This is a genomic window from Aquabacterium sp. (genome assembly GCF_048860245.1).
Taxonomy (GTDB): domain Bacteria; phylum Pseudomonadota; class Gammaproteobacteria; order Burkholderiales; family Burkholderiaceae_C; genus Aquabacterium.
This window is the reverse complement of record NZ_JBLIZW010000035.1, coordinates 1-57,384: the sequence shown is the minus strand read 5'-3', so window position 1 is coordinate 57,384 and position 57,384 is coordinate 1. Positions and strand designations below refer to the sequence as shown.

Below are 57,384 nucleotides of genomic sequence, written 5' to 3'. Positions count from 1 at the left end.
GCTTGGGCTTTGAGCGATGCCAAGGCCTGGAAAGCGCCGCGCGCCAAAGAGCCCAAATCGGCCTTCAAGGCCGCCAGATTGCGTCCCATGCCGAGTTGGCGCCCATGCTCATCCACCACGCGGTAGTTCATGAACAAGTGGGGCGACAGCATGTCGAGCTTGAAGTCGTTGCGCTTCACATCCAGCTGGGTCTTGTCGCGCACGGCCTTGAGCAAGGCGTCCATCAAACTGCCCTGCCCGAAGTCCACCGCTTGCACAAAGGCCTCGGCATAGTCGGGCAGCGGCACCAGTCGGGCACGCGGCTTTTGATGCAGGCTCTTGACCAGCGCCAACACCTTGTCTTTCAACATGCCAGGCACCAGCCACTCGCCGCGCTCTTCGCTGACCTGATTGAGCGCGTAGATGGGCACGGTCACGGTCACGCCGTCGCGGGCATCGCCGGGTTCGTGCAGGTAGGTGGCCGCACAGTCCACGCCGCCCATGCGTACGTATTTCGGGAAGGCGGCACTGGTGATGCCGGCCGCCTCGTGGCGCATCAACTCTTCACGGCTGAGGTAGAGCAGCTTGGGGTTCTCGCGGCTGGCCTGTTTGTACCAGCGCTCGAAGCTGTGGCCGCTCATCACATCGGGCGGGATCTGGGCGTCGTAGAAGGCGTAGATCAGGTGCTCGTCCACCAGCACGTCTTGCCGGCGCGACTTGTGCTCGAGTTGCTCGACCTGGCTGATGAGCTTGCGGTTGTGTGCCAGGAAAGGCAAACGCGTTTCCCATTCCTGAGCGACCAAGGCTTCGCGGATGAAAATCTCGCGCGCCTCGCGCACGTTGACCAGACCAAAGTTGACGCGCTTGTTGTTGTAGACCACCAGGCCGTACAAGGTTGCGCGCTCCAGCGCCACGACCTCGCCCGCCTTCTTTTCCCAATGCGGTTCGAGCAACTGCTTTTTGAGCAAATGGCCACCCATCTGCACCAACCAGGGTTGGTCGATGTTGGCAATGCCCCGGCCGTAGAGCTTGGTGGTTTCGACCAGTTCAGCAGCCAGAATCCAGCGCCCCGGCTTCTTGCTCAGGTTGGCCCCAGGGTGCTTCCAGAACTTGATGCCCCGGGCACCGAGGTACCACTCGTCGTCATCGCTCTTGCAGCCGATGTTGCCCAGCAAGCCCGACAGCAAAGACAAGTGCACTTGCTCGTAGGTAGCAGGCGCCGTGTTCAGACGCCAGTTGTGCTCGGCCACCACGGTGTGCAATTGCGAGTAAACGTCTTTCCACTCGCGCACGCGGCGCGGGTTGATGAAGTTGTCTCGCAGCAGGGCTTCGTATTTGCGGTGACTGAGCTTGTGCTTTTCGGGCTGACCGGGCTCGTGGTGACCATGTCCCCCACGCGATTCATCCAGCCACTTCCACAGCTTGAGCGTGCCCATGAACTCGGATCGCTCGTCATCAAACTGCTTGTGCTTCTGGTCGGCCTGCTGTTGCTGCTCGATGGGCCGGTCGCGCACATCTTGCACGCTCAGGCTGGCGGCGATGATCAGCACCTCAGACAAGGCCTCGCGGTCCTTGGCCTCCAGAATCATGCGGCCCACACGCGGGTCGAGCGGCAGACGCGCCAGGTCGGCACCCAGCTTGGTGATCTCGTTGTTGTCGTCGACCGCGCCCAGTTCGTTGAGCAGCTGATAGCCGTCGGCAATCGCCTTGCGCAAAGGTGGCTCAATGAACGGGAAATCTTCCACGTGCCCCAGGTGCAGCGACTTCATCCGCAGGATCACCCCAGCCAGCGAGCTGCGCAAGATTTCGGGATCCGTGAAGCGCGGGCGGGCGTTGAAGTCCTTCTCGTCGTACAGACGGATGCAGATGCCGTTGGCCACCCGGCCACATCGACCCGCACGCTGGTTGGCTGCGGCCTGGCTGATCGGCTCGACCTGCAGTTGCTCCACCTTGTTGCGGAAGCTGTAGCGCTTGACCCGCGCCTGGCCGGCGTCGATCACGTAGCGGATGCCCGGCACCGTCAGCGAGGTCTCGGCCACGTTGGTGGCCAGCACGATGCGCTTGGGGCCGCCGGTCTGGAACACCCGGTCCTGCTCTTGCTGGCTCAGGCGGGCAAACAGGGGCAGCACTTCGGCCACGGTGCGATCGTGCGCCAGGTGTTTGCGCAGGTGGTCGGCCGCCTCGCGGATCTCGCGCTCGCCCGGCAAGAAGACCAGGATGTCGCCCTGCCCGCCCGAACCCGCCTCGCGCCACAGTTCATCCACCCCGTCAGTGATGGCCTCGTTCAAACCGTATTCACGGCTCTCCTCAAAAGGACGGTAGCGCTGCTCAACCGGGAACAGGCGACCCGACACCATGATGACCGGCGCTGGCCCCTTGGCCGATTCAAAGTGCTTGGCAAACCGGTCGGCATCAATCGTGGCCGAGGTGACGATGATCTTCAGATCAGGCCGACGCGGCAGCAACTGACGCAAGTAACCCAGCAGGAAGTCAATGTTCAGGCTGCGTTCGTGCGCCTCGTCAATGATGAGTGTGTCGTAGGCCAGCAGGTCCGGATCGCCCTGGGTTTCGGCCAGCAAGATACCGTCGGTCATCAGCTTGACGCTGGCGCCCGGCTGCAACCGGTCCTGGAATCGAACCTTGTAGCCCACCACCTCGCCCAGCGGCGAGTTCAGCTCTTCGGCAATGCGCTTGGCAACGCTGGACGCCGCAATCCGTCGAGGCTGCGTGTGCCCGATCAGCTTGGGGCGCAAATGGCGCGGCGCCTTCGGATCACGCGGCTGCCCCCAGCCACCCCGCCCCATGGCCAACGCAATCTTGGGCAACTGTGTGGTCTTGCCCGAGCCCGTTTCACCGCACACAATGATGACCTGGTGCTCACGCAAGGCCGCCTCAATCTCGTGACGCTTGCCACTGACGGGTAGGGATTCCGGAAAGGTGATGACAGGTGCAGACACGGGGTTAGACAGGAGGGCTAAAAAGGGCGAAAGTGCGCATTATCCCGCTATGAACTTCGACGAATACGCACGCTACGACGCAACCGGCCTGGCGGACTTGGTCCGCCGAGGCGAAGTGCACCCCAGCGAACTGCTGGAAGCGGCCATCAAGCGAGCCGACGACACCCGCAAACTCAACGCCATTGTCATGCGTCTGGACGAACAGGCGCGTCGTCAGGCGCGGGCCATTTTTTCGCCCGATGCCCCCTTCGCCGGGGTCCCTTTTCTGGTCAAAGACCTGTTTCAGGACATGGCGGGACTGCCCTCGTCCATGGGCAACCGGGTCATGTCCAAAGTCGTGGTCCAGGAAGACAGCGACGTGGTGCGCCGCTGGAAGCATGCGGGTTTGGTGATTTTCGGCAAGACCAACACGCCTGAGTTCGGCGCCAAGAATGTGACCGAGCCCTTGGCGTTCGGGCCGGCACGCAACCCCTGGAACCCACAACGAACGCCCGGCGGCTCCTCAGGCGGCTCGGCAGCAGCGGTGGCGGCAGGCATTGTCCCCATGGCCGGCGCCAATGATGGTGGGGGGTCGATTCGCATCCCCGCTGCAGCGTGTGGCCTGTTTGGGCTGAAAGTCGGCCGCGGGCGCATTTCGATTGGCCCGCTGATGGCTGAAGGCCTGAACGGGGCGGCACAACAAGGCATCGTCTCCCGAACCGTGCGAGATACCGCCGCCATGCTGGATGTGCTGCAAGGGCCAGAGCCCCATGCGCCGTACTACATGCCGGCCCCCAGTGTTCCCTACGCTCAGGTCATCCATCAGGCCCCCAAACGTCTGCGCATTGGCTTCACCACGCAATCTCCTTTGGGTAACCCGGTTGACCCGCAGGCCGTCGCGGCCGTCGAAGATGCAGCCAAACTGCTGACCGACATGGGACACATCGTGACGCCCGTGGACACGCCGTTCGATGGTGTGCAACTGGCCGAAGACTTTCTGAAAGCATGGTTCTGCTCTCAAGCGTACTTTGTGGACGCCATTTGCAAGGCTACCGGCGCGAGCTTAGCCGACTTCGAACCCGATACGCGACTCATGGCCGCAGTGGGTCGGAGTATCTCGGGCGTGGAGCTCATGGCCTGCGAGGCCCGGTGGAACGATCACATCAAGCGTTTGGCAATGTTCCACAGTCAGCACGATCTGTGGCTGTCCCCCACCCTGAATGGCCCGGCCGTGCCGATCGGCAGCATGCAAACCCCCAAGGCACTGGAAATGGCGGGAGACGTGGTGGCCAGGCTGGGGCTCGCCGGCCCCTTGAGTCAAAGCGCGTCGTTCAAACAGACCATTCTGCAGAATCTGGGTTGGACGCCCTATACCCAACTGGCCAACCTGACGGGTCGCCCGGCCATGTCGGTGCCGCTGTACTGGACGCCCGACGGCATGCCACTGGGTGTGCAGTTTGTCGCAGGGCTTAACGGTGAGGCAACTTTGCTACAACTGGCCAGCCATTTGGAGCAAGCGCGCCCCTGGGCACACAGAAGGCTGCCAACAGCGACTTAAGCCCATTCTTTTGCCACGGCGTAAGGTGTACGATGCCCTAAAACAGCAATACACGACGCTAGGCGCCGTGAGTGAGATTCCAGCTTGAACAGAGCATCGCTCAAGCATCGGTTGACCGCCCTTTTCTTGGGGCCGGATACCAGCCGCCACAAAGCAATTGGGCTGACCCTGGTGGTCAGCTTGCTCTACTTGTTTCATACCTGCCTGACGATCGTGGCCGTCCACTCGGATCACGCCTGGCCGGGCTTGGGGCACTGGCTGGAGGCCTGCCTGCTGTTCGGTGCCGTTTTCTTTTACGGCATGCTCCGCAGCGGCCTGTCCATACATCTCCGAGATCCGGACATGTTTCTGGCTCAGTTGCTGTATTGCATTTTCGCTGCGTGCATTGCGTACCTGACGGTCGACATCCGGCTACGCAGCGTCGTGCTCGCCGTGCTGCCCGTCGTGCTGCTGCCAGGGCAATTCACCCTGACACCACGTGCTCTGCGTCTGGTCAGCCACGTGAGCGTGTCGGCCCTGGCTTTGGCGGTGACGCTGGACTGGCTGATTCACCCCCAGCAAATGGATGTCGTGGCAGACATGGCGCAATGGGCCTTTGCCTGCGTGATCATCGCGTCGTCATCGTGGGTCGCCCAGCGCGTCAGCGAACTCCGGCTCAAGCTGACCAGTGAGCGCGAATCACTCAGCTCCGTGCTGGATGAGGTGCAGGTGATTGCGGCACACGACTCGCTCACCGGCCTCATCAATCGGCGGCGGATGCAGGAATTGCTGCACAACGAATGGATCCGTAAAGATCGGCTTCGCCAGACGACCACCTTGGTCATGCTCGATCTGGATCATTTCAAGCGCATCAATGACGAATATGGTCACCATGCCGGTGACGAGGTGCTGCGCAATTTTGCGGAGCTGGCCTCGCAAACCCTGCGGCAGTTTGATGTTCTGGCCCGATGGGGCGGCGAAGAATTTCTGCTGATGTACCCCGACACCAAGCCCGAACAGGCCTTGATCGCCCTGGAGCGCATGTATCAACGCCTGCGCGCAGCCTCCTTGTTGCCGACCTATCCGGATGTGCGCATCACCTGCTCGGCCGGGGTCTCTTGCGCTTTGCCCGGCGAGCCTTACGAGCAGGCCATCGAGCGCGCAGACCAGGCGCTGTACCGTGCCAAGACGTCTGGCAGAGACCGTATTGAAGTGCTGGTGCCGACCTGTCTTCCAAACCCCGTAACATAAGCGGCTGAATTCACCGTTTGTGCATCCATGGACCTGGTCTTTCCTCATACATTCGTGCCTTGGTTTCGTTCCGTGGCACCCCACATCCACGCCCACCGGGGCAAGACCTTTGTCGTGGGTCTGTCTGGGGAATTGATCGCTGCCGGCAAGCTGGAAAACTTCGTTCAGGACCTGGCGCTGATGCAGGCCATGGGCATCAAGATTGTCCTGGCCCACGGTTTCCGTCCTCAGCTGGAAGAGCAATTGCGGCTCAAGGGGCAGGCCTCACGTTTCAGCCATGGCATGCGCATCACCGATCCGGTGGCGCTTGATTGCGCCCAGGAGGCCGCAGGTCAGTTGCGGTACGAAATCGAGGCGGCGTTCTCGCTGGGTTTGCCCAACACCCCCATGGCGGGTGCCTCGATCAGTGTCATCGCCGGCAACTTCGTGACCGCGCGCCCCGTGGGCATCGTTGACGGCGTGGACTTCATGCACACCGGCCTGGTCCGCAAGATTGACGCCGTGGCCATCCGTCGCGCCATTGATACTGGTGCGCTGGTCATGCTCTCGCCCTTTGGCTTTTCGCACACCGGCGAGGCTTTCAACCTGACCATGGAAGACGTGGCCACCAGCGCGGCCATCGCCCTGCAGGCTGACAAGCTGATCTTCGTGACCGAGGTGCGTGGCGTGCTGCAGGCCATCGTGCAGGACCCGTCTCGCGCGCAAGAATTGGCCGGCGCCGCCCAGCACGACACCGATGCCGAAATCGACCAGGAACTGGCGCTGGCCGATGCCCGCAAGCTGCTGGCCGCCCTGCCCAGCCCGCAGCAGCCTACCGACACGGCGTTTTACCTGCAACACGCGGTCAAGGCCTGTGAAGGGGGGGTTGAGCGCGTTCACATCCTGCCGTTCTCGGTCGATGGCGCCCTGCTGATGGAGGTGTTCACCCATGACGGCGTGGGCACCATGATCGTGGACGAAAAGCTGGAAAGCCTGCGTGAGGCCACCCCTGATGACGTTGGGGGCATCCTGCAATTGATCGAGCCTTTCGAGCAAGATGGCACGCTGGTCAAGCGGAGCCGGACCGAAATCGAGCGCGATGTGGCGCAGTACACCGTCATTGAGCACGACGGCGTGATCTTCGGATGTGCCGCGCTGTACCCCTTCCCTGAAGCCAGCACAGCCGAGATGGCCGCGCTGACCATCTCGCCCAGCGTGCAGGGACAAGGAGACGGCGAACGCATTCTGAAACGCATCGAACAGCGTGCACGGGCAATGGGCCTATCCACACTGTTTGTATTGACAACGCGTACCATGCACTGGTTTATCAAGCGTGGTTTCGCACCGGTTGACCCGAACTGGCTGCCAGAAGCGCGCAAGCGCAACTACAAATGGGACCGGCGCTCACAAGTGCTGGTCAAGCACCTCAAATAATCTTTCCACTGCATTCATTGCACTGATCGACACCATGGCACGTACCATTTTCTGCAAGCACCTCAACAAGGAAGGTGATGGCTTGGATTTCGCTCCCTATCCTGGTGAACTGGGCAAGCGCATTTACAACGAGATCAGCAAGGAAGCTTGGCAGATGTGGCTCAAGCACCAGACCATGCTGGTCAATGAAAACCGCTTGAACCTGGCCGATGCACGCGCACGCCAGTACCTCGCCCGCCAGATGGAGCAATTCTTCTTCGGCGGTGGTGCCGAACAGGTCGCAGGCTACGTCCCGCCTTCCGCCTGAATCTGGCGTTCAGCCAAACAAAAAGCCGACCTCACCAGGTCGGCTTTTTTCATGGGTGCCGGATGCTCAAGATGGCATCAGGAAGTCACGGCTGATGCCGTAGCCCAGGTCTCCCACACGATCCAGGAACTGGGTCAGGTAGGCGTGCAGGCCGGTCGCCAGAATTTCATCAATGCGCCCAAACTGCAAGTCGGCACGCAGGCGTCCAGCACGACGGATCGTTTCCTGGCTGTGGTCGTTGCCCACGGCGCGCAAGTTACGCACGACTTCGTCCATGCAATGCACCAGTGAGCGAGGCATTTCGGCGCGGAGCATCAACAACTCGGCCACCTTTTCCGGACGGATCACATCGCGGTACACCTTGCGGTAGACCTCAAATGCCGACACGCTGCGCAACACGGCCGACCAGTGGTAGAAGTCCACTTCCTTGCCTTCGTTGCCAATGCCTGACCCGAAGAACTCGGTGTTGCGAGCGTGGAACTTCACATCCAGCAAACGTGCGGTGTTGTCGGCGCGTTCCAGGAAGGTGCCAATGCGCTGGAAGTGGAAGGCTTCGTCCTGCAGCATGGTGCCCAAGGTCACCCCGCGAGACAGGTGCGAACGGAACTTCACCCACTCAAACAACTCGCCCGGGTCCTTCGCCAGCAAGCCGGACTTGACCAGCCGGTTGAACTCCAGCCAGGTCTGGTTCATGGTTTCCCACACTTCGGTGGTCAGCGCGCCACGCACGGCACGCGCGTTCTCACGTGCCGCACGCAAGCAGCAATAGATGCTAGATGGGTTGTTGGCATCCGTCACCATGAAGGCCATCACGTCACGCGCGTTGACCGTCTCAAACCGCTGGGTGTAGTCGGGCATCAGTTCGCTGATGCTCAACAAGCCCTTCCACCCTTGCGTGGCCGTCTCACTGGACTGCGGTAGCAGGGAGGTCTGATAGTTCACATCGATCAGGCGGGCCGTGTTCTCGGCACGCTCCATGTAGCGGGCCATCCAAAACAGGTGGTCGGCGGTACGCGACAGCATGGGCTTGGTCTCCAGATACGAAGCATTGCTCACACGCAATGCCCCAGATTCAGTCTCGATGAGGTGGGATGGCAGGTGCTCTTCAATGCGTTCGTTCAGCATGATCAGTCCTCCAGAACCCAGGTGTCCTTGGTGCCGCCCCCTTGCGAACTGTTGACCACGAGAGAGCCTTCCTTGAGTGCCACGCGGGTCAAGCCACCCGGCACCATCTGCACCTCTTTGCCCGACAGCACAAACGGCCGCAAATCAATGTGGCGTGGGGCAATGCCGGATTCCACAAACGTCGGGCAGATCGACAGCGACAGCGTGGGCTGCGCGATGTAGTTGGTCGGGTTGGCGATCAGGACCTTTCGGAACTCTTCGATCTCGGCCTTGGTGGCCGCGGGGCCGACCAACATGCCATAGCCCCCTGCCCCGTGCACTTCCTTGACCACGAGATCGGCCAGGTTGTCGAGGGTGTACTTGAGGGCATCGGGTTCGCGGCAGATGTGCGTGGGCACGTTCTGCAGGATGGGCTTTTCGCCCAGGTAGAACTCGATCATTTTGGGCACGTAGGGGTAGATCGACTTGTCGTCGGCAATCCCGGTGCCGAATGCGTTGGCCAGCGTGACGTTGCCGGCACGGTAGGCGCGCAGCAAGCCGGCCACACCCAGTGTCGAATCCTTGCGGAAGACCTCGGGGTCCATGAAGTCGTCGTCCACGCGGCGGTAGATGACGTCCACACGCTGAGGGCCACGGGTGGTCCGCATGTAGACGAAGTCATCCTTGACGAACAGGTCCTTGCCTTCTACCAGCTCCACACCCATCTGCTGGGCCAGGAACGCATGCTCGAAGTAGGCCGAGTTGTACATGCCCGGCGTCAGCACCACGGCGGTGGGCTCGTTCACGCCACCCGGCGCCATGCTGCGCAAGGTGTCGAGCAGCAAGTCGGGGTAGTGCGCCACGGGGGCCACACGGTGCTCGGCAAACAGCTCGGGGAAGAGCCGCATCATCATCTTGCGGTTTTCGAGCATGTAGCTCACGCCCGATGGCACACGCAGGTTGTCTTCCAGCACGTAGTAGGTGCCGCTGCCATCCGGGTTGCAGGCGCGAACGATGTCGATGCCCGAGATGATGGAGTAGATGCCGCCCGGCACGTTCAAACCCATCATCTCCTTGCGGAACTGGGCGTTGTTGAGCACGGGCTCAGCCGGAATGACACCCGCCTTCAGGATTTCCTGATCGTGGTAGATGTCGTCGAGGAAGCGGTTGAGGGCCGTGACGCGCTGCTTGAGCCCCTTCTCCATTTCCTTCCACTCGGCGGCGGGGATGATGCGGGGAATCAGGTCGAAGGGAATGAGGCGCTCGGTGCCCGAACCATCCTCGTCCTTGTCGCCGTACACCGCAAAGGTGATCCCCACGCGACGGAAGATCATCTCAGCCTCTTCCCGACGGGAACTCATGAGCTCCCGGGGCTGACGGCCCAGCCACTTGTCGTACACCTTGTAGTGGTCGCGCACTTGGGCGCTGCTCACATGCATTTCGTCAAAGAATCGCATCGCTTGGTCCCATCGGGGCTCTCTTAACCCTCTGTGCTCTATTCAATGCACAGAGTGTGCCAAGGCGATGTGTCGGCTTCTTGACCTACGACATGCACTCACACCATTGTGGTGCATTTAATCGCGCGTGTATCGTGCTCTTCCAACAGGCGGGTGGTCACACGCACCAAGAGGGTGTGCTGCCCGCCCCCGCGGATCACACCACGCAGGGGCGTGACATCCCCAAAATCGCGTCCATGCGCCACCCTGACATGGTGCAAGGCGGGCACGCAATCGTTGGTGGGGTCCAGATCGAGCCAATCTTGTGCATGCGGCAGCCCCAGTCCGGGGACCCACACGCTCAACCACGCGTGCGAGGCATCCGCGCCCACCAAAGGCGCCTGGCCAGGGGGAGGTTGCGTCAGCAAATAGCCGCTGACGTACCGTGCAGCCACGCCCCACGCACGCAGACAGCCCAACATCAGGTGGGCGAAGTCCTGACAAACCCCCTGCCGCTTGGCAAACACCTCAGAGATGGGGGTGGAAATGTCCGTCGATGCCGGGGCGTATTTGAAGTCCCGGTGGATGCGCTGCATCAACTCGATGGCTGCCTCCGCCAAGGGACGATCGTCTTGCAAAGACTCTGCGGCATAGGCGGCCAGCTCGGCATGCCTGGGCACGAACGGCGAGGGATACAGGTACTCGCAGGCTTCTTCATACGGTGCATGCGCACGGTAGGCCAAGCGCTCCCTCACCTCACCACAGGTCGCCCCACGGGCAGGATCGAGGTCGGCATAGCGATGCAGCACCCTGACTTCGCTGCGTGCACGAACATTCAAATCGGCATGCGCTGCATGGATGGAGAAATAGGCGCTGCTGTTGCCATGCGTGTCACGCCGGGTGCTGTGCTGTGCGGGCGGCGGCTGCACAGACATGTCAAACCGCAGCAGCGTCTGCCCTTCATCCGACAAAGGGCGCAGGCAGGCAATGTGTTGCGCCTGCTCCACCGCCCAGCTATAGCTGTAATGTGTTTCGTGCTCGACCGAGAGTCGGGCCCAAGCCACTTCTCGCTCACTCATGTACTCACCATCGAGTCGTTGGGTTCAGCATGAGCAAAGTATTGACGTCCGATCTCGTCAGACAGCTTCCACCCTGCTTCCACCAAGCGATCAAGCAAGGACTGAACCGCCTTGCGCCCGGTTTCCGGATGGCAGAGTTCTTCGAGGGTGACGCCCAGACCCTCGTATGGCAGCCACGCTTGCAGATCGTCCTGCGCACCGGTCCTCGCCGGCAGTTTGCCCAGTTCGGTCCGCATACGTCGGACCACACAAGCCAGGGAGCGGGGGTTGGTCTCATCGAGCACCAGCAGCGCCAGCATGGCAGGCACTTCCAGCCGCCGCTGAAAGCGCGCACGGAAGGTGATCGTGCTGTCAAACAGGTCCAGCACCACATCAAAACCCTGGGGATGCTGGAACGCGCCCTCCCGCCAGAAGGCACGCAAGAAGCTGGCGTACCCCACCAGCCGCTCCACCATGCGCCCCACCGACATCAGGCGCCAGCCCGCATCGCGGGTCATGCGGTCGGTCTGTGCCCCCGTAACGGCGGACAACTGAATGGCCAGATGGTCCAACGCGGCCATGACTTCACCCGAACGCGCACTGATGGGCACGGCATCCTCTTGCTCAGCCTCTGAAGCCAGAGACTGAAAATCGGCCACCATGGTGCGCATCAGCCGGGTTTGGGATGGCAGCAGTCTTTCCCGAAGCGCTTCGGCCGAGCGGGACAAGGCCGAGAGATTGAATGCCAGACTGAAGGCCCCTTGCTTGGCATCTGCATCGGTGAGGGCCTCCAGCGCCACGCGCTCGAACACGCGACCGGATCGATCCAGGCCAGGGGTGCCCGGCGGCACCAAGCCGTTGGTGATGCCCAACGCGGACAAGGCACGCAAGACGGCCTCGTCCGGCTCGTCATCGATGGCGCGCAGGTTGATCAAGGCCTGCGCCAGGCGCAGCTGCTGCTCGCATCGCTCGGTGTAGCGTCCCATCCAGAAAAGATTTTCTGCCGTGCGACTGGATACGGGCCGCTGCCGCTGCGCCAACTCTTCCAGCCGAACCGACTGGGGCAACATCGAGAAGGCGTCCACCGCCCCCTCGGTCAAGACCCACGTGTCCAGCGAGCTGCCGCCAAGTTGCATGGACACCGGACCAGCATCTCGGGTGGCAATGCGGGTCATGCCGCCCGGCACCACGCGCCATCCACCATGACCGTCCGACAAGGCGTACACACGCAGCGATGCACCGCGCATCTGCAGCTGATCGTCGGTCCACACGGGCGTCTGAGCGTAGGGCACATAGTTCTGTGCCGTGAACGCCGACGGGTTCTGGCTGATGCGCGCCTCCAGGGTCTTGAGGCCAGGGGCAGAAAGCGTGGGGCCGTACAAAGTCTCGCACTCCGGCCCCGGTCGACATGGATACGTGGGGCGCACCAATTGCTGTGCCAAGGTCGGCTTGACGGCCTCCCAGGCCGCTGCCTCGCCACACCACCAGGTCGGCGCAGAAGGCAATTGCAAGGGTTCACCCAGCATCGACTCAGACAGCGCGGGCAAGAAGCCATGGACGGCCGGCGACTCCAGAAAACCCGTGCCCAGCGCATTCGCCAGCACCACATTGCCAGCGCGCACGACTTGCATCAGTCCCGGCACCCCCAGGGTCGAGTCCACCCGCAGCTCCAGCGGGTCACAGTAGTCGTCATCCAGGCGACGCAACAAGCCGTGAATGGGCTCCAGACCCTGAACGGTTTTGAGGAACAGATGCTCGTCACGAACGATGAGATCGCCCCCCTCCACCAACGGCAACCCGAGATACCGCGCCAGGTAGGCTTGCTCGAAGTAGGTCTCGTTGTAGGGACCTGGCGTCCAGAGCGCCAGCCGGGGGGGCTCGCCACCCGCGCACTGTGCCGCCAAGGCAGCCATGGTGTCGACCAACTGCCGATAGCTGCTGGCCAAGTGCTGGACATTCATGGCCCGATAGGCATCGGGGAACAGGCGAGACACGATCAGCCGGTTCTGCATGACGTATCCCAATCCGGAAGGAGCCTGGGTACGCTGTGCCGCCACCCACCAAGCACCGTCCGGCCCACGCACCAGATCAAACGCAAGCATGTGCAGGTACACGCCCCCTATCGGGCGCACCCCTTGCAAACCACGAATGTAGCCAGGGTGCCCTTGCACGAGTGCTGCTGGCAACAAGGCTTCATGCAGCACCCGCTGCTCGCCATACACGTCATGCAGGACGCGCTCCAGCAAGGTGGCACGCTGCATCACCCCGCGCTCCAGCGCCTGCCAATCCGACGCCGACACGATCATGGGCAACACTTCCAGCGACCAGGGCCGGCTGGGGCCGCCCGAAGCGTTGTAGACGTTGTACGTGACCCCGTCTTCCTGAATTTGCTGCGTCAACAGATGCTGGCGTCGGGACAGGTCTTGAAGAGGTGCCCCCAGATGCGACCAGAAATCTCGCCAGGAAGGACGCACCTCGCCATCCGGCTCGCACAACTCGTCGTAATGCCCGCCGTCGATCAAGTGCGCCTGCGACAACATGCGCTCGACGCTGACCAGGGCAGCGGCAGGCGCATCGTCGAGCGGAAGCTGATTGGCGGACATGGTGTGGACAAATTTAGGGTAATTGCTGAACAAGTGTTCAAGTTTTTCAGACTTTGAACCGATAACAAGCGAGCCGCTTCACAAAAGTACACGAAGTGCAGGCTGACAGCACAGATTGTGGCGCACACGCGATTTCACGACTCGTTCATCCAAGCCACTGTTCAGGGCGACACCATGCAATTTTTGGGCAACCTCAAGATCGGCCAACGACTGGCGCTGGGCTTTGGCGTCATTCTCTGTTTGTTCCTGGGGAGTCAGATCTTCGGCAAGCATCAGGCTGGTGTCCTGAACGACAACACGGTTGCCTTTTCGGACAACATTGTTCCCTCGCTCACGGAAATCTACAAATTCCGCGCGCACCTGGGAGACAGTCGTCGCTATGAGCTGCGCGCCCTGCTGCAAGCCAATCATGACGACCGCATCAAGGACTACGCCATCGTGCAACAACACGAGGCGGACATGCGCGCCGCCGTGGAGCGCTACAAGTCTTTGACCGCGGACGACACTGATCGACAACTCCTGGAGGCGGTGGACAAGGCCACGCAAGCCTATGCCGCCATCTCCACAGAAGCGTCGGAACTGGCAAAAAAATCGAACACCGATCCCGTCTTGTTTGAGCAATACCGTGATGTGGTGATCAAGCGCGGTGGCCCCGCATTCCAGACGGCCAGTGAAGCGGTGGAAGCCCTGTGGAAGTACAACGAAGTCCTCGCCGGCAAGGTGAGCGACTCCAGCAAATCGTCCTACACGCAAGTGTCGGTGGCCATGATCGTGGCAGGGGCCATCACGGTGGCCTTGACGGTGCTGATTGGTGTGGTCATCACGCGCTCCATCGTTCGCCCACTCAATGAGGCCGTTCAGGTTGCCGAGACTGTGGCGTCCGGCGACCTGACGTCGGTCATCCACGATCAGGGCCGCGACGAAACCGCGCAAGTCCTGACTGCGCTGCGACACATGAACGACAGCCTGGTCAACATGGTCACGCGGGTACGCCAAAGCAGCGAGTCGATTTCGACAGGTGCGACCGAGATTGCCATGGGCAACGCTGATCTGTCTCAGCGCACCGAAGAGCAAGCCTCCAACCTCGAAGAAACCGCTGCGGCCATGGAGGAGCTGAACTCCACCGTGCGCAACAACGCCGACACAGCCCATCAGGCAGCGCGCATCGCGGCCGAAGCGTCGTCGGCAGCGGCCGTCGGTGGCGACGTGGTGAACCGCGTGGTGCAGACCATGGGTGACATCACCCATTCCAGCCACCGGATTGCCGACATCATCAGCGTGATCGATGGCATCGCCTTCCAGACCAACATCTTGGCGCTCAATGCCGCGGTGGAGGCCGCCCGTGCAGGTGAACAAGGTCGTGGCTTCGCGGTGGTGGCCGGTGAAGTCCGCGCCTTGGCACAGCGCAGCGCCAATGCCGCGCGCGAAATCAAGACACTGATCAACGAGAGCGTTGAGAAGGTGGCCGCCGGCGAATCGCTGGTCAGCGAAGCCGGCCAGCACATGCAGGGCATCGTGCAGCAGGTTCAGCGCGTCACGGGACTGATCAACGAAATCGCCTCGGCATCGAACGAACAATCCACCGGCATCGACCAAGTCAGCGACGCCGTCATGCAACTGGATCAGGTCACACAACAGAATGCCGCGCTGGTGGAAGAGTCTGCGGCTGCGTCAGAGAGCCTGAAGCATCAGGCCCAAACCTTGAACGAACTGGTTTCAGTGTTCCGCACACATTGACCTGCGAACAAACGACGCCAGACCGGGGCATAAAAAAGGGGAGCGGATGCTCCCCTTTTTGCTTGGGCGTGATCAAGACGCCTGTCGCGTGGTCCGCAAATCCAGCGTCAGCGGATGCTCGATGCCCGCAGGCAAAGGCTTGATCTGCATGGTGCCCGGCGTGTGGCCCATGCGGAAGAAGCGCGCCAGACGACGGCTTTCAGCCTCGTACGAGTTGATGGGGAAGGTGTCGTAATTGCGGCCACCAGGGTGTGCCACATGGTACTGGCACCCGCCCACCGAGCGCTTGAGCCAGCTGTCCACCACGTCAAACGTGAGCGGCGCATCCACACCAATGGTGGGGTGCAGACAGGACGGCGGCTGCCGTGCGCGGGAGCGCACGCCGGCCACGAACTCGCCCACACGCCCCGTGGGGTGCATGGGCAAAATCTGCCCGTTAACCGTGATGACGTGTCGGTTGCCGTTCAAGCCCGTGGCCTTGACTTCCAGACGCTCCAGCGACGAGTCCACATAGCGCACCGTGCCACCCACAGCACCTTCTTCACCCATCACATGCCAGGGCTCCAGGGCACTGCGCAGGGTCAGGCGTACGCCTGACGAAGCGATTTCGCCGATGTAGGGGAAGCGGAACTCGAAGTGCGGCGCAAACCAGCTGGACTCAAAGTGGTAGCCCGCCATGCCCAGCTCGGCCAGCACGTCTTCAAAGTCCTGATGAACAAAGCTCGGCAGCATGAAGCGGTCATGCAGACCTGTGCCCCACCGCGTCAGGCGCTGTGCGCCATGGCCCTTGTACGGCTCTTTCCAGAACCAGGCCACCAGCGCACGCAACAGCAGTTGCTGCACCAGACTCATCTGGGCATGGGGCGGCATCTCGAAGGCACGCAGCTCCAGCAAGCCCAAACGTCCGGTCGGGCCGTCTGGCGAATACAGCTTATCGATGCAGAACTCGCTGCGGTGCGTGTTGCCCGTCGCATCAATCAGCAAGTTGCGCAAGGTGCGGTCGATCAGCCAGGGCGGGCACTGCCCCCAAATGGCCAACTGCCGCTCGATCTCGCTCAACCCGATCTCGGTTTCGTACACCTGATCCTGGCGGGCCTCGTCAATGCGCGGCGCCTGGCTGGTCGGGCCGATGAACAGGCCCGAGAACAGGTACGACAACGACGGGTGGTTATGCCAGAAAGTCAGCAGGCTGGGAATGAGATCCGGGCGACGCAGGAAGGGGCTGTCCGACGGTGTGGCCCCACCCAGCACGAAGTGGTTGCCGCCGCCGGTGCCGGTGTGACGACCGTCGACCATGAACTTCTCGGTCGACAAGCGGGTTTCGTGCGCCGCCTGGTACAGAAACTCGGTGTGATCCACCAACTGGGCCCAGCTGGACGCCGGATGGATGTTGACCTCGATGACACCGGGATCGGGTGTCACCTGCAGCACCTTCAAGCGTGCATCGCGTGGCGGCGGGTAGCCTTCCAGCACCAGCTTCAAGCCAGTCTCAACGGCCGTGGCCTCGACCGCAGCCAGCAACTCCAGATAGTGATCCAGGCTGGCCAGGGGCGGCATGAACACATACAGCACACCACCGCCCTGCCCTTCGGTCTCGACCTTGGGGCCGCTGGCGCGATCCGGGTTGCGCACTTCCACGCACAGCGCGGTGCGGGTGATCCAGTGCGCCGACTCAAAGCGAGACGGTGCCCGCATCGGGTCGACCAACGCGCTGGTCGAGGCCCCTGGCCCCGTCGACGCCGGATTGGCACCCAGCGCGCCCCACTCACCGTTGAGTGCACCACCACCCAAACCCGTCACGCCCTGCCCCTGGATGGACACAGCGCCACCTTGCGCAAAACCGCCACCCACCTGATGCTGCCCGTACTGCGCGCGCAGCGCCGAGGCATCAGGCAAGGCTGACTTGGGCGCAAACGGATCGTGCTCATGCAGATAGGGGTACTCGCCCTTGGACACCCAAGGCAGCGAGTCCAGCGGCAGGCGATAACCCATGGGCGAATCGCCCGGGATCAGGTACATGCGCTCGTCCCGGAAGAACCAGGGGCCGGTCGACCAGCGTGGCCCACCCAGCGGCACCTGCTCATTGGGTTTGATTGGCAGCACATAGCCCACCGTGTGGTCCAGCCCTTGGTCAAACACGCGACGCAGTCGGACACGCTCCAGCTCGTCATCCAGACGCGCATCCAGCGGGTCCACGTTCACGGGCAGACGGCGCTCGCGCCACAAGTAGTACCAGGTGTCCTCGTAGCCTGGGGTGATGAACTGCGTGGACAGGCCCAACTTGGTGGCCAGCGTGTCCATGAAGCGCTTGGCGTCTTCGCTGGTGTAGCGCTCACAGGTTTGCTCGTCGGCAAACAGGCTCGGGTCGTGCCAGCAAGGCTGGCCGTCTTCACGCCAGAAAATCGACAGCGCCCAGCGGGGCAACTGCTCGCCCGGATACCACTTGCCTTGGCCAAAGTGCAGGAAACCACCGTCACCATACCGGGCGCGCAGCTTATGCACCAATTTGGTGGCAAGCCCGCGCTTGGTGGGGCCCAGCGCGTCGGTGTTCCACTCCGCACCATCGCGGTCGTCCACCGACACAAAGGTCGGCTCGCCACCCATGGTCAGGCGCACATCCGATTGAGCCAAGTGCTGGTCCACCGTGGCACCCAAGGCATCAATGGCCTGCCACTGGTCATCGGTGTACGGCTTGGTCACACGGGGCGACTCGTAAATGCGGGTCACCGCCATGTGGTGCTCGAACTCGCACTCGCACTCGTCCACGGCGCCGGTCACAGGGGCTGCACCGGTGGGTTCTGGCGTACAGGCCACAGGGATGTGCCCTTCGCCTGCCAGCAAGCCCGAGGTGGGGTCCAGGCCAATCCAGCCCGCACCTGGCAGGAAAACCTCGCACCAGGCGTGCAGGTCGGTGAAGTCAACCTCTGTGCCCGACGGGCCATCCAGCGCGGCCACATCGGCTTTCAGCTGAATCAGGTAGCCCGACACAAAGCGGGCCGCCAAGCCCATGTGCCGCAAGGTCTGCACCAGCAGCCAGCCCGTGTCGCGGCACGAACCCGACTTCAGCGTCAGCGTCTCCTCCGGCGTCTGCACCCCTGGCTCCATGCGGATGGTGTACGAAATGTCGTTTTGCAGGCGCTGGTTGAGTTGAACGAGGAAGTCGATCGTGCGGACTTCGCTGCGGTCAATCGTGTTCAGAAAGGCCTGGAAGGCGGGCGTCGGCTCGACCTTGGCCAGGTAGGGCTGGAGGTCATGCAGCGAGGCTTCGTCGTAGGTAAACGGGAAGGTCTCGGCGTGCGGCTCCAGAAAGAAGTCGAAGGGGTTGTAGACCGCCATCTCGGCGACCACATCGACCGTGATCTTGAATTCGGTCGTTTTCTCGGGAAACACCAGGCGCGCCAGGTGATTCGAGAAGGGATCCTGCTGCCAGTTGATGAAGTGCTGCGCAGGCTCGACCTTGAGGGCGTACGACAAGATCCGCGTGCGGCAATGCGGCGCGGGCCGCAGACGAATCACCTGTGGCGACAGGTTGACCGGGCGGTCGTACTTGTAATGCGTGACGTGATTGAGGGCAACGTGGATGGACACACAGATCTCCAGCAAGACATCTCCGCAAACATTGTGCGGACTGTGTGTGACACCAGCAAGTTACGGGCCACCATCGTGGTGCATGGGCACCTTCAACGCTCAAGCACCCCACCATTTCAGCAAGATGGGCAGCAATGCGGCCGTCAACAAGCCATTGAGTCCCATGGCCAGCGCTGAAAAGGCACCGCAGCGCTCACCCAACTGCAGGGCGCGCGACGTGCCGATGGCATGGGCGCAGGTACCCAGTGCCGTGCCCAGGGCGGCATCGTCGTTGGGCAAAATGCGTGCAAGCAGCCAGGGACCGATCACCGCGCCCAGCAGCCCCGTCACCAGCACGATGGTGGCGGCCAAGGCCACATTGGCGCCCACCTGTTGCGCCACCACCGTGGCCAGCGCCGTGGTCACCGACTTGGTGGCCAGCGCCAGCACCAGCTCATGGCTGCCACCCAGCCACCAAGCGGTCAGCATGGCCGTGCCCACCCCCACGACGCTGCCCACCACAATGGCGGCCAGGGTGCTTTTCCAGCGTGCGCCCACATGCTGCAACTCGGCATACAGCGGAATCGCCAAGGCCACAATGGCCAGGCCCAGCATCCAGTGCAAAAACTGCGTGGCCTGGAAGTAATGCTGGTACGACATCCCCAGGGCTTTCAGCGCCACGATCACCATCGCCACCGACAACACGAGCGGGTGGACAAACGGCGACTGACCGGCCTTTTTGAACAACCAGGTCGCGGCGGCGTAAGCCGACAGGGTCAGAAACAGCGGAAACAGATGGTGATGCGTCACCACCTGCGCGGCATGCATCAGCACCTCAGACATCGTCACCTGCCTGACCATCCAGACGCCGCAGGACACGGATCGTCCAACCCGTGGCGACCATCCCGGCCACGATGCTGACCAACAAGGCGGCAGTCAAGGGCCACCAGTTGGCAGCCAGCAAGTCTGCCTGCTCCATGATCCCGACACTGACGGGCACCAGCAGCAAGGGCACCAGCAACAACATGGTGGAACCCGCCCGTCGCAACTCCGGCAAATGGCCCTTTTTGTACAACAGCGCCAGCAACACCAGCACCATGCCCGCCACCGATCCCGGAATGGGCAGACCTGTCACACTGACCACTGCCTCACCCAGCAACTGACCGGCCACCAGCATGGCCATACCTTGAATCATGGGGCAACCGCGCTCGCAGGCGTCGACTCCGCCGACGCAGCGCTCGGCAACTGGGGACGCTTTTCGTAAGACATGAACATCATGGGAATGAGCAATGGTGCCAGAGGCGCCAGATAAATCAGCAGCACCCCATGTGATGTCAGATAGACCGGTGTGGACATTTCCTCGGCCGCATGCTGAATGGGCGTCTCGACCGCCTCGACCGACACTTCATAAGTGCGGTTGAGTTTTTCATGATCGCGCCACGCCCGCAGGGTGTTGCCCTGCACATAGCGCTTGCCCGTCAGCTTGTTACCCAAGAACCAGTGACCCTGCTCGTCTTGCGTGAAGCCCAACTCGTGGGCTTGATCGACTTCCACCGGCGTGAGGTTGTCGGGCAGGTGCAGCATGTACATGCCGGTGATCACGCCTTCGATGTCCACCTTGAAGGGCGAAAACGCCGCGCTGACCTTCGCACGCAAAGGCGACTTGGGCAGCATGGCCACATCGGGCGGGCAATCAAACACATAGTGGTGGTTATCCCCCAGGATCACCAGTTGTTTGTGATCCTGCGAAATCAGCAGCATGGACACCTTCTCGGTGTAATGGCGCGTGACCGGGGCGGGGCCCGTCGCACAACCCGCATTCAGCAGAGCAAGCTGCGTTGCGGTCAGCGACAAAACTGTTCTACGGGTGATATGCATGCCCACGCTCCACGACATCCGGGAAACCTCACCCGGCAGATATTCGAATTTGTGCAGCACTGTAGCGCGCGGCGGGGTCGAAACCGCGACAACACCTTCAAGGAAGGGATGGCGATTACCCGAATGGGCGCATCAGGCCTTCGCCATGACACGCTTGGTGCGAGCAGCTCGGCTCTCTTTCCAGAATGCGCGCAGCAATAAAAGGCTTGGCACCGATTCATCCACCTCCCGGGCGGATGACAACATGCGTTCCCACGACTCCGTGGCGTCGTTGATCATCTCGGACTGCGCATTGCTTCCACAGCCCATGTGCCAATCAGGAAATGCGCGACGCTTGACCGGCTGATTCAGCAACTCGATCAGGCCGCGATGGCGGCTCGCCTCCTTGATCCGTTGGTAGACCCTGGCGACCCCCTCCATCGGCCCCTCAATGCACTGCATGAAGCAGCCATCGACATAGAGGAGCACACCGGTCACCCCCTGCGTCACATTGAACTCACGCGCATCCACCAACAGTTGCTCCAGCTCTCCGCTGTCAAGCAGATGGGTCGCAGAACTCACGTAAGCAATCGCGTGAAGGGGAACCGACATATTGTTAAACGGCTGACTAATTTCTATTCTAGTTTCAAGTACAGGAATGGAAAAGGGTTAGTGTCCGCTCGGATTTGATGCGCCTCAAAGCTCGTGAACCCCCTTAAACGGGGACTGCCGTGTTGTTGACCACTCTGCGTAAAACGAAGCTGGAATGAACGCCGGTCACCCCTTCAATGCGTGTCACACGGTTCAAAAGCAGATCCTGGTAAGCGTCCATGTCCCGCACCACCACTTTCAGTTGGTAATCCGCCGACTGCCCGGTGATCAACAGGCACTCCATTACCTCGGGAATGGCGGCGACTTCCCGCTCGAAGTTCTCAAACCGCTCCGGGGTGTGCTTGTCCATGGAAATGTGCAGCAAGGCCATCAAGGTCAGGCCCAACTTGCGAGCATCCACCAGGGCACGGTAGCCCGTGATCAGGCCCGCCTCTTCCAGTGCCCGCACTCGGCGCAGACACGGTGACGGCGACAAGCCAATGCGATCGGCCAGTTCCTGGTTGGTCAGCCGCCCGTCTTGCTGCAAGCAAATCAGGATCTCTTTGTCATACCGATCAAGCTGCATGATGCACCTCATTCAAGCAATGAGGCATATTTTGCCAAACACACTCACATTTAAGCAATTTAATTGCACAAACAAACTCATACAAAGCAAAGAACGCAATCAAATGCCTCACCAATCAGCATAAGATTTCACCCATCGAGACACCTTGTCTGCGCGAGTTGATCATGTTGAAACAGCCCACCCCCAAGTACCAAGCTTTCCAGCCCGTTCGCATCCAGGATCGCCAATGGCCCAGCAAGACCATTGACAAAGCCCCCATCTGGATGAGCACGGACCTGCGCGACGGCAACCAGGCGCTGTTCGAACCCATGAGCGTCGACAAGAAGATGCGCATGTTCAAGACCTTGTGCGACATCGGCTTCAAGGAGATCGAAGTGGGCTTCCCTTCGGCCTCGCAGACCGAGTTCGATTTCGTGCGCAAGCTCATCGACGAAAACCACATCCCCGAAGGCGTGCACATCGAAGTGCTCGTTCAGGCACGTGAGCATTTGATCCGCCGCACCTTCGAGTCCCTCAAAGGCGCACGTTCGGCCATCGTGCACTTCTACACCGCCACCAACGACCACTTCCGCGAAGTCGTGTTCGGCATGAACCGCGAAGAAGTCACCAAGATGGCCGTGGATGCCGTCGAATTGATCAAGCAACTCGCCGCCGACATGCCCGAGACGCAGATCATGCTTGAGTACAGCCCCGAGCATTTCTCGTCCACCGACCTCGATTTCGCCCGCGACATCTGTGATGCGGTGACCGCCGCCTGGGGCGCCACGCCCGAGCGCAAAGTCATCCTCAACCTCCCCGCCACAGTGGAAGTGGCCACCCCCAATGTGTACGCCGACCAGATCGAGTGGATGCACCGCCACCTCGCCCGCCGCGACAGCGTCATCTTGAGCTTGCACCCGCACAACGACCGCGGCACGGCCGTGGCCGCTGCGGAATTGGGTCTCCTCGCTGGCGCAGACCGCGTGGAAGGCTGTCTTTTTGGCAATGGCGAGCGCACCGGCAACGTCGACTTGGTGACGGTGGCATTGAACCTCTACACCCAAGGCGTGGATCCGGAGCTCGACTTCTCGTCGATCAACGACATCGCCCGCACCTACGAATACTGCACCCAGCTCCCGGTCCATCCACGCCATCCTTATGTGGGGGACCTCGTGTTCACGGCCTTCTCCGGCTCCCACCAGGACGCCATCAAGAAGGGGTTTGCCACTCAAAAGGTGGAAGAGACCTGGACAGTGCCCTACCTCCCCATCGACCCCGCCGACGTGGGCCGCACCTACGATTCGATCATTCGCATCAACAGCCAGTCCGGCAAGGGTGGCGTAGCGTACTTGCTCGAATCCGAGCACCAGATCGTCATGCCCCGCCGCATGCAGGTCGAGTTCTCGGGTGTGGTCCAACGCCATGCCGACGCGGTCGGCACCGAAATCGATGCCAAGACCATCTGGGACTTGTTCTCTCAGACCTACATCGACGCCCGCACGCCCATCGCCTACGTCAATCACCGCTTGTCGGAGCACGGCTCACAGCAAGCGATTGAGCTGGACCTGGATGTACACGGTGTGCGCCACCGCCTTCACGGTGAAGGCAATGGCCCGATCGATGCGGCCATCAACGCCATGCGCCGCTTGGGCATCGACGTGCAAGTGCGCAGCTACGAAGAGCGCTCGGTGGGCGAAGGCACCGCCGGCAGCCATGCCCAGGCCTGCGCCTTCGTGGAAGTGGCCGACGTTCACAGCCGCACCGAGCGTTTCGGGGTAGGCTTGGATGGCAACATCGTGACGGCCGCCCTGAAGGCCACCGTGAGTGCCCTCAACCGCTTGGGCGTGAAAGCGGGTCAAACCGATCAGGCCCAAGCCGCCTGACCCCGCACCATGAGCATCGTGGTTTACTGGTTGACGCAAGGCCAGCCATCCGTCCGGCAATTCAACGACAGCGAATTGCTGGCCGCGATGGCCTTTGCCGAAACCCAACGCAAGGCCAAGGACGCCAATGGTCAGGCCGCCCACCAGCACGTGGTCATCAACACGGAACTGGGTGACTGCGTCAGCAAGCCCGGCGTCAGCGACGAACTCCCCGCCGACTACAGCTGGACCAAGTCTCACCGTGGCGGCCCACCCGAATCGGGCAACCCGCCTCGCACCCTGGCCTGAGCCCAACGGATGCCGCAAACCCTTGCCGACGCCGCTCACAGCGAGTTGCTGATCAAGAAAAGCCGCTTCATTGGCTGCGTGCAACCGGTCGCTGACCGGGAACGGGCCCAACACATCGTGGCCGAACTGCGCGCCACCCATCCCGGCGCCGCCCATGTGTGCTGGGCGCTGCTGGCGGGCGGTCAATCGGCCGCCGTGGACGATGGTGAACCCAGCGGCACGGCCGGGCGCCCCATGCTGGACGTGCTGCGCCACCAGGATCTGGAGGGCGTGCTGGCCACGGTGGTGCGCTACTACGGTGGCGTCAAACTGGGGGCTGGCGGCCTGGTTCGCGCCTACACCGACAGCGTGGCACAAGCCCTGCTGCTGGCCACCAAGGTGCCCATCGTGCGGCACGTCACCCTGATCTGCGACGCGCCCTATGCACAAGAAGGCATGGTCCGCCGTGAACTGGACTTGGCGGGCGCCACCCTGGGCGCCGTCACCCACGACGCCAACGTGACCTTCACGTTCCAGGTCGCTGAAGCCGATGCTGCAGCCCTGCAGGCCCGCTTGAGCGAGGCCGGGCATGGCCGCATCACCTGGCGGGACATGCAAGCTTGATTAGGATGGCGGTTGATTCTTTTGCTGCCCCGCCATGCCGACTACCCTCAAGATTGATTTTGTCTCGGACGTTTCCTGCCCTTGGTGCGCCATTGGTTTGACGGCCCTGCTGCAGGCCATTGACCGCGTGAAGGACGAGGTCACGGTGTACCTGCGCTGCCAGCCGTTTGAGCTCAACCCACGGATGGCGCCCGGTGGGCAGGACATCACCGAGCACCTGACCGACAAGTACGGCAGCACACCCGAACAGCAAGCCCAGATCCGCGACATGATCCGCCAGCGCGGCGAAGCCGTGGGCTTTGTGTTCAACCCGGACGGACGCGGCCGGATCTACAACACCTTCAACGCCCACCGCCTGCTGCATTGGGCCGGTGTGGAATACCCCGCCCAGCAGATTGCCCTGAAGATGGCGCTGCTGGTGGCCTGTCACCGCGACCAACAAGCCATGGATCAAACCGACACGCTGCTGCAGGCCGTTCAATTGGCTGGGCTGGACGTGGCGCACGCCCAGGCCATTCTGGCTGGCGACGAATTTGTGGATGAAGTGCGGGAGGCCGAGACCTACTACACCTCGCGCGGGATCCACTCAGTGCCAGCCGTCATCCTCAACGACCGACAATTGATCTCGGGCGGACAAGCCGTGGAGGTGTACGAGCGGGCACTGCGCGAACTGGCGCAGGCCTGAGCCGCCCCAAGAAACATCACATCAGGAGAGCAGCGCATGAAAAAAATCGCGGGAGGCGTCTTGACCCTTGTTCTGGCCAGCTTGGCATGGAAGGCCAAAGACGCTCAGGTGGTGCAGGACTTTCTGCACCCGCAGCGTGCCACCCGGCCCACCATTGAGTTTGACAACGACCCCAAACCCGTTGCTGGCCCCACCACAAACTCGACCTCGTCAGCCACGCCCAAAGCGCCTGCGGGGGTGCGCAAGTGCAAACAGGGCGACAGCGTGATTTACACCGACGGCGAATGCCCCAAAGGCAGCAGCGAGCAAACAGTGAGCGGCGGTTCGGTAACCGTGGTGCCGGGACAAGCCAGCCCTGCGGTGAACGCCAGCAGCAGCAAGATCCCGCATGCCCGAGACCTGCTCATTCCCAAGAACGATGGCCAGCCGTCGATGCGCGATCAGGCCATGGAGCGCACCATCAACCGATGAGGCATGGACTCAGCGGCTGATGCAAACGTCGTTGTAAGTGCGCTCAAGTGAACGCAAGGCTTCGATTTCCTTGGCGTTCAATTCAGCCTCGCGTTTGCGCTTGAGCGCGATGACGTCACGCATGCCGTCGCAACGGTCGGAGCGAATATGCGCTTGCTGTTGCTCTTTCCGGCTCAGTTCTCGTTGCGCCTGCTGCGTCTCCTCCGCTCTCATCTGATCCTGACGCACTCGCGTCCGGGCCTCGCGGTCTTCAGCAGAACACTTTTGCCGATACTCTTCGTGCAAGCCCTGCATCACATCTCGATGCACACCGCGCGAAGGCCCTGTGCGAATGGCTTCATTGATCGACGCACACCCCGAACTCAGGTACTTCAGATGATCCTGGGCTTTGGGCAACTCGGGGCGATAGGGGGTCGGCTGCGGGTACGTTCTGACAGGACCCAAGGCCTGCAACTGGGTTTGCCCCGCGCACGGACGGTCAGAGTAATAGACCTGCCCGTTCACGGTGCAGCGGTACGGCGCCGCAGACACCACAGATGCCGTCCCAACCCCGAAGAGGCAACAAACAATCGCGCGATGCATGGCTGTTCTTTGCAGTTTTTTACACTCAGCCCACATTCCACCACATCAGCGCGCAGGTTTGCCTTTTTCGGCCAAGGTTTGGGTGCCTGTCACGATCATTCGGACCATGAACGCCAGTTGCTCGGTGAACTCAGGGAGTTGCTCTTCGGGCAGATCCATCGCCGTCGAGCCCATGGCAAACACCAGACGCGTGATGGCCTTGGCGGTCAGACCCGGCTCACACAGGCCGGTCTTGTTGGCTTCACCCAAGCGGATCAGATCCAGGCGCAACTCTTCTTCAAAAAAGTTCAACTGGCGATCGACCGCACGCTTGAAGGCATCCGAGCCCACCGTTCCCTCACGCAACAGGATGTGCAGCAGTTTGTCGTCGCTGCGCAACTGGTCCATGAACGCCTCGACCGAACTGCGCACCACGCTGCGGTCCGCACTGGCGCGCTGACGCGCTGCACCAATGATTTGCCGCAAGGATTCCCCCGCGCGCTCAATGAGCGCCACGGCTAACTCATCCATGTCCCGGAACTGCCGGTAAAAGCTGTTGGGGGCAATGCCTGCCGCACGTGCCACCTCACGCAGGCTCAGTGTCGACACGCTCCGATTGGGCCCCACCAGCTTGAGCGCTGCCGCAATGATGTCCTCTCGGGAAATGACTGCTTTGCGGCCAGGCGTGCCCGGAACCGTGGGTTTGGTCACGCTGCTGTCAGATGGCGTCGTCAGGATGCTGCTCATGTTCGGATATCCGTGTTGCCGACATCATATCGCTGCGCAATTAATGCACAAGTGTATAGACAAATGTTCACGGATCCGTATACTGTGCACATCCTGCCAATGGAGCCTTGTCCTTGTCCGCATCAATGTCTCTTCCCCGCACAGCTGTTGAGCCCAGTGCCTTGCGTCGCCTGCTGACGCCGCTGATCAACCCGGCCGTGTTTGACTTCTGGGCTAGCAAAATCAATCCTGCCTGGTCGTGGGAGCGTGCGCTGGCGCGTGTGGTCGCTCGCAAGCAAGAGGCGGCCGACACGGTGACGCTGGTCTTGGCGCCCAATGCCAATTGCGGAGGGTTTCAAGCCGGTCAGCACATCAACGTGACCGCCGAAATCAATGGCCGCCGCACCACCCGTAGCTACAGCCTGAGTGATGCGCCCCGCGCCGATGGTCGTCTGTCGATCACCGTCAAACTGACCGAAGGTGGCGTGATGAGCACCCACCTGTGTCAACACATTCAAGTGGGTGACGTGCTGGAGTTGGGTGAGGCTTTCGGGGACATGACCCTACCCGCACAACCTCAGGGGTCTTGGCTGCTGCTCGCTGCAGGCAGCGGCATCACGCCCATGATGAGCCTGATCCGCGCCCAACGCGACGCCGGATTCACCGCACCCGTCACCCTGATTTACTGGGCCAAGACACGTGCCGAACTGTGTTTTGTGGATGAACTGCGCGGCTTGGCTCAGCAATTCGAACGCTTCCAGTTTCAGCCTGTGCTGACACATGAAACGACACTGCAAGCCGGTGAAGCGCAAGGTTTCATCAGCCTGGCGCAGTTGCAACACATCGTGCCCGATCTGCGCGCCCGCGATGTCTACGCCTGTGGCCCGGCTGGCTTCGTCGAAGCCGCTCGTGACCTGAGTGCGGGCCAGATGCGCAGTTTCAAGTCCGAAGGCTTTACCCCACCCACCTTGGCCAAGGTTGAAGCCGCCGCCACCGCCACGGTCTGGGGGCACCTGGCACGCAGTGGCAAGGACCTGGAAGTGCCCACCACGCTGTCGCTGCTGGATGCGCTGGAGGCCCAAGGCTTCAAGCCCCGCTCCGGTTGCCGCATGGGCGTGTGTCACACCTGCTCGTGCACCCGCACGGCCGGCACCACCTTGGACATGCAGTCTGGCCAGCAAAGTGGCGAGCCTGGCATCGATGTGCGCCTGTGCATGTGCACGGCCCGCACGGATCTGACCCTTGACCTCTGAGCATCCAACCACCATGAGCAAATCTCTGAGCCGCAATCTGAGCCCCGAAGAAGTCGAAAGCTTCGGCGCCGAGATCGACGCCCTGCGTGCCCGTGTGGTCGCCGATCTGGGTGAACGCGATGCCCGCTACATTCGCAACGTCTACAAGGCTGTGCGCTACACCGAAGCCATTGGGCGACTGATGTTGATGGTGGCGTGGTTTCTGCCGGAAGGCTGGGTGTTCCCGATCGCAGCCATCGGCGCCTTCACGCTGGGTCTGTCGAAAATCATCGACAACATGGAGTTGGGCCACAACGTCATCCACGGTCAGTTTGACTGGATGGGCGACCCTTACCTCAACGGCAAGCGCTTTGAGTGGGACATCGCCGGCACGTCGGACAACTGGCGCAAGACGCACAACTTCCGTCACCACACCTACACCAACATCCACGGCATGGACGAGGACTTGGGCTACGGCGTGCTGCGCCTGTTTCCTGAGCAAAAGTGGCACCCTGCCCGCTTGGGTCAACCCATTTACGCCATCATCTTTGCGCTGCTGTTCCAGTGGGGCGTGGCCATTCAGGACCTGCGCCTGGGTCGTTGGTTCCAAGGTCGCGTGAGCAACAAGCAGATGTACAAGCTGGCCCACCCCACCTTGGTCAAGGTGCGTGGCCTGATGATTCGTGACTACCTGATCTGGCCTCTGTTGGCTGGCCCCGGCTTCTTCGTGGTGCTGGCGGGCAATGCCTTCGCCAACGTGATGCGCAGTCTGTGGACGTACACCGTCATCTTCTGCGGTCACTTCACCACCGATGTGGAAACCTTCCCCAAGAGCGTGCTGAAGAACGACAACCGCGCGGCCTGGTATGTGCGCCAGGTGCGTGGCTCATCCAACCTGACGGGCGGCTTCCTGACGCACTTCATGACCGGCAACCTCAGTCACCAGATTGAGCACCATCTCTTCCCCGACATCCCCGCCAACCGTTACGTCGAAATGGCGCCAGTGGTGCGCGACATTTGCCAACGCTATGGCCAGCACTACAACACGGGTTCCATGTTCAAGCAATTTGGTCAGGTGATCTGGCGCATCGTGCGTCACTCGTTCCCGAGTTCACCGGCCCGCCCCATGAAGGCTCGCATGGCCAAGTAACTCTGGCCCTGCTTTTCAACCGCACCCGGTCACAAGCTGGGTGCGGTTTTTTTATGTGTGAAACACCGCGCACGGCACGGTGGACTGACACACGGCCAAGGCGATCGGGCAGGCTTGCCTGTCGCATGACGCGGCGGCTTGCCGCAACAACGTCAGCTTGGCCTCACCGGTGAGGTGCAACATCAGCTGCCGCGTGTCCAGCAAGGTACGGGCGTTGAGGCTCACGCGGGGCACGGGCACATTGGGCGCCTGCGGTGCCGACACCGCCACACACCGCCCCGCCCCCTCGGGCGACAAGGCCTCGGACAGTTCTGGCGCATGCGGAAACAGGGAGGCTGTGTGGCCGTCTGCCCCCATGCCCAGAATCACCACATCGGCAGGCCACGGCAAGCGCACCAGCTCTGCCTCCAAGGCAGGCAGCCCCTGTGCCGGATGGGGCGCCCCGTTGAACAAGGGGACGAACCTTGCCTCGGCCGCCGCGCCCTGCAGCAAATGGGCGCGCACCAAACGAGCGTTGCTGTCAGGGTGGGTGTCGGGCAGCCAGCGTTCATCGGCCAGGGTGACCACCACCCGAGACCACGGCAGCTCACAGGTCGACAAAGCCTCAAAAAACGGCACCGGCGTACTGCCTCCTGACACCACCAACAGCGCCTGACCGCGCCGCGCCACAGCCTGACGCAACTGGCCTGCCACGACCTGCGCCAATTGGTATGCCAACGTGGCCGCATCGGGCGCGGTGTGCAGCCCTTGCAACAAGCCATCTGGCATCACGGTGGGGGAAGACAGTGCATGCATCGTCCCATCATAATGAGCCATGCCTTTGACTGCACAGCCTCCCTCTCTTCATGACACGGTGCGCGAGGTCACGGACCGCATTCGCGCCCGCAGTGCGGACACCCGTCAGGCCTATTTGCAGCGCATCCAGTCGGCCGCAAGCCAAACGGTGCAGCGTGCAGCGCTGGGCTGCACGAACCTGGCCCACGCCTACGCCGCAGCGCCATCCGGCGACAAGATCTGGTTGCGCGAACAGCGCGCGCCACACATTGGCATCGTCTCGGCTTACAACGACATGCTGTCGGCCCACCAGCCCTTGCATGCCTACCCCGAATGGATCAAAGCCAGTGCGCGCGCAGCCGGCGGCACCGCGCAGTTCGCCGGGGGCGTGCCCGCCATGTGCGACGGGGTGACGCAAGGTCAGCCGGGCATGGAGTTGTCGCTGTTCTCGCGTGACGTGATCGCCATGAGCACCGCCATCGCGCTGTCACACAACGTGTTTGACGCCGCCCTGTGTCTGGGCGTGTGCGACAAGATCGTGCCGGGACTGCTGATCGGGGCCTTGTCCTTCGGGCACCTGCCCACCATCTTTGTGCCGGCGGGGCCCATGGGGTCCGGCCTGAGCAACGACGACAAAGCACGCGTGCGACAGCGCTACGCCGCAGGCGAGATCGGCGCGGATGCCTTGCTGGAAGCCGAAGAACAGGCCTATCACGGCGCAGGCACCTGCACCTTCTATGGCACGGCCAACAGCAACCAGATGCTCATGGAAATCATGGGGCTGCATCTGCCTGGCAGCGCTTTTGTGCCACCGGGCACACCTTTGCGTGAGGCCTTGACCCGCGAGGCCGCCCGCCGCGTGCTCGCACTCACTCACGGCCAAGCGCACTACACACCTGTCGGGCATGTGATCGACGAGCGCGCCATCGTCAACGGCATCGTGGGCTTGCTGGCAACCGGTGGCTCCACCAACCACACCCTGCATCTGGTGGCCATGGCACGTGCGGCGGGCATCGTCATCAACTGGGACGACTTTGATGCCTTGTCGGCCGTGGTGCCTTTGCTGGCCAAGGTCTACCCCAACGGCAGCGCCGATGTGAACGCGTTTCATGCTGCAGGGGGCATGGGCTTCCTGATTCGTGCGTTGCTGCAAGCCGGACTGGTGCATGGCGATGTGCAGACCGTGGCCGGCCCGCAGGGCTTGTGGCACTACACCCAGCGCCCGGTCTTGCGTAACGGCGCCCTGGTGTGGGAAGACACGCCCGAACACAGCGGCGACCCGGCCGTGCTCACCACCGTGGCCACGCCGTTTTCGCCTGACGGTGGGCTGAAAGTCTTGCAAGGCAATCTGGGACGCGCCGTGATCAAGGTGTCCGCCGTCAAGCCTGCGCACCGCGTGGTCGAGGCACCTGCCTTGCTCTTCAACGACCAGCACGAACTACAAGCGGCCTATCAAAGCGGTGCGCTGCAGCGTGACTTTGTGGCCGTGGTGCGCTTTCAAGGCCCCCGCGCCAACGGCATGCCGGAGTTGCACGCGCTCACCCCGGCCCTGACCAACCTGCAAGACCAAGGCTTCAAGGTGGCACTGGTGACCGATGGCCGCATGTCGGGCGCGTCGGGCAAGGTTCCGGCTGCCATCCACGTCACCCCGGAAGTGCTCGCAGGCGGCCCGCTCGGCAAGGTGCGTGAAGGCGATGTGATCCGCCTGGATGCCGATCGTGGCACCTTGCAAGCCCTGGTGCCTGCTGCCGAATGGGACGCACGCCAGGTGGATACCGCAGACCTGCGTGCCAACACCGTGGGCATGGGCCGTGAGTTGTTTGGTGGCCTGCGGCACATGGTGAGTGGCGCAGAGCAAGGCGCCGTGAGTTTTGACTGGAACCCGCTGGAGTCGCGATGACACGTCCGTTACTGAGCCTGGAACAGGCCATGACCTTGGGCCCGGTGATCCCGGTGCTGGTGATTGACCGGGTGGACGACGCGGTGCCACTGGCGCGCGCGTTGCTGGCCGGCGGCGTGAACACCCTGGAAGTGACCCTGCGAACCCCTGTGGCCATGGACGTGATCCGCGCGCTGGCGGCCGAAGTGCCGCAGGCGGTGATCCTGGCCGGCACGATCACCACCCCCGAGCAATGGGAAGCCGCCCATCACGCCGGGGCACACTTCGGGGTGTCGCCGGGGCTCACGCCACGGCTGCTGAGCGCCCTGCGCAGCGGTAGCCCCATGCCCTTGTTGCCGGGCGTGGCCACCGCATCGGAATTGATGACGGCCATGGATGCCGGCTTGCGCTGCTTCAAGTTTTTCCCTGCGCAACAAGCCGGCGGCGTGGGCATGCTCAAGGCCTTCCACAGCCCCTTCCCTGACGCGCTGTTTTGCCCCACCGGCGGCATCTCGCCCGACAACGCCCGCACCTACCTCGACCTGCCCAATGTGGCCTGTGTCGGCGGCTCGTGGCTGGCCCCTTCTGCCGCGGTCAAAGCGGGGCAATGGGACCACATCACGGCGCTGGCGCAGGCGGCGTCCACCTTGATGCAGCCCATGCAATGCTGAGACTGCTGCACTGCACCAAAACACCCCTCATTCGGGCGATAATCTGACAATTGCACCCGCCAGATCCTGACGGGTTTTTTCACTCTCCTTGAAGGAAACAACATGACTCGTGAAGTCGTCTTCGTGGGCGCAGCCCGTACCGCCATCGGCGCATTCGGTGGCGCGCTCAAGGACGTGCCGCCCGCAGATCTGGGCGCGCTGGTGATCAAGACCGCGCTGGAACGCGCTGGCGTGCAAGCCAAGGACGTGGGTCACGTCGTGGTGGGTCACGTGATCCCCTCCGTCCCACAAGACGCTTACATCAGCCGCGTGGCCGCCCTGAACGCCGGCGTGCCTCAAGAGGCGCCCGCTTTCAACGTGAACCGTCTGTGCGGTTCGGGCTTGCAAGCCATCGTGTCGGCCGCTCAATCCATTCAACTGGGTGACTGCGAAGTGGCCGTGGGTGCCGGTACCGAGTCGATGAGCCGTGGCGCTTATCTGGTCACCAGCAACCGCTGGGGCGCTCGCATGGGCGACGTGAAGATGCTGGACTACATGCTGGGCGCCCTGCACGACCCACGCATGCACATCCACATGGGCATCACCGCTGAAAACGTTGCTGCACGCTACGAAATCACCCGTGAGCAGCAAGATGCTTACGCTGTGCAGTCGCAACAACGTGCAGCCAAGGCGATTGCCGCTGGCTACTTCAAGGAACAGATCGTTCCGGTCGAGATCAAGACCCGCAAGGGCGTGGTGCTGTTCGACACCGATGAAGGCGTGAAGGCCGACACCAACGTCGAAGCCCTGGCCAAGATGAAGCCCGCCTTCAAGAAGGAAGACGGCACCGTGACCGCCGGCAACGCCTCGACCCTGAACGACGGCGCTGGCGCCGTGGTGATGGCCTCGGCCGAAAAGGCCAAGGAACTGGGCCTGAAGCCGCTGGCTCGCCTGGTGTCCTATGGTCACGCTGGCGTCGAGCCTGAGTACATGGGCATTGGCCCGGTGCCTGCTTCGCGCAACGCGCTGGCCAAGGCAGGCCTGACCGTCGCCGACATGGACGTGATCGAAGCCAACGAAGCCTTCGCCGCTCAAGCTTGTGCCGTGGCCAAGGAACTGGGTCTGGACAACGAGAAGGTCAACCCCAACGGTTCGGGCATCTCGCTGGGTCACCCCGTGGGTGGCACGGGCGCCATCCTGGTGACCAAGGCCATCTATGAACTGCAACGCACTGGCGGCCGTTACGCCCTGATCACGATGTGTATCGGTGGCGGCCAAGGCATCGCCCTGGTGATCGAGCGCGTCTGATCTCCGGTCTGATCGCTCCCTGACAAAGAGGCTCCTTCGGGAGCCTCTTTTCATTGGGGGATCACTGAGCCGTGACGCGGCACTCAGTGTGCCGGCTCGATCTGGGTCACCACATAAGCCCCCTTGATCTGCGCGGCCTGGAAGCGAATGCGGTCCCCCACTTTCAACCCCTTGAGCCAGACGGGTTGCGCCACCTTGTAGACCATGGTCATGGGTGGCATGTCGATGCTGGCAATGGGCCCATGACGCAGCGTGAGCTTGCCTTGCGCCAGGTCGATCTTGCGGACTTCACCATCGGCCAGTTCATGCGCGGCATGGTCGTGCGTCGCCGCGCCGTGGTCGTGAGGGGGCTCGGTCGTTTGGGCGTGCGCCAGCGTGACGCTGGTTGCCAGTACCGTGCGCCACAACAGGTTTCGAATCATGGTGTGCTCCTGAAATCAATGGCCGGCGTGACCTTGGGGTTTGCGAACGTTCAGCGTTTCTGATGACGCTGGGGCGGAGGGGGCTCGCACAGGCACGGGGGTGTCGACGTGCACCTCCCGCGCCAGCGTGCCGGGCGGATGGGCGTAGTCACCGGGGTCGCGGTAGTCACCCTTGCGAAGGTGGTCCCGCACCTTGATCACGCTGAACATGCCGCCCATGCCAATGGCACCGAACGGCCCCTGCCCCGTCATCATCGGCAGGGTGTTGTCGGGCAAGGGCATCTCCATCTCGGCCATCTCGTGCATGCCGTGTTGCCCCATGGCCATGTAATCGGGGATGAGACGGGTGATCTTGCGGGCCACATCACGCTGGTCCACCCCGATCATGTTGGGCACGCCATGCCCCATGGCGTTCATGGTGTGGTGCGACTTGTGGCAATGCAGCGACCAGTCGCCCGCCACCGCATCAAACTCGATGGCACGCATTTGGCCCACACCAATGTCGGTGGTGACTTCGGGCCAGCGTGCGGTGGGGGGGACCCAGCCACCGTCGGTGCCGGTCACTTCAAAGTGCGGGCCATGCATGTGAATGGGGTGGTTGGTCATGGTGAGGTTGCCCACACGGATGCGCACCCGGTCTCCGGTGCGGGCCACCAGGGGGTCGATGCCGGGAAAGGCACGGCTGTTCCAGGTCCACAGATTGAAGTCGAGCATGGTGTTGACGCGCGGGGTCATGGCACCGGGGTCAATGTCGTAGGCATTGAGCAAAAAGCCGAAGTCCCGATCGACTGGGTGCTGCGCCGGGTTCTTGGGGTGCACGACGAACATGCCCATCAGCCCCATTGCCATCTGCACCATCTCGTCGGCGTGCGGGTGGTACATGAAGGTGCCCGAGCGCTGCAGCACGAATTCGTACACCCAGGTCTTACCGGGCCCGATGGGGGGCTGAGTCAGGCCGGCCACGCCATCCATGCCCGAAGGCAACAAAATGCCGTGCCAGTGCACCGTGGTGGGTTCGGGCAAGCGGTTGGTGACGTAGATGCGTACACGGTCGCCTTCTACCGCCTGGATGGTGGGGCCGGGGCTTTGTCCGTTGTAACCCCATAGCCGGGCCGTCATGCCCGGTGCGATCTCACGCACCACGGGCTCGGCCACCAGATGGAACTCCTTGACGCCATCCTTCATGCGCCAGGGCAGCGACCAGCCGTTGAGGGTGATCATGGGTTGAAACGGTCGCCCGTTGGGCGGCGGGGGGGGCACCTCGGTCAGGGGTGAGGGTTGCGATACCAGTTCAGGCAGGGATGCCGCACTGACGCGGCTGACCGTGGCTGCGCCCAGCAGGGAGGCACCAGCGGTCTTGAAAAAACCTCGACGGTTGCTCATATGGTGATCTCCTCAATGTGTGGCGGCAGATGGGGTGGCCGTGGTGGAGGCCTCACCCAGTCCGGTCAGACTGCCCCCTCGGCCATAGACCGCGGTTTGCAGTTGCGACTCGGCCAGCCAGAACTGGCGCAAGGCCTGCACCGCACCCGTCACGCTGCGCACCTGTTCGCGCGCATCGGCCAGCAACTCGAACACGCTGTTGAACATGCCGTTGTAGCGAAGGAGCATTTCGTCCGAGATGCGCTGCCGCAGGGGCACCACCTCGTCCTGGTAATGTCGGGCCTGGGCGTAAGCGGCCCGGTAAGCCGAGTGCGCCTCACGGACTTCGGACTGGGCCTGGATGGCCACCTGCGCCGCCTGATGCACCGACTGCATGTACAGGGCTTCGGCACGAGCCACGCGGGCCTCGCCAAAGTCGAACAGCGGCAACGCCAACTCCACTTCATAGCCCTGACTCAAGCTGGCGCCCGTGGTGCTGGCGTTCTGGTAGCCCGCATGCAGCACATTGATCAGGCGCGTGCGGCGTGTCAACCCCAGATCCGCGGCCGTGGCCTCGGCGGCGCGTTTGGCCATCTGCACATCCAGGCGTTGGTCCAGCGCCTGTTGCTCGGCCTGCTGAGCCGGGGCCTCGTGTGCGGGCAGATCCGGCAAACGAGCGGGCAGCTGGAATGTGGTTTGTGCCGCCTCCAGCGCCAGCACCCGAATGAGCCGCTCGCGCGATGCCGTCACCTCATGCTGAGCCCGTGTCACTTGCAGCCGCGCATCGGCGGCAAACGCCTGTTCTCGCATCTGGTCGAGCTTGTTGAAATGCCCGGCAGCCAGCATGCGCTGCGCCAGCTCGGCCGCCGCATCGGCCGCATCCTGCACTTGCTGGGCGTACGCCCACAGTTGCTGTGCGGCAACCGCGTCAATGTAGGCGCGTCGTGCCTCGTGCGCAGCATCCACGGTGTCGGCGGCCAGCTGCAACTGGCCTCTCTCGAGCGTGCGCGCGGCGGCCTGCTCATTCAACGGCACGGTCAACAAGCCCAGCACATTGAACATCAGGCTGCGGTCGATCTCGGTTTCGCCATCGCCCCGGCGCTGACCGAAACTGAACGTGGGGTTGGCCAAGCGCCCGGCCCGAACACGGTCGGCCTCGACCACGCCCAATGCGGCATAACGGGCCTGCAGTTGCCGGTTGTTCAACAAGGCAATTTCGACAGCACTGTCCGGCGTCAGGGGCCGTTGCAGCAACTCGGCAACACGTGCCTGACTGGCTTGCCGGTCGGCCTCGGTGCGTGGCGGCGTGGCGGTGGTGCCCAATCGCGATTGGGTCAATTGGCGGACCGGCCCGGTCCCGCCATCGTCAGACAGGCTGGCGCAGCCTGCCAGGGTCAGCACAGCCAGGCTCAGCAGGAGCGGCCGTGCGGACATCCACTTGGATGTTTGCATGATGAAAACTTGTTCAAAGGCCAGCACGCGGGTACGTGCACGGCCAGATCCTGCGCGTGACGCAGGGCCCAAGTCCCTCAGTTGGCTGAGGGAGGCGGCATCAACAAGTTCTGGGGGGCCGATCCGGTCCGTCGGTGAGGAAGGCCAGCGGTGGGGTCGACAAAGGCGGAAACACCACGTGTGACCGCACCGTCAAGGTCGGCACCTGCGTGGGCACCGCCGCAGGACAAGCCACACAGCACGCACCCGACATGGCATGACAGCGACCGTGCCCGGCATGCTGACACGCATGCCGTGAGGAGGCAGCCTCCGCGCGGTGGGTGTCAGCGTGGGCCACCACATCTGTCACAAGCGCCCCCGCCTCATGGCAATGCTTGGCCCATGCGCTGCCCATGGGCAGCAACATCGCCAACAGCATAGTCATCACAAAGCGAACAACCGTCATGGCACACATGGCAGGCAAGTGAGCCCTCAGTGTAGCGCGTAGCGCTCAGCGTTGGGGGGCCAGACCGCCAAAGGTCGTGGTGGTGGCCCAGTCCAGGATCTGGTCGTCGGTGTACTGCCCCGAAGCTTTGAGCATGGCCACCACCGGATCGCACGCCCGTGCAAAGAGGATGTACATGATCATCTCCAGCGGCAAATCGGGGTTGAGTTGCCCACGGGTCTGCCCCTGCGTGATCCAGATGCTGATCTTGTTGCTGAGGTCGATCAAGCGGTCCATGTAGTCGTCATTGGCCTGCAGCGTGGCCGTCAGCGACGAGTTCTGGGACGGCAGGGCCGGCATCTCGCCCGCCAGTTGCGCCTGCATGGCCCAACGGGCAATCGCCTTGAGTTGATCCAGCGCCGGCACGTCGGCTTGCGCACGCAGGTCATCCACAAAAGCCAACGCCCGATCCAGCGCCCGCACCATGGCAGCGGCCGCCAAGTCTTCTTTCGACGCAAAGTGCTTGTACACGCTGGCCTTGGCCATGCCCGCCTCGGCGGCGACTTCATCGACCGTCATGGCGTCATAGCCCTTGGTGGCCAACAAGCGATTGACAGCCTCAACGATGGCCTCCTCGCGGAAGCGCTGCATTTGTTCTTTGTAGGAAGGACGCGCCATGCCTCGCATTGTAGGCGGCCTCGCCCAAATAAAATACCCACTCGTGCAAAGTTGATACCAATTGGTTATTATTTGAACTAATCAGTTCACACAGAGAACCAAAAAGTTCAAAGGACTCACCATGTCGCGCATTGCTGTCATCGGATCAGGCATCAGCGGTCTGAGTGCCGCCTGGCACCTCACTCAGACCGACCGTGCTCACCAAGTCACGGTGTTCGAGGCCGGCTCGCACTTCGGGGGGCATGCCAACACCGTGGATGTGACCCTGGACGGCATCACCCACGGTGTGGACACCGGCTTTCTGGTCTACAACGAGCGGACCTACCCCGGCCTGATCCAGTTGTTCGAGACGCTGAACGTGGCGTGCGCGCCGTCGGACATGTCGTTCTCGGTGCAAAGCCCCCGCAAAGGCCGTGGGCAAGATCACCTTGAGTGGAGTGGCAGCTCCCTCAACACCGTGTTTGCGCAGCGCCGTAACCTGCTGCGCCCTCGTTTTTGGTCAATGTTGAAAGACATCGTCCGCTTCAACGGCTTGACCACCTCGCTGGCTCAACGTGGTGAAGACGTGGCGCTGCGGCAGCCCATCGGCGAATTTCTGGACCAGCATGCGTTCGGTGACGCCTTCAAGGAAGACTATTTCCTGCCCATGGTGGCTTGCATCTGGTCGTGCCCAACCGAGCAAATGCTGCGCTTTCCGATGGCCACCATGATTCGGTTCTGTCACAACCACGGCCTGCTGCAGGTGGCCAATCGTCCGCAGTGGTTCACCGTGAAGGGGGGCTCGCGGGAATATGTCCGCAAGGTGATTCAGCACTTGCCGGACGCAAGACTGAACACCCCCGTGACGTCGCTGACGCGCCTGTCTGACGAGGTCGTCGTGCACACCCCCCATGGCAACGAGCGATTCGATGGCGTGGTGCTGGCCTGTCACAGCGACCAAGCCCTTCGCTTGCTGGGCCATCAGGCCAGCCCGCAAGAATCCCGCCTGCTGGGAGCGATCCGCTACCAGCCAAACCGCGCCGTCCTGCACACCGACGAAACACTGCTGCCCAAGCGTCGCATGGCCTGGGCGGCCTGGAACTACGAGCGAGCGGTGCCGCAAGGCAACCACGATGCCCCCGTGTGCCTGCACTACCTCATCAACCGTCTTCAGCCCCTGCCATGGCAGCGCTCGGTGATCGTGTCGCTCAACCCCCTGCGTGAACCCCGCGCTGATCAGGTCATTCAAACCATCGAGTACGACCACCCGGTCTTCGATCAGGCCGCCATCGACGCACAACGCACGCTGCACACCATTCAAGGACAGCAGCGCACCTGGTATGCCGGCGCCTGGTGTGGCTACGGCTTCCACGAAGATGGCTTCCAGGCCGGCCTGCGCGCAGCGCAAGACCTGAACGCCACATTGCAGGCCTCGGTTCGCCACGCCGCCTGAGCACGCCCAGGATGCCGACCATGGACGTCACCCCCATCACCCGCGAAGCCCCACCTCAAGCCCTGCTGGGCGTGGGCCATGTCTGGCATCAGCGCCTGCGTCCGGCTCGGCATGCGTTTCGGCACCGCAGCTATTTCGTGCTTCTGCCCATGCGGGCGGGTCGCGCACACGGTTGGCCGATCCCTCGCAAAAAGTGGGGGCTGATGTCCTTTCGGGATCAGGACCATGGCCATCAAGAATCTGACGCCTTGCACTGGATCGAGCAGCTGCTGTATCACGAAGGCATCGACGATGCCGATGGCGAAATCTGGCTGCTGACCTATCCACGCGTACTGGGCCACACCTTCAAGCCGGTGAGCTTCTGGATCGCCGAACGCCGCGACGGCACCTTGGCCGCCGTGGTGGCCGAAGTCAACAACACCTTCGGTGAGCGGCATTGCTATCTGCTGACCGGTCCGGACCTCGCATGGGGTCGCCCCATTCAAGCCAGCAAGGTGTTTCACGTCTCGCCGTTCAACTCGGTGGCAGGTCACTACACCTTTTGCTTCACCCGAACACCTCAGCGCATCCATGCCCGCATTGATTTGCACGATGCCGGCGGTCCGTTGGTGCAAACCAGCATCGGCGGCGAGCTTCAGCCCTACACCCGCGCCGCTGCGTGGCGCACGTCCCTGACACATCCCTTCATGACCCTCGGCGTGGTGGTGCGCATTCACTGGCACGCCCTGCAACTGCTGTTCAAGCGGGTCCCTTTCTTTCACAAACCCGATGCGCCCGAGCGCTTCATCACACGATGACCACTGCCACCCACACCGCCACCGTCAAGCCCAGCTTGCCTGCCGATGCGCCTGCTGCGGCTCGCACTGTGTTTCGCCTGCTTGATCAGCTCGCTCATGGACGCCTGACCATTCAGTGGCCAGACGGTCAAGTCAGTCACTTTCCCCATGCCGCACACGCGGAAGACTCGGCGCCTCGGGGCACGATTCGTCTGCACAACTGGCGGGTGTTTGAGCGCACGCTCAAATCCGGCGACATCGGCTTTGCCGAAAGCTACATCGATGGTGACTGGAGCACCCCTCATCTGACCGATTTGCTGTCGCTGTTCATCATGAACCGGGAGCACCTGGAGCAAGTCGTCTATGGCTCGTGGTGGGGCGCCCTGCTCTACCGCATCAAGCACGCCTTGAATCGCAACTCGCGTCGAGGCAGCGCCAAGAACATCCACGCGCACTACGACCTGGGCAACGACTTCTATCGCCTGTGGCTGGACCCGTCGATGAACTACTCCAGCGCCTGGTTCGAAGGCCGACCCCGGGCCGAACGCGCCAGCGCTGACTTACAGGCCGCACAAGTCGCCAAGATGATGCGTGCCCTGACCGAGGCTGGCGTCCAAGAAGGCTCCCGCGTGCTGGAGATTGGCTGCGGCTGGGGCGCCATTGCCGAAACAGCCGCCAAGCAGTTTCAGGCCCATGTCACGGGGGTCACGCTGTCGCGTGAACAACTGGCTTGGGCTCGCACACGCATGGCCGAATCCGGCCGCGCCGATCTGGCCGACTTGCGCTACCAGGACTATCGGGACCTGGCCGCAGCACACGAGCACGAACCGTTTGACGCGATTGTTTCCATCGAAATGTTCGAAGCCGTGGGGCAGTCTTACTGGCCCAGCTACTTCGACACCCTCAAACGCTGCCTGAAGCCCGGTGGCAAGGCCTGTGTCCAGACCATCACCATTCGGGATGACCTGTTTGACCGCTACAGCCGCTCCACCGATTTCATCCAACAGTACATCTTTCCGGGCGGGATGCTGCCCAGTCCCAGCCGCTTTGAGGCCATGGCGCAGAAGGCTGGCTTGGTCGTCGAGCGGCGTCTGGCCTTTGGCCACGACTATGCCGAAACCCTGCGCCGCTGGCGTGACGCCTTCCTGCAGCGCGAAAACGATGTCGCCCGACTCGGGTTCGACACGCGCTTTGTGCGCATCTGGACCTTCTACCTCGCCTACTGCGAAGCAGCCTTCGAGCACGGCAACACCGATGTCATGCAGTTCACACTGCGCCGCCCCGACTGAACAGGGAGTGCACACGCCATGCGCCACACGCGCCCGCCCCTTTCTCGCCGCCAAGCCATCGGCACATTGGCAGCCCTCACGCTCACCCACACCCAAGCCATGACTGCGACCACCACCAGCGCACCACCAGAAACCAGCGCCGTGCTCCCCAAGAGTCAACTGCTGGGCCGCGCCACGCTGCGCTTCTTTGGCCTTCAGGTGTACGAAGCCCGACTGTGGACGGCCAGCGGCTTCGACCCCCATCGCTACGACCAGTCGCCGTTCGCGCTGGAGCTGGCCTACGCGCGCAAGCTCGATGGCCCCGCCATTGCCGAGCGCTCCATTGCCGAAATGCGTCGGGTGGGCGACTTCAGCGAGGCACAAGCCCGAACCTGGCAAGCGCTGATGAATCAGGCATTTCCCAGTGTCGTGGCCAACGACCGGCTGACCGGCGTTCACGATGGCAAGGGCGGTGTGCGCTTCTTCTTCAATGGCAAAGAGACCGCAGCCATCCAGGACAAGGACTATGCCCGCCTGTTCTTTGGCATCTGGCTGTCGCCCAAGACGTCCGCGCCCGGCCTGCGCCTGAGCCTGCTCGGCTTGCAGGACTGACACCATGCGCACGTGGCAATACGGACTGCTGGGCGCGCCACTGGCCTTTCTGTCTTTGCCGCTGTACGTGGCCCTGCCACGCTATTACGCAGAGCACTACGCACTGGCGCTGAGTTCACTGGGCCTGCTCCTGCTGCTCACCCGCTTGCTGGACGCCTCACTCGACCCCTTCATCGGCCGCTGGGTTGATCGCCTGTTTGCCCAATCCACCCTACGGGCCTGGCGCGTCGCCGTCGTCGGCGCCATCGCCGTAGGGATCGGATTTGCCGCACTGTGGATGCCGTGGCACATGGGTTCTACGGCGTTGTGGCTCTGGCTGGGGGTCATGCTGGTGTGCACGTACATCGGCTTCAGCATCGTTGCCATGGTTCACATGACCTGGGCCGCTCGATGGGGGGGCAGCCCTCAGGCCCAAGCCGCATGGGTCTCTGCACGTGAAGGTGCGGCGTTGCTGGGTGTGATTGCCGCCAGCCTGCTTCCACTGTGGCTGGGCTACGCCGCGCTCAGCATCACGCTGATGTTGCTGCTGTGCATCGGTTTGCTGTGCCTGAAGCGCACCGCCCACCTGCATGCAGCAAGCCCGGTCGCGACGCACAGCCTGCCGCCTGCCCCGCCCTTGCCCAGGCCGTGGCAACTCCCCGCGTTCAATGCGCTGCTCGTGGTCTTCCTGTTCAATGGCACAGCCAGTGCCATCCCCGCCACGCTGCTGCCCTTCTTTGTGCGTGACACCCTGAACGCCCCCAGCTGGGAGCCCGCCTTCCTGCTGATCTACTTTGTGGCGGCGGGCCTGGGGATGCCCCTCTGGCTGCGACTGATTGGTCGCTGGGGCCTGGCCCGTGTCTGGATGCTCGGCATGGCGACCAGCGTGCTGGCCTTCTGCGCGGTGCCTTGGCTGAGCACCGGCGACACAACTGCATTTGCCATCGTGTGTGCACTCACCGGGTTGGCGCTGGGCGCTGATCTGGCCGTCCCGGGCGCGTTGCTGACCCACCTCATTCACCGCTCAGGCCTGGGGCAACAGGCTGAAGGCAGCTTCTTTGGCTGGTGGACCAGTGCCAACAAACTGAACCTGGCACTGGCCTCTGGCCTGGCATTGCCCCTGCTGGAGTGGAGCGGCTACGTCACCGCACGCCGCACCGACACCGACCAACTGGCGCTGGCCTTGAGCTATGGCCTCTTGCCCTGCCTGTTCAAACTCGTGGCGCTGGCCTTGCTGTGGGCCGGGGCGCGACGTCACCCTGTACTGAAAGGACTGTCATGAATCGACTGACATTCGCCCTGAAGCCCTACCTGCATGCCTGGCTGATGGTGTTGGCCTTGCTCGGCCTCACTGGCTGCGCGGGCCCCAAGGTGCAGGACTACGCGAGCGAGACGCCCACGCTCGATCTGCGCACTTACTTCAATGGCCCCGTCCGCGCACAAGGCATCTTCACCGATCGCCAAGGCAAGGTGGTCAAACGCTTTGTGGTGGACATCCAATGCCAATGGAGCGGCACGCAAGGCACGCTGGACGAGCGATTCACCTACAGCGATGGCAGCACACAACGCCGCATCTGGCGACTGACTGATCTGGGCGGTGGCCGCTACGAGGGCCGAGCCGACGACGTGGTGGGGACGGCGCAGGGGCACAGTGCGGGCAACGCCTTGCAGTGGTCTTACACCCTGGCGCTCCCGGTGGATGGTCGTGTTTGGCACGTCAACTTCGAGGACTGGATGTACCTCATCGACGAACGCACGATGCTGAACAAGGCTGTCATGAGCAAGTTTGGCATTCAGCTCGGCGAAGTCACGCTGTCGTTCACCAAGCTCTGAGGTCTGGAGCCCCATCATGTCCATGAACCCTCGCATCCATCAGTGGCCTGGCCAGGTCATCTGGCTCATCGGTGCATCCAGTGGCATTGGTGAAGCCACGGCGGCCGCGCTGCATGCGCAAGGCGCCAAGGTCTTTGTCTCGGCCAGGTCAGCCACCGCACTGCACGCCTTTGCTGCACAGCACCCTGGCAGCACGGCCCTGCCGCTGGACGTGACCGATGCAGCCGCCATGGCGCACGCCGCTCAAACCATCGTGCAAACTGCGGGGCGCATGGATCTGATCATGTACTGCGCAGGCCATTACAAAGCCATGCGCGCCACTAACTTTGATCTCACCGAAGCTCTGCGCCATCAGGATGTCAACGTCACCGGCGCCTTGAACATGCTCTCCGTGGTCCTGCCCATCTTGCAGCGCCAAGGCCATGGTCACCTCAGTCTGGTCGCCAGCGTGGCCGGCTACCGAGGCCTGCCCCAGTCCTTGGCCTACGGCCCCACCAAGGCCGCCCTGCAACATCTGGCCGACACCCTGTACCTCGACTTGCACAACGAGGGCATCGGCGTCTCCATCATCAACCCTGGCTTTGTGGCCACACCGCTCACCGCGCAAAATCAGTTCAAGATGCCCGCCTTGATCCGCCCGGCAGATGCGGCACAAGCCATCTTGAAAGGTTGGGAGGCTGGCGATTTGGAGATCCACTTTCCCAAGCGCTTCACCTGGTGGCTCAAACTGATGCGCTTGCTGCCCGACCGGCTGTACTTCCCGCTTGTTCGCCAATTCACGGGGCTTTGAGCCGCCCGGCCACACAGATGACTGATCCTCGCACCGCCCGTCTCGCGCAGTTCTACGCATCGATCACCCCGGCCAGCCTGACGCAGATCCCGGACATCTATGCGGCCGACGCGCGCTTCAAAGACCCGTTCAACGATGTGCACGGGCACCGCGACATCACCCGCGTGTTTGCGCACATGTTCGACACCGTGACCGAGCCCCGCTTTGAGGTACTGAGCGCACACACCCAAGGCGACGAAGCCTGGCTGACCTGGAACTTCCATCTCCAGCGCGCCAATGCACCGCTCGTGATCCACGGCGCCACCCGCATCCTGTTTGATGCACAGGGCCGCGTGGCCTTGCACCGAGACTACTGGGACCCCGCCGAAGAGCTCTACAGCAAAGTGCCCGTGTTGGGCGCCTTCATCCGCTGGCTGACTCGGAGACTGTCTGCCACCCGGTAAGGCGTCTCACTTATTGGCACAATCTGGGCTCCGTTTGACAGGCCTTGTTGACCATGCAGTTGATTCAGTGGACCCACACCGCGCGCGAAGGCTTTACTTTGCGCGGCTGGCACACCCCGCCCAGCGGCAAGCCCTTGCTGCACTTCATGCATGGCAATGGTTTTTGCGGTCGCACCTACACGCCCATGCTGCAGCACCTGAGCCGCGACTTCGATCTGTGGCTGTTTGATGCACAAGGCCATGGCGACAGCGATCACGGCGGGCCGTTTGTCGGCTGGAACCGCAATGCCGATCTGGCCATGGAGGCCCTGCATCAGCAAGGTAAGGCCTTTGCCAAGGTTGACCACTACGCGTTGGGACACAGCTTTGGTGGCGTGTTGACCAGTCTGGTCCTGGGGCAACACGCTCGTCAGTTCAAGCGTGCCGTGCTGCTGGACCCTGTGCTGTTTTCCCCAGCCATGATCCTGGGCGTAACCCTGGCCACCCTGACCAACACCGCCCGCTTGTCCCCCCTGGCACGCAGTGCCCGTGCGCGCCGCCACCACTGGGCCAGCCGCGAAGAGGCCTTTGAGCAACTCCGCCCCCGGGGCGTCTACAAGACCTGGACGGCTGAGGCCTTGCACGCCTTTGTGCAACATGCGCTCAAGCCGGCAGACGATGGCGGGGTGGAGCTCAAGTGCCGCCCCTCTCGTGAAGCAGAAATCTTCAGCTCGGCGCCAGAGCAGCTTTGGGGACACCTGGGCCGCATCAGCACGCCCACGCACCTGATTCACGGCAACGACACCTTCCCCTTTGTGCTGGAAGGCGCGGCACGCCTGCGCAAAGTCAATCGCCACATCAGTACCGAAGAGGTTGTGGGCACGCACTGTTTCATGCAAGAAACCCCGGCCGACACCGCACAACGTGTGCGGCAATTCCTGCTGTCAGCCTGAAGGTGAGTGGCGGAGGGGCCGCGCCGTCAATCGCCTGTCGGCTGACGAATCCACTTGGCCATCAGGTCCACGGTCGATGCTTCCACCCCGATGAAGCCGTGATAGTGCAAAGCCTCGCAGGGGTTGCCTGACGGCTCGCTGCCGCCTTCCACCCACTTCAGCTGCCGCACCGGTGCCTGGGTCAAGCCGTTCATGATCAAGGGCACATCGGTGGGATAGCAAATGGCGCACGCGTCATGCCGGTGGTGCACCACCAAGGTCGGCACGCGCACCTTGGCCAAATCCTGCGCGGGCACCGCGCCAGGACGACGCACATTCACGATGCTCGACGTCAACACCAAGCCGGCAACCTGATCCTGAAGATGGATGGCCGATGCCGTGGCCGAAATCGTGCCCATGCTGGTCCCGATCAGCCAAACAGGCGCGCTGCTGCGGGCGCGGACCCACGCGAGCACGGCCGACACATCTTCCATGTGAGACGCGGTGATGCGGTCGCCGCTCTGATAGCCCTCTGCGGGCAAATCACTGGCTCGACCAAAGATCGCCACATTCATGCCTTGGGCCAGAAAGCCGCGTCCGCTTCGCACCAAAAAGTTGTTGCTGCTGGGCCAGCCATCCACCACTTGACCAAAACCACCGCCCCCACCCGGAAACAGCACCACGGTTTGAGTGGCAGCCTGAGCAGGCGCCCAGAAAACTGCCGTGGTGACACCGCTGCGCGTGGGAATGCGGCTCATGCTGCCTTGTGCCATCACGAGCACGGGCATCAACGCCCACAACAAGCCTAGCCACCCACGCCACATATCGAGTCTCCTCAGCTCAAGGTCTCACGCTGGGTTGCCAGCGGTTCCACCACCATTTTGGGCAGCCAACTGACAAGGATCTTGTACGTGTCCTTGTCAAAGGTTGGGCGACCCTGTGCCAGCAAGTGGTCCACATCCGCCTCGCAACGGGCCGTGCCCAGATAACACCACGCATCCAGAATATGCCAGGCAGCGCCTTCTTTCACCGCAACGGGGCCACCGTACGGCCAAACCTGTACCTGCCAGTCGGCCAGCACACGCTGCAGGCGCGCTGTGTGTGCGCTCAGTGACTCCTCGCCCACGCACGCACCGCCGCATCGCTTGAGCTGATAGCCAAAACACGGGCGTCCGGACTGCACCTTCTCCAACCCCATGGTGGCCAGACACAGTTGGGCGTCCTCGGCCAATTCACGCAAGGTTTTGAGCGCATCGCGTTGGCTGCCAAACAGGCCATACACCGCGTCTTGCCTCCCCCAATCCAGATCTCGGGCCCATGCCAGCTCGGGGCGCAGCCCTTCTTCATCATCATGCTGGCAAGGCACCAAGCGCCATGTACACAGTTCATCACTGCGGCGCAAACGCCGGTTGTGAATGGGCTGCCAGCGCTTGATCAACTGGGCCTCGGTCAGCAAGGCGCCCATTTCACCCGGCGTTTCAATCCAGTCAATGCGGCGCACCTGCTGAGACAGGCTCATCTCCTTGGCAAGTCGATGGTCGGCACTGAAGTGCGACAAGATGCGCTGCCGAAGGTTGTTGGCCTTGCCGATGTACAGCGGCAAATCGTTGTCGCCGTAAAACCGGTACACGCCATGCTTCTCGGGCAAATCGTCCAGCAGCGCGGGGTCAAGGTGCGTGGGCCAACTGCTGCGCCCGGTCAGCTCGGACACGGCCTTGTCCAGCACATCGGCGTCAACGTCTCGCGCCAGCACCTGCCAGAACTGCCGCAACACATCGGCGTCTGCCAAGGCACGATGGCGAGCCGGCATGTGCAAGTCGTGTCGCTCGATCAAGGCATCCAGGCTGTGCTTGGCATGCTGGGGATACAGTTTGCGCGACAGCTTCACCGTGCACAACACCGGCGCCTTGAAGGTCAGCCCCAAGCGCTTGAATTCGTTTTTCAGAAAGCCGTAGTCAAAACGCGCGTTGTGCGCCACAAACAAGCGCCCATGCAAACGGGCCATGACCTCGTCGGCCACGGATTCAAACAGCGGGGCGTCGGCCACCATGCTGTCGGTGATCCCCGTCAGCCCCTGAATGAACGACGGGATCGGCGTCTGTGGGTTCACCAAGGTTGACCACTGGTGAACCTCGCCATCCTCATCCACCTCCACGATGCCGATCTCGGTGATGCGGTCCACTGTCGCCGTGGCCCCCGTGGTTTCCAGGTCCACAAACACCATGGGTTGCGTCGCACGTGCCATGCTGTGCTGCCCCTCAATGCCCGCGCAGCAGGCCCAGCAAGGGCTCGCTCGACGTCAGCTGATCCAGGGCACGGATGGCATCCGGGAAAGCGAAATCCTCAATGGCCGTACTGAGCTGGCGCACCACCGATGTGTCCAATCCGGGCACCGCCATCAAGGTGGGCTGAATGCGCCGATACGCATCCACCGAATCCAGGTCGTCTGCCAACAGCAAACGTCGCAAGGTGTGCAACGGCTCGGCCAGATCCCCTTGAATGACCGGGGCGGCAGGCGCATCCTGATGCACAAACAGCTTGCGAGCCTGACGTGTGGCGCTGACGATGCGATCCAAGCGCTGCGCCAACTCGTTCAGCCCCGCGTCGATGGCTGGTGCTGACGCGCCCGACTTGAGCATTTGCTCCAGCGACAGCGACTCACCTTGCAGATCGATCCAGCCCAGCGTACCAGCCAGTCCCTTCAAGGTGTGAATCCGTCGCTGTGCGGACGCCATGTCACCGCCCTGCCACTCACGACGCGCCAGCAGCACGTCTTCGGCATGGTCGTCGGCAAACATCTGCAGGAAGTGCCACAGCTTGTCCCGGTCACCCAGGCACACGCTGAGGCCCCGCGCCTGATCCAGCGCCACCTGATGCGTCAAGGCATCCAGCACCTGTCCCGCACGCGAAAACTCCTGCGGCCGCCCACCGGCATGGGTCCGTGCTGGCGCGTTGGGGTTGTGCACCGGCATCCAGGTCATCAGGGCCCGCGCCATCAAATGGGGCTCCACAGGCTTGATGATCATGTCATTCATGCCGGCGGCCAGCGCTTGCGCCCGGTCCTCGGCAAAGACGTTGGCCGTCATGGCCAGCACCGGCACCACCTTGCCTTGCGGCATGGCACGCAAGCGACGGGTCGCTTCCAGGCCGTCCATGCGCGGCATCTGAATGTCCATCAGCACCAGGTCAAAGCTGCCCTCTTCAAAGGCATTGATGGCTTCCTCGCCATCCTCGGCCACGGTCACATCCAGGCCCATGCTGGACAGCAGCGCCATGGCCACTTCCTGGTTGAGCACATTGTCTTCGGCAAGCAGCACATGGTGGCCCGGCGCAAACCTCGGCAGAGCCTGCGCGTGTTCCGTCTGCGCACCGGTCGTTGTGCCAGCCATCCGGAGGTTCAAAGCTTGCGCCACCGTCGATGCCAGCAAAGTTGGCATCACCGGCTTGTGCAAGAAGCCCGCAAACTGACTCAAATCCTCGTGGCTCTCAGCCGTATTGCCAGACGACCCCGACACCAGCAAACACACAGGCTGCTGCGTCAGCTTGGAACGACGGATGTTGGCCAGCAACTCTGCCCCTGTCATGCCGGCCATGAACCAGTCGGTCAACACCAATCGGTACGGCTGGCCTTCGGCATCAGCGTGATAGATCGCCTCCAGCGCCTGGAAACCACTGGATGCCTGATCGACCTTGGCGCCCAAGTGCTCCACCATGCCGGCCAGCAATTGACGCGACACCGCTGCGTCGTCCACGACCAGCACCCGGTTGTCTGCCAGCAAATGAATGGTGGCATGCACAGCAGGCGTCACCACCGTCAAAGGCACTTCAATCCAGAAGGTGCTGCCCTGGCCCGGCTGACTCCGCACCCCGACTTGCCCCCCCATCAACTCGGCCAGCTTGCGAGAAATGGCCAAGCCCAAACCCGTGCCACCAAAGTTGCGTGTGGTCGAGGCATCCGCCTGCTGGAAGGCTGAGAACAAGCCGCGCTGCTGCGCCTCGCTCAAACCAATACCGGTGTCCGTCACTTCAAAGCGAATGCGCGCCTGAGCGCCATCGCGCTTCACCACCTCGCCCGTGAGCACCACGCTGCCCTTCGACGTGAACTTCACCGCATTGCTCACATAGTTGAGCAACACCTGTCCCAGCCGCACGCCATCGCCATGCAGCACGGCAGGCAAGTGATCAATGCGGGCAACCATCTCCAGCCCCTTGGCTTCGGCCTTGTCGCTGGTCATGGCGAAGAGATGCGACACCACCGCTTCCAGCTCGAAGTCGGTCTCTTCCAGCACCATCTTGCCGGCTTCGATTTTCGAGAAATCGAGGATGTCGTTGATCACGGACAGCAAATGCGTGGCCGCTGCCTGCACCTTTTCCACCTGCTGAGACTGCCTGGCGTTGAGCTCATCACGCTGCATCAAATGCGTGAAGCCAATGATGGCGTTCATGGGCGTGCGGATTTCGTGGCTCATGTTCGCCAAGAAGGCACTCTTGGCCCGGTTGGCGCTCTCGGCCTGATCCTTGGCCTGCTGCAACTCGTGGGCCACACGACGCTCTGCACTCACGTCCTCGATGATGCAGATGATGGCGTTGTCGGCATCGCCGATCGCAAACCGTGACGCCTTGATCCGCGCCCAGAAAGTTGAACCGTCGCGGCGCTGCATCAGCTGCTCGTTGCGGTAAACCTGTCCCTGATTGATCGTGGCATCGATCATCTGGACCGTTTCCTGATAGTCCCGATCCGAATGATGCAAGACACGGGTGGTCTGCCCCACGAAGCCATCTACCGGCACGCCAAAGATCATCTCCAGCATGCGGTTGCACCGCAGGATCTGATGCTCGTGCACCACCACGATGCCCACCGTCGCCGCTTCAAAAATCGCGTTGAGCTCGTCGTGCGCGCGACGCAACGCTTCGGTGCGCGCTTCCAATTCGCTCTTGGCTTCTTCCAGCCGGGCCGTGCGCTCCGACACACTGGCTTCGAGGTCACGCCGCAGCTGATCCAGGTTGCGCTCGTTTTGCTTGCGCTCGGTGATGTCCGTCCACACCGCGCTGAGCACCGACTTGCCTTGCACGGTCAGCACGCGCACGGAAATCGAAAAATCTCGCTTCGCACCCGATTTGGTCAATCCGACCGTATCAAACGAGCCACCGCCCGACGACAGCAACTCCTTGAGCAAAACGTTCAGCTCATCCGGCGAACGCCCACCGGCCACATCAGACAAGCCGCAATGCTGGAACTCGTCGACCGTGTACCCCAACGACGAACTGGCCGCTTCGTTGAAGCTCAAGAACCGCCGCGACTCGATGTCCAGCACCACGATGGGAATGGGCGACAGATTCACAATGCTGGTCAGCAAATCGCCCTGCTCAATCAGCGCGGCCTCGGCGGCATGACGCCCCTCACGCTCATGGCGCAAGGTCTCCATCGTCTGCGCCATTTCGCCCATCAGCGTGTGCGGCGACTTTGCGAGTTGCTGCACGCGCGCCAATGCGTCGGGGTCGGCTTGCTTGCCCTCGAAGGCACGACGCAAGATGATGCTCAAGCTCGACAACTTGCGCGCCCACGCCAGCGCCACCAGCAGCCAGCCCAGCAACATCAACAGCATGACGGCGCCATTGAGCCAGCTGAGCTTGCGCGTGTAGTCGTTGAGCAGTTGCTCCTGCTGCTTTGCCAGCAAGCGCACGCGGCTGGACAAGATGTCTTCGGCCTCATCCGTCAGCACGGCGTAGGCCACGTAGGCATTCTCTGCGCGCTCCAGATAAGACTCTGCCTGCGACACACGCGCCGGCAGCAACTCTGTCGTCGTCAGAATGGCCTGCTTGAACGCCACCAGCGAGCCGCGGGCTTCGTTCAGCTTGTCGATGGCCAATTGGCTCTCAGGCGTTTGAGACAAGCGCAGCATCTTCTGATCAATGCTGCCCATTTGCTCTACCGCGTGCCTGTGAACATGCATGGCCTGCGTGGCATCCATGGCGCCATTGGACGCCTGCTCCACGGCTTGCATGGTCTGCTGATGCAACAGCAACAGTTCATGACTCACTGCGGCCGCTTCGGCGGCCACCTGCGCTGCCTTGGCGCGCTGGACTTCTGATGACTGACGCGCATCGCGCACTTGCATCAGGAAAGCCTGATTCAGTCCCGCGCCCGCGATCAAGGCCACCGCCACGGGCACGAAAAACAGCACCACAAATCGAACCAGCTTCGACCGTGAAGATTGCCTCTCAACTGCTGAGGTCATGTCAATTTTCCGAACCAGTCACACTGTCTGAAGCATCCGGCAAAGCGTCCCTGGCCGCATCGGATTCGTCCGCGTAGAGCTGCGCCACCCGCACAAACTCATCCAGGTGGGTCATGAAGGCATCCAGCACATCCGGATCGAAATGTGTCCCGCGGCCTTCTCGCATGATGTCCAGGGTCTGCTCCAGCGGCAGCGCCCCCTTGTAATGACGTCTGGACAACAAGGCGTCAAACACATCGGCCACCGCCATCAAGCGAGCCGGCAAGGGAATGTCTTCGCCCTTCAAGCCCTCCGGGTAGCCTGAGCCATCCCAGCGCTCATGGTGACTGCCTGCAATTTGCTTGGCCACCATCAAAAACTTCAAGGCTGAGGGATGCGCCTCCAGGCCGCCCGCACCACGCAAACGTGCGTGCTGCGCGCTCACCCGCTCAATGGCTTCACCCACGGCCTCGGCGCCGATGAGGGTGTGGCGCTTCATCACCTCAAACTCATCCACGTCCAGCTTGCTGGGTTTGAGCAAGATGGCATCCGGTACCCCCACCTTACCGATGTCATGCAAAGGGGCCGCTTTGATGATCTCCTCGCGCGTGAGCGGGTCTTGCAGCGCCGCACTGAAGCGTGGGTGATCCTGCAAATGCTTGATCAGGATCTGCACATACCCCTGCGTGCGATACAAGTGGTTGCCCGTTTCGTTGTCGCGCTTTTCGGCCAGCAGCGCCAGCGCGTGCAGGCTCACGTCCTTGATCAACTCGTTTTCAGCCATGCGGCGATGCACTTCGGCATCCAGGCTGGCGTTTTGCCGCGCCAGCTGGTCACGGGCACGCTTGAGGTCCAAATGCGCCCGCACACGGGCCAGCAACAGGGCCGGCTTGATCGGCTTGGTGACATAGTCCACCGCGCCCAGCGTCAAGCCACGCTCTTCGTCCTGATCGGTGTCCAGCGCCGTCACAAAAATAACTGGGATGTCGCGGCCTTCGGGCTGCTGACGCAAGCGCTCGATGACCTCGTAGCCATCCATGCCGGGCATCATCACGTCCAGCAAGATCAGGTCAGGCCGGGGCCCTTTTTCAATGGCCTGCAAGGCATGCAGGCCCGAATTAGCCACACGAACCTGAAACCAGGGGCGCAGCAAATGGCCGATCACGGTGAGGTTCTCTCGGGTGTCGTCCACCACGAGCACCGTCATCCGTGCGCCATCTGCGCCATCAGCGCCGTCGTCCTGGTTCATCTCAGTCATGCTTACTCACCCGCAGGCGGTGTGCTCGACCAGAATACGCCTGTCAGCAACTCCGTCAAGCGCTCAGACCCCATGCGGAAGCCACACGCCTGCGGATGCCCGCCACCACCCATGGCCTCGGCCAGCGGAATGGCATTGAACGAGGGCTGCGCACGCAGGCCCACCTTCACGGTGCCGTCTTTCGACACGCTCCACAACAGCGCAAACGTGCCCACCTGGGCCGACAACATGTTGCCTACCTCGCTGGTGAAGGCGCCGGGGCAGTTGACCATCACGCCCTGGTGACCGTCGAACGTCAGCGGCGCAGCCCCTTCCGAAATATCGCGGCACAGGGCCAGGAACTTCTCGTTCATGGCCGTGCCACGCTGGTAGAAGGCGGCCGACTGTTCGGGTGTGAACGCGGCAATCTCGGCCCAGCGGGGAAACTCGTTGGGCTCCAGATCCAGCGCGGCCAGGAAGGCGGCGCTTTCCGGGTAGGCCCAGTTCCACAAATCACGGTCCTGGATGTAGCGGATCAGGTCCGGCACGGCCTTTTCGGGGTGGAAGAACTTCCACGCCAGCATGGCACCCGACTGGCTCATGTCAAAGTGCACCGCACCGCAGCGGCACTTGAACTGGCCCAAACGATCGGCCGCGCTCTTGTGGTGGTCCAGCATGACCAGCTTGGCCGCCTTGTCGTCCAGCCCCTGCATCAGAGCCGCGTCAAACGAAAAGTCGAGGATGTAGACCGCGCGGCCTTCGACGGGCGGCAGGTCTTCCAAGGTGGTGACTTTGCCGTGGCTGACACCCACGTATTCGCCCTGCCCGTCAAAGTACAGCCAAGCAGCCAGCGCGGCGCCAAACCCATCGGGACACTTGCCGTGGTACAGCACCAGCGGGTTGGGGTCGTCTTTCGACGGGGTGACCGCCAATCCGGGCAAAGAGGTAAAAAGGCCTGTGCTCACAACGTTCCGGGCGGCTTGCGCCGCCTGATAGATATCAAAACCCTTGATGGTAAAGGGTAGATGCCGGCATCTGGCCGACGGCCCTCGTGGAATGACCCACCAAGGTCGGCAAAATTGCCTCATTTCTAAGCAAGCTAAGTCGTGCCCCTAGGGTGTGCAAGCTTGCCCCATGCTTGCCAACAAACTTATCCACAGAAAACGTGGACAACTGTGCGCCATCCAGGCTCTATGCTTGCTGCATGACCACGCACAAGACGCTTCTCATCGTCTACCACTCCATGACCGGCGGCACACGGCAGATGGTGGATGCCGCGCATCAAGGCGCCCTGGCCGCCCAAGCCGAATCGGGTGTCCACATCAAGGTGCTGCACGCCAGCGAAGCCACCCCCGCCGACGTGTTGAGCGCCGACGGCTACGTGTTTGCCACACCGGAAAACCTAGCGGCCATCAGCGGGCAGTTGAAAGACTTTTTTGACCGCTGCTACTACCCTGCCCTGGACCGCATCAACGGCCGCCCCTACGCCGTGATGGTGTGCGCAGGTAGCGACGGCACCAACGCCGTGCGGCAACTGGACCGCATTGCCACCGGCTGGCGGCTGAAGCGCGTGGCCGAACCAGTGCTGGTGTGCACGTGGGCGCAGACGCCTGAGGCGATTGCGGCACCCAAGGTGATTGGCCTCGAGGATTTGAAGCGCTGTGAGGAACTGGGGGAAGCGCTGGCGTGTGGGGTGGGAATGGGGGTATTTTGAGGGGGCGGCCAACAGCGCCTACTTCGCGTTGAAGGGCTGCTTTGCAGCGATTGCGGCTGTCCGTAACCCAAGCGCGAACTACCGATCACTACTTCATAGCGGTCATTCAGCACGCCACTTCAGTTCCTTCTCCGATGTCTGTTTTCAGGCGAGCAGCAGCCCTTCGCTAACAGGCTGTACTTGGGCCACGGAAGGTCCGCTATTTCAGCTTTCGAATAGGTCCTGTCGACCCATAGCGGTCACTGCTTGCCGTTTAGTTTGCTATAAATTTCGTGAGCAATTTCTACTCGTTCAGCATTGGGGTAGTTTTTATTGGCAAGCAATACAACCCCAAATTGCTTTTCTGGTACGAACGCAACGTAAGCACCGAAGCCATTGGTGGCACCTGTCTTGTTGACCCATACATTGCTGTTAGGTTTAGCAGAAAGTTTTTGGATCCTTACTGGGGTTGGATTCAGGATAAGTTTGGGAGCATTTCCTTCTTGGAGAGTAGGCAAGTCAACAGGCATTGCATACTCCTCCCAGATGAGGTCTTGAGTCATCTTGCCTACGCTGAAATAGCTCTTGCGGGTATTGTTTAAAGCTGCTTGCAGCGTTCTATCCAATGGCAAGATGCCCATGTTGGCTTTTACAAAGGTGCTCAGGTCAGAAGCCGTGGTTTTGATACCGTAGGCTTCACTGTCCAACATGCCTGGATTGACACGCACAGGCTTCTTACCCTTGTTGTAGCCCCAAGCGTAGCTGGACATCTTCTGTGCAGGGATGCTCAGATAAGTGCTAGTCAAACCGAGGGGCTGGAAAATGGTTTGAGTCATGGCGGTGCTGAAATCTTGCCCCAAACTTTTCGCCGTTATCCACCCTAAAGCACCGATGCTTGGGTTTGCATAAGTACGCATCGTGCCGGTTTTGTACGCAGGCTTCCAGGTGCGGAGGTATTCCAGAAGCTGCTCCCGAGTTTGGACTTCATCAGGCACCTGCAGAGGAATGCCGCCAACGGTGTGCGTTCCAAGATGGAAAAGCTGCAAGTTACCGAAGTCCGTACCAGCCAACTCAGGCAAATACTTTGCTGCTGTATCGGTCAGTTTCAGCTTCCCAGTGGCTTCTGCGTGCGTCGCCAGTGTGGCTGTGAAGGTCTTACTGATAGAGCCAATCTCAAAAATCGTCTCGTCAGTTACCGGTGTTTGTTTCTCAACATCTGACACGCCATAGTTAAAGACATAAGTCTTGTCCCCCAATACCAATGCCACAGCCATACCAGGAATCTGGTTCTTTTCCATGGCAGGCAGCACGGCTGCAGAGATGGCTTTCATTGCTTCAGCACTGGAAATTTCAGCAGCATTGACAGCCGAGCCAAGACCAAAGACAGCGGCTGTCAGAAGGACAGTAAACAGACGGTTTTTCAATTTTTACCTTACGGGTGAAGGAGGAAAGCCAACGCTGGCACTTGCGATGCAATTGAGTGCTGTAGCGCTACGAGCTGGGGATTCTAAAAAATTTGATAGCAAATTGGCTCGGCATCGCGGAGCGATGAGTGACTGCTTCTGGCCGCCTGCCGCCGACCGCGGTCTGGCTCGAAAGCAGTCTGTCAACGCGCCGTTTCATTGTTGCCATGATCATATCTTAATCGCGCACAGGCGGCCACAGGCGGGCAGTATGAACCAGCGTCAGTATCCACACCGTTT

The 57,384-nt window shown here is 62.1% G+C and carries 50 protein-coding genes (1 of these 50 only partly in view); 25 read left to right on the top strand and 25 right to left on the bottom strand.

The genetic code is table 11. The features are described 5' to 3' along the window. Positions 1–2,936, bottom strand: partial view of an ATP-dependent RNA helicase HrpA gene (gene hrpA / locus ACMV18_RS04010; protein WP_420816772.1) — the 5' portion only. The gene continues 1,015 nt to the left of window position 1, outside the view; only the first 2,936 of its 3,951 coding nucleotides appear in the window; the start codon lies at positions 2,934–2,936; the stop codon falls past the left edge of the window. 49 nt (positions 2,937–2,985) lie between these two features. Between hrpA and ACMV18_RS04005 the strand changes: the two genes are divergently transcribed. From ACMV18_RS04005 to ACMV18_RS03990, 4 genes are all read left to right on the top strand, one after another. Next, on the top strand, positions 2,986–4,473 hold the full coding sequence (locus ACMV18_RS04005; RefSeq protein WP_420816771.1) for an amidase: 1,488 nt from the start codon (positions 2,986–2,988) through the stop codon (positions 4,471–4,473). Between the two features lie 111 nt (positions 4,474–4,584). Continuing rightward, a complete protein-coding gene (locus ACMV18_RS04000; protein ID WP_420816770.1) occupies positions 4,585–5,703 on the top strand; it encodes a diguanylate cyclase in 1,119 nt (372 codons plus the stop codon). A 27-nt stretch (positions 5,704–5,730) separates the two neighbouring features. After that, positions 5,731–7,116 (top strand): amino-acid N-acetyltransferase, encoded by a 1,386-nt coding sequence (argA, locus tag ACMV18_RS03995; protein WP_420816769.1) that lies wholly within the window; start codon positions 5,731–5,733, stop codon positions 7,114–7,116. A 34-nt stretch (positions 7,117–7,150) separates the two neighbouring features. Further along, complete coding sequence (locus ACMV18_RS03990; protein ID WP_374257770.1) at positions 7,151–7,423, top strand: oxidative damage protection protein; 273 nt, start codon at positions 7,151–7,153, stop codon at positions 7,421–7,423. Positions 7,424–7,489: 66 nt separating this feature from the next. Here ACMV18_RS03990 and ACMV18_RS03985 read toward each other — a convergent pair whose 3' ends face one another. The 4 genes from ACMV18_RS03985 to ACMV18_RS03970 form a co-directional block, all read right to left on the bottom strand. Continuing rightward, positions 7,490–8,446, bottom strand: coding sequence for an alpha-E domain-containing protein (locus tag ACMV18_RS03985; protein WP_374257782.1), 957 nt, complete (start codon positions 8,444–8,446; stop codon positions 7,490–7,492). A gap of 104 nt (positions 8,447–8,550) precedes the next feature. Then, the gene (locus tag ACMV18_RS03980) at positions 8,551–9,984 is read right to left on the bottom strand and encodes a circularly permuted type 2 ATP-grasp protein (protein WP_420816768.1); all 1,434 of its coding nucleotides are present in this window, start codon (positions 9,982–9,984) and stop codon (positions 8,551–8,553) included. A gap of 98 nt (positions 9,985–10,082) precedes the next feature. Further along, positions 10,083–11,042, bottom strand: coding sequence for a transglutaminase family protein (locus ACMV18_RS03975; RefSeq protein ID WP_374257774.1), 960 nt, complete (start codon positions 11,040–11,042; stop codon positions 10,083–10,085). Further along, the gene (locus ACMV18_RS03970) at positions 11,039–13,624 is read right to left on the bottom strand and encodes a circularly permuted type 2 ATP-grasp protein (protein WP_420816767.1); all 2,586 of its coding nucleotides are present in this window, start codon (positions 13,622–13,624) and stop codon (positions 11,039–11,041) included. The genes ACMV18_RS03975 and ACMV18_RS03970 overlap by 4 nt, the downstream gene beginning before the upstream one ends. A gap of 174 nt (positions 13,625–13,798) precedes the next feature. On the opposite strand from ACMV18_RS03970, the gene ACMV18_RS03965 reads away from it, so the two are divergent. Continuing rightward, complete coding sequence (locus tag ACMV18_RS03965) at positions 13,799–15,361, top strand: methyl-accepting chemotaxis protein (protein WP_420816766.1); 1,563 nt, start codon at positions 13,799–13,801, stop codon at positions 15,359–15,361. A 72-nt stretch (positions 15,362–15,433) separates the two neighbouring features. On the opposite strand, the gene ACMV18_RS03960 is transcribed toward ACMV18_RS03965, so the two are convergent. The 6 genes from ACMV18_RS03960 to ACMV18_RS03935 all read right to left on the bottom strand — a co-directional run bounded on the left by ACMV18_RS03960 (position 15,434) and on the right by ACMV18_RS03935 (position 21,965). Beyond that, entirely contained in the window at positions 15,434–18,949 is a 3,516-nt protein-coding gene (locus tag ACMV18_RS03960) for a DUF2126 domain-containing protein (RefSeq protein WP_420816765.1), read from the bottom strand. Positions 18,950–19,048: 99 nt separating this feature from the next. After that, positions 19,049–19,771: an LrgB family protein gene (locus ACMV18_RS03955; RefSeq protein ID WP_420816764.1), complete on the bottom strand. Its 723-nt coding sequence runs from the start codon at positions 19,769–19,771 to the stop codon at positions 19,049–19,051. Further along, positions 19,764–20,123 carry a CidA/LrgA family protein gene (locus ACMV18_RS03950; RefSeq protein WP_420816763.1) on the bottom strand — a complete coding sequence of 120 codons (360 nt, stop codon included), beginning with the start codon at positions 20,121–20,123 and terminating at the stop codon, positions 19,764–19,766. Before ACMV18_RS03950 ends, ACMV18_RS03955 begins: the two co-directional genes overlap by 8 nt. Then, positions 20,120–20,806: a hypothetical protein gene (locus ACMV18_RS03945; protein ID WP_420816762.1), complete on the bottom strand. Its 687-nt coding sequence runs from the start codon at positions 20,804–20,806 to the stop codon at positions 20,120–20,122. Before ACMV18_RS03945 ends, ACMV18_RS03950 begins: the two co-directional genes overlap by 4 nt. Positions 20,807–20,938: 132 nt before the next feature. Further along, the gene (locus ACMV18_RS03940) at positions 20,939–21,397 is read right to left on the bottom strand and encodes a BLUF domain-containing protein (RefSeq protein ID WP_420816761.1); all 459 of its coding nucleotides are present in this window, start codon (positions 21,395–21,397) and stop codon (positions 20,939–20,941) included. Positions 21,398–21,500: 103 nt separating this feature from the next. Next, positions 21,501–21,965: an Lrp/AsnC family transcriptional regulator gene (locus tag ACMV18_RS03935; protein ID WP_374258871.1), complete on the bottom strand. Its 465-nt coding sequence runs from the start codon at positions 21,963–21,965 to the stop codon at positions 21,501–21,503. Positions 21,966–22,126: 161 nt separating this feature from the next. On the opposite strand from ACMV18_RS03935, the gene leuA reads away from it, so the two are divergent. Genes leuA through ACMV18_RS03910 form a run of 5 tightly spaced genes read left to right on the top strand, consistent with a single transcriptional unit; the run spans position 22,127 to position 25,871 of the window. Further along, positions 22,127–23,824, top strand: coding sequence for a 2-isopropylmalate synthase (leuA, locus tag ACMV18_RS03930; protein WP_420816760.1), 1,698 nt, complete (start codon positions 22,127–22,129; stop codon positions 23,822–23,824). A gap of 9 nt (positions 23,825–23,833) precedes the next feature. Further along, complete coding sequence (locus ACMV18_RS03925) at positions 23,834–24,112, top strand: hypothetical protein (RefSeq protein WP_374258852.1); 279 nt, start codon at positions 23,834–23,836, stop codon at positions 24,110–24,112. 9 nt (positions 24,113–24,121) lie between these two features. After that, complete coding sequence (locus ACMV18_RS03920; RefSeq protein WP_420816759.1) at positions 24,122–24,715, top strand: IMPACT family protein; 594 nt, start codon at positions 24,122–24,124, stop codon at positions 24,713–24,715. 34 nt (positions 24,716–24,749) lie between these two features. Beyond that, a complete protein-coding gene (locus tag ACMV18_RS03915) occupies positions 24,750–25,400 on the top strand; it encodes a DsbA family oxidoreductase (RefSeq protein WP_420816758.1) in 651 nt (216 codons plus the stop codon). 36 nt (positions 25,401–25,436) lie between these two features. Continuing rightward, positions 25,437–25,871, top strand: coding sequence for a hypothetical protein (locus tag ACMV18_RS03910; RefSeq protein ID WP_420816757.1), 435 nt, complete (start codon positions 25,437–25,439; stop codon positions 25,869–25,871). A 9-nt stretch (positions 25,872–25,880) separates the two neighbouring features. On the opposite strand, the gene ACMV18_RS03905 is transcribed toward ACMV18_RS03910, so the two are convergent. Both ACMV18_RS03905 and fabR read right to left on the bottom strand, forming a co-directional pair. After that, positions 25,881–26,402 (bottom strand): hypothetical protein, encoded by a 522-nt coding sequence (locus tag ACMV18_RS03905; RefSeq protein WP_420816756.1) that lies wholly within the window; start codon positions 26,400–26,402, stop codon positions 25,881–25,883. A gap of 96 nt (positions 26,403–26,498) precedes the next feature. Further along, entirely contained in the window at positions 26,499–27,179 is a 681-nt protein-coding gene (fabR, locus tag ACMV18_RS03900) for an HTH-type transcriptional repressor FabR (RefSeq protein WP_374258857.1), read from the bottom strand. 125 nt (positions 27,180–27,304) lie between these two features. Between fabR and ACMV18_RS03895 the strand changes: the two genes are divergently transcribed. Then, on the top strand, positions 27,305–28,411 hold the full coding sequence (locus tag ACMV18_RS03895; protein ID WP_420816755.1) for a ferredoxin reductase: 1,107 nt from the start codon (positions 27,305–27,307) through the stop codon (positions 28,409–28,411). Positions 28,412–28,424: 13 nt separating this feature from the next. Beyond that, a complete protein-coding gene (locus tag ACMV18_RS03890; protein WP_420816754.1) occupies positions 28,425–29,540 on the top strand; it encodes a fatty acid desaturase family protein in 1,116 nt (371 codons plus the stop codon). Positions 29,541–29,591: 51 nt separating this feature from the next. Here ACMV18_RS03890 and pgl read toward each other — a convergent pair whose 3' ends face one another. Further along, the gene (gene pgl, locus ACMV18_RS03885) at positions 29,592–30,335 is read right to left on the bottom strand and encodes a 6-phosphogluconolactonase (RefSeq protein WP_420816753.1); all 744 of its coding nucleotides are present in this window, start codon (positions 30,333–30,335) and stop codon (positions 29,592–29,594) included. 19 nt (positions 30,336–30,354) lie between these two features. Here pgl and edd point away from each other — a divergent pair, with 19 nt between their 5' ends. From edd to ACMV18_RS03870, 3 genes are all read left to right on the top strand, one after another. Further along, positions 30,355–32,214, top strand: a complete 1,860-nt coding sequence (gene edd, locus ACMV18_RS03880; protein WP_420816752.1) for a phosphogluconate dehydratase — start codon at positions 30,355–30,357, stop codon at positions 32,212–32,214. Continuing rightward, the gene (locus ACMV18_RS03875; protein ID WP_420816751.1) at positions 32,211–32,864 is read left to right on the top strand and encodes a bifunctional 4-hydroxy-2-oxoglutarate aldolase/2-dehydro-3-deoxy-phosphogluconate aldolase; all 654 of its coding nucleotides are present in this window, start codon (positions 32,211–32,213) and stop codon (positions 32,862–32,864) included. The genes edd and ACMV18_RS03875 overlap by 4 nt, the downstream gene beginning before the upstream one ends. 102 nt (positions 32,865–32,966) lie before the next feature. After that, complete coding sequence (locus ACMV18_RS03870; RefSeq protein WP_374258863.1) at positions 32,967–34,151, top strand: acetyl-CoA C-acyltransferase family protein; 1,185 nt, start codon at positions 32,967–32,969, stop codon at positions 34,149–34,151. Between the two features lie 83 nt (positions 34,152–34,234). Here the strand turns inward: ACMV18_RS03870 and ACMV18_RS03865 are convergent, their stop codons facing one another. From ACMV18_RS03865 to ACMV18_RS03845, 5 genes are all read right to left on the bottom strand, one after another. Further along, positions 34,235–34,573 carry a copper-binding protein gene (locus tag ACMV18_RS03865; RefSeq protein WP_420816750.1) on the bottom strand — a complete coding sequence of 113 codons (339 nt, stop codon included), beginning with the start codon at positions 34,571–34,573 and terminating at the stop codon, positions 34,235–34,237. Positions 34,574–34,588: 15 nt separating this feature from the next. Continuing rightward, entirely contained in the window at positions 34,589–35,956 is a 1,368-nt protein-coding gene (locus ACMV18_RS03860; RefSeq protein ID WP_420816749.1) for a multicopper oxidase family protein, read from the bottom strand. A 12-nt stretch (positions 35,957–35,968) separates the two neighbouring features. Beyond that, positions 35,969–37,387, bottom strand: a complete 1,419-nt coding sequence (locus ACMV18_RS03855) for a TolC family protein (protein WP_420816748.1) — start codon at positions 37,385–37,387, stop codon at positions 35,969–35,971. 100 nt (positions 37,388–37,487) lie between these two features. Beyond that, the gene (locus ACMV18_RS03850) at positions 37,488–37,811 is read right to left on the bottom strand and encodes a hypothetical protein (RefSeq protein ID WP_420816747.1); all 324 of its coding nucleotides are present in this window, start codon (positions 37,809–37,811) and stop codon (positions 37,488–37,490) included. Positions 37,812–37,877: 66 nt separating this feature from the next. Further along, positions 37,878–38,498 carry a TetR/AcrR family transcriptional regulator gene (locus ACMV18_RS03845; protein ID WP_374258868.1) on the bottom strand — a complete coding sequence of 207 codons (621 nt, stop codon included), beginning with the start codon at positions 38,496–38,498 and terminating at the stop codon, positions 37,878–37,880. A gap of 112 nt (positions 38,499–38,610) precedes the next feature. On the opposite strand from ACMV18_RS03845, the gene ACMV18_RS03840 reads away from it, so the two are divergent. The 9 genes from ACMV18_RS03840 to ACMV18_RS03800 are packed head-to-tail and all read left to right on the top strand — an operon-like array spanning position 38,611 to position 46,554. Then, positions 38,611–39,921, top strand: a complete 1,311-nt coding sequence (locus ACMV18_RS03840; protein ID WP_420816746.1) for an NAD(P)/FAD-dependent oxidoreductase — start codon at positions 38,611–38,613, stop codon at positions 39,919–39,921. 20 nt (positions 39,922–39,941) lie between these two features. Continuing rightward, positions 39,942–40,718, top strand: coding sequence for a DUF1365 domain-containing protein (locus ACMV18_RS03835; protein WP_420816745.1), 777 nt, complete (start codon positions 39,942–39,944; stop codon positions 40,716–40,718). Further along, positions 40,715–41,986: a class I SAM-dependent methyltransferase gene (locus ACMV18_RS03830; protein WP_420816744.1), complete on the top strand. Its 1,272-nt coding sequence runs from the start codon at positions 40,715–40,717 to the stop codon at positions 41,984–41,986. Before ACMV18_RS03835 ends, ACMV18_RS03830 begins: the two co-directional genes overlap by 4 nt. A gap of 18 nt (positions 41,987–42,004) precedes the next feature. After that, the gene (locus ACMV18_RS03825) at positions 42,005–42,577 is read left to right on the top strand and encodes a chalcone isomerase family protein (RefSeq protein ID WP_420816743.1); all 573 of its coding nucleotides are present in this window, start codon (positions 42,005–42,007) and stop codon (positions 42,575–42,577) included. Positions 42,578–42,581: 4 nt separating this feature from the next. Next, entirely contained in the window at positions 42,582–43,838 is a 1,257-nt protein-coding gene (locus tag ACMV18_RS03820; protein WP_420816742.1) for an MFS transporter, read from the top strand. 44 nt (positions 43,839–43,882) lie between these two features. Continuing rightward, complete coding sequence (locus ACMV18_RS03815; protein WP_420816797.1) at positions 43,883–44,389, top strand: DUF3833 domain-containing protein; 507 nt, start codon at positions 43,883–43,885, stop codon at positions 44,387–44,389. Between the two features lie 16 nt (positions 44,390–44,405). Continuing rightward, positions 44,406–45,179, top strand: a complete 774-nt coding sequence (locus ACMV18_RS03810; RefSeq protein WP_420816741.1) for an SDR family NAD(P)-dependent oxidoreductase — start codon at positions 44,406–44,408, stop codon at positions 45,177–45,179. 17 nt (positions 45,180–45,196) lie between these two features. Continuing rightward, entirely contained in the window at positions 45,197–45,622 is a 426-nt protein-coding gene (locus ACMV18_RS03805; protein WP_374259145.1) for a nuclear transport factor 2 family protein, read from the top strand. Positions 45,623–45,675: 53 nt separating this feature from the next. After that, the gene (locus ACMV18_RS03800) at positions 45,676–46,554 is read left to right on the top strand and encodes an alpha/beta fold hydrolase (protein WP_420816740.1); all 879 of its coding nucleotides are present in this window, start codon (positions 45,676–45,678) and stop codon (positions 46,552–46,554) included. Between the two features lie 26 nt (positions 46,555–46,580). On the opposite strand, the gene ACMV18_RS03795 is transcribed toward ACMV18_RS03800, so the two are convergent. From ACMV18_RS03795 to ACMV18_RS03775, 5 genes are read right to left on the bottom strand one after another with little or no spacing between them, the layout of a single operon-like run. Next, a complete protein-coding gene (locus tag ACMV18_RS03795) occupies positions 46,581–47,357 on the bottom strand; it encodes an alpha/beta hydrolase (RefSeq protein ID WP_420816739.1) in 777 nt (258 codons plus the stop codon). Between the two features lie 11 nt (positions 47,358–47,368). After that, entirely contained in the window at positions 47,369–48,778 is a 1,410-nt protein-coding gene (locus ACMV18_RS03790) for an exonuclease domain-containing protein (protein ID WP_420816738.1), read from the bottom strand. 13 nt (positions 48,779–48,791) lie between these two features. Beyond that, positions 48,792–52,772 carry a response regulator gene (locus tag ACMV18_RS03785; RefSeq protein ID WP_420816737.1) on the bottom strand — a complete coding sequence of 1,327 codons (3,981 nt, stop codon included), beginning with the start codon at positions 52,770–52,772 and terminating at the stop codon, positions 48,792–48,794. 1 nt (position 52,773) lies between these two features. After that, positions 52,774–54,009, bottom strand: a complete 1,236-nt coding sequence (locus tag ACMV18_RS03780; RefSeq protein ID WP_420816736.1) for a response regulator — start codon at positions 54,007–54,009, stop codon at positions 52,774–52,776. 2 nt (positions 54,010–54,011) lie between these two features. Further along, complete coding sequence (locus tag ACMV18_RS03775) at positions 54,012–54,953, bottom strand: DHH family phosphoesterase (RefSeq protein WP_420816735.1); 942 nt, start codon at positions 54,951–54,953, stop codon at positions 54,012–54,014. 239 nt (positions 54,954–55,192) lie between these two features. On the opposite strand from ACMV18_RS03775, the gene ACMV18_RS03770 reads away from it, so the two are divergent. Next, positions 55,193–55,702: a flavodoxin family protein gene (locus tag ACMV18_RS03770; RefSeq protein WP_420816734.1), complete on the top strand. Its 510-nt coding sequence runs from the start codon at positions 55,193–55,195 to the stop codon at positions 55,700–55,702. Between the two features lie 239 nt (positions 55,703–55,941). Here ACMV18_RS03770 and ampC read toward each other — a convergent pair whose 3' ends face one another. Further along, positions 55,942–57,105 (bottom strand): class C beta-lactamase, encoded by a 1,164-nt coding sequence (gene ampC, locus ACMV18_RS03765; RefSeq protein WP_420816733.1) that lies wholly within the window; start codon positions 57,103–57,105, stop codon positions 55,942–55,944. Between the last annotated feature and the right edge of the window lie 279 nt (positions 57,106–57,384).

What these genes read in the sequence shown, in the direction of transcription:
- argA (WP_420816769.1), top strand. Translation starts at nt 5,731, where the DNA reads ATGGACCTGGTCTTTCCTCATACATTCGTGCCTTGGTTTCGTTCCGTG.
- ACMV18_RS03990 (WP_374257770.1), top strand. Translation starts at nt 7,151, where the DNA reads ATGGCACGTACCATTTTCTGCAAGCACCTCAACAAGGAAGGTGATGGC.
- ACMV18_RS03955 (WP_420816764.1), bottom strand. Translation starts at nt 19,771, where the DNA reads ATGTCTGAGGTGCTGATGCATGCCGCGCAGGTGGTGACGCATCACCAT.
- ACMV18_RS03970 (WP_420816767.1), bottom strand. Translation starts at nt 13,624, where the DNA reads ATGTCCGCCAATCAGCTTCCGCTCGACGATGCGCCTGCCGCTGCCCTG.
- ACMV18_RS03980 (WP_420816768.1), bottom strand. Translation starts at nt 9,984, where the DNA reads ATGCGATTCTTTGACGAAATGCATGTGAGCAGCGCCCAAGTGCGCGAC.
- ACMV18_RS03820 (WP_420816742.1), top strand. Translation starts at nt 42,582, where the DNA reads ATGCGCACGTGGCAATACGGACTGCTGGGCGCGCCACTGGCCTTTCTG.
- ACMV18_RS03870 (WP_374258863.1), top strand. Translation starts at nt 32,967, where the DNA reads ATGACTCGTGAAGTCGTCTTCGTGGGCGCAGCCCGTACCGCCATCGGC.
- ACMV18_RS03890 (WP_420816754.1), top strand. Translation starts at nt 28,425, where the DNA reads ATGAGCAAATCTCTGAGCCGCAATCTGAGCCCCGAAGAAGTCGAAAGC.
- ACMV18_RS03895 (WP_420816755.1), top strand. Translation starts at nt 27,305, where the DNA reads ATGTCTCTTCCCCGCACAGCTGTTGAGCCCAGTGCCTTGCGTCGCCTG.
- ACMV18_RS03865 (WP_420816750.1), bottom strand. Translation starts at nt 34,573, where the DNA reads ATGATTCGAAACCTGTTGTGGCGCACGGTACTGGCAACCAGCGTCACG.
- ACMV18_RS03985 (WP_374257782.1), bottom strand. Translation starts at nt 8,446, where the DNA reads ATGCTGTCGCGTACCGCCGACCACCTGTTTTGGATGGCCCGCTACATG.
- leuA (WP_420816760.1), top strand. Translation starts at nt 22,127, where the DNA reads ATGTTGAAACAGCCCACCCCCAAGTACCAAGCTTTCCAGCCCGTTCGC.
- edd (WP_420816752.1), top strand. Translation starts at nt 30,355, where the DNA reads ATGCCTTTGACTGCACAGCCTCCCTCTCTTCATGACACGGTGCGCGAG.
- ACMV18_RS03825 (WP_420816743.1), top strand. Translation starts at nt 42,005, where the DNA reads ATGCGCCACACGCGCCCGCCCCTTTCTCGCCGCCAAGCCATCGGCACA.
- ACMV18_RS03950 (WP_420816763.1), bottom strand. Translation starts at nt 20,123, where the DNA reads ATGATTCAAGGTATGGCCATGCTGGTGGCCGGTCAGTTGCTGGGTGAG.
- ACMV18_RS03840 (WP_420816746.1), top strand. Translation starts at nt 38,611, where the DNA reads ATGTCGCGCATTGCTGTCATCGGATCAGGCATCAGCGGTCTGAGTGCC.
- ACMV18_RS03845 (WP_374258868.1), bottom strand. Translation starts at nt 38,498, where the DNA reads ATGCGAGGCATGGCGCGTCCTTCCTACAAAGAACAAATGCAGCGCTTC.
- ACMV18_RS03940 (WP_420816761.1), bottom strand. Translation starts at nt 21,397, where the DNA reads ATGTCGGTTCCCCTTCACGCGATTGCTTACGTGAGTTCTGCGACCCAT.
- ACMV18_RS03790 (WP_420816738.1), bottom strand. Translation starts at nt 48,778, where the DNA reads ATGGCACGTGCGACGCAACCCATGGTGTTTGTGGACCTGGAAACCACG.
- ACMV18_RS03850 (WP_420816747.1), bottom strand. Translation starts at nt 37,811, where the DNA reads ATGACTATGCTGTTGGCGATGTTGCTGCCCATGGGCAGCGCATGGGCC.
- ACMV18_RS03945 (WP_420816762.1), bottom strand. Translation starts at nt 20,806, where the DNA reads ATGCATATCACCCGTAGAACAGTTTTGTCGCTGACCGCAACGCAGCTT.
- ACMV18_RS03830 (WP_420816744.1), top strand. Translation starts at nt 40,715, where the DNA reads ATGACCACTGCCACCCACACCGCCACCGTCAAGCCCAGCTTGCCTGCC.
- ACMV18_RS03910 (WP_420816757.1), top strand. Translation starts at nt 25,437, where the DNA reads ATGAAAAAAATCGCGGGAGGCGTCTTGACCCTTGTTCTGGCCAGCTTG.
- ACMV18_RS03925 (WP_374258852.1), top strand. Translation starts at nt 23,834, where the DNA reads ATGAGCATCGTGGTTTACTGGTTGACGCAAGGCCAGCCATCCGTCCGG.
- ACMV18_RS03795 (WP_420816739.1), bottom strand. Translation starts at nt 47,357, where the DNA reads ATGTGGCGTGGGTGGCTAGGCTTGTTGTGGGCGTTGATGCCCGTGCTC.
- ACMV18_RS03965 (WP_420816766.1), top strand. Translation starts at nt 13,799, where the DNA reads ATGCAATTTTTGGGCAACCTCAAGATCGGCCAACGACTGGCGCTGGGC.
- ACMV18_RS03780 (WP_420816736.1), bottom strand. Translation starts at nt 54,009, where the DNA reads ATGACTGAGATGAACCAGGACGACGGCGCTGATGGCGCAGATGGCGCA.
- ACMV18_RS03785 (WP_420816737.1), bottom strand. Translation starts at nt 52,772, where the DNA reads ATGACCTCAGCAGTTGAGAGGCAATCTTCACGGTCGAAGCTGGTTCGA.
- ACMV18_RS03800 (WP_420816740.1), top strand. Translation starts at nt 45,676, where the DNA reads ATGCAGTTGATTCAGTGGACCCACACCGCGCGCGAAGGCTTTACTTTG.
- ACMV18_RS03810 (WP_420816741.1), top strand. Translation starts at nt 44,406, where the DNA reads ATGTCCATGAACCCTCGCATCCATCAGTGGCCTGGCCAGGTCATCTGG.
- fabR (WP_374258857.1), bottom strand. Translation starts at nt 27,179, where the DNA reads ATGAGCAGCATCCTGACGACGCCATCTGACAGCAGCGTGACCAAACCC.
- ACMV18_RS03805 (WP_374259145.1), top strand. Translation starts at nt 45,197, where the DNA reads ATGACTGATCCTCGCACCGCCCGTCTCGCGCAGTTCTACGCATCGATC.
- ACMV18_RS03855 (WP_420816748.1), bottom strand. Translation starts at nt 37,387, where the DNA reads ATGCAAACATCCAAGTGGATGTCCGCACGGCCGCTCCTGCTGAGCCTG.
- ACMV18_RS03975 (WP_374257774.1), bottom strand. Translation starts at nt 11,042, where the DNA reads ATGAGTGAGCGAGAAGTGGCTTGGGCCCGACTCTCGGTCGAGCACGAA.
- ACMV18_RS03835 (WP_420816745.1), top strand. Translation starts at nt 39,942, where the DNA reads ATGGACGTCACCCCCATCACCCGCGAAGCCCCACCTCAAGCCCTGCTG.
- ACMV18_RS03920 (WP_420816759.1), top strand. Translation starts at nt 24,122, where the DNA reads ATGCCGCAAACCCTTGCCGACGCCGCTCACAGCGAGTTGCTGATCAAG.
- ACMV18_RS04005 (WP_420816771.1), top strand. Translation starts at nt 2,986, where the DNA reads ATGAACTTCGACGAATACGCACGCTACGACGCAACCGGCCTGGCGGAC.
- ACMV18_RS03770 (WP_420816734.1), top strand. Translation starts at nt 55,193, where the DNA reads ATGACCACGCACAAGACGCTTCTCATCGTCTACCACTCCATGACCGGC.
- ACMV18_RS03875 (WP_420816751.1), top strand. Translation starts at nt 32,211, where the DNA reads ATGACACGTCCGTTACTGAGCCTGGAACAGGCCATGACCTTGGGCCCG.
- ACMV18_RS03860 (WP_420816749.1), bottom strand. Translation starts at nt 35,956, where the DNA reads ATGAGCAACCGTCGAGGTTTTTTCAAGACCGCTGGTGCCTCCCTGCTG.
- ACMV18_RS03915 (WP_420816758.1), top strand. Translation starts at nt 24,750, where the DNA reads ATGCCGACTACCCTCAAGATTGATTTTGTCTCGGACGTTTCCTGCCCT.
- pgl (WP_420816753.1), bottom strand. Translation starts at nt 30,335, where the DNA reads ATGCATGCACTGTCTTCCCCCACCGTGATGCCAGATGGCTTGTTGCAA.
- ACMV18_RS03815 (WP_420816797.1), top strand. Translation starts at nt 43,883, where the DNA reads ATGGTGTTGGCCTTGCTCGGCCTCACTGGCTGCGCGGGCCCCAAGGTG.